At 60.4% G+C, this 57,364-nt stretch carries 47 protein-coding genes, 2 tRNA genes, 1 rRNA gene and 1 pseudogene (1 of these 51 cut by a window edge); 33 read left to right on the top strand and 18 right to left on the bottom strand.

The genetic code is table 11. From position 1 onward, the window contains the following. The first annotated feature begins 81 nt into the window (after positions 1-81). Together rrf and kdoO are read left to right on the top strand one after the other, a co-directional pair. Positions 82-196, top strand: a 5S ribosomal RNA gene (rrf, locus tag QU481_RS12055). A gap of 378 nt (positions 197-574) precedes the next feature. Then, positions 575-1,453 (top strand): Kdo hydroxylase KdoO, encoded by an 879-nt coding sequence (kdoO, locus tag QU481_RS12060; RefSeq protein ID WP_289830267.1) that lies wholly within the window; start codon positions 575-577, stop codon positions 1,451-1,453. 139 nt (positions 1,454-1,592) lie between these two features. Here the strand turns inward: kdoO and QU481_RS12065 are convergent. Continuing rightward, positions 1,593-1,668, bottom strand: a tRNA-Asn gene (locus tag QU481_RS12065). 222 nt (positions 1,669-1,890) lie between these two features. Between QU481_RS12065 and ygfZ the strand changes: the two genes are divergently transcribed. After that, entirely contained in the window at positions 1,891-2,928 is a 1,038-nt protein-coding gene (ygfZ, locus tag QU481_RS12070; protein ID WP_289830269.1) for a CAF17-like 4Fe-4S cluster assembly/insertion protein YgfZ, read from the top strand. A gap of 70 nt (positions 2,929-2,998) precedes the next feature. Then, a complete protein-coding gene (locus QU481_RS12075; protein WP_289830271.1) occupies positions 2,999-3,304 on the top strand; it encodes an H-NS histone family protein in 306 nt (101 codons plus the stop codon). Positions 3,305-3,841: 537 nt separating this feature from the next. Here QU481_RS12075 and QU481_RS12080 read toward each other — a convergent pair. Then, the gene (locus tag QU481_RS12080; protein WP_289830272.1) at positions 3,842-4,969 is read right to left on the bottom strand and encodes a M14 family metallopeptidase; all 1,128 of its coding nucleotides are present in this window, start codon (positions 4,967-4,969) and stop codon (positions 3,842-3,844) included. Positions 4,970-5,084: 115 nt separating this feature from the next. Next, positions 5,085-5,639: a phasin family protein gene (locus QU481_RS12085; RefSeq protein WP_289830273.1), complete on the bottom strand. Its 555-nt coding sequence runs from the start codon at positions 5,637-5,639 to the stop codon at positions 5,085-5,087. A gap of 186 nt (positions 5,640-5,825) precedes the next feature. Between QU481_RS12085 and phaR the strand changes: the two genes are divergently transcribed. After that, positions 5,826-6,395 (top strand): polyhydroxyalkanoate synthesis repressor PhaR, encoded by a 570-nt coding sequence (phaR, locus tag QU481_RS12090; RefSeq protein ID WP_289830274.1) that lies wholly within the window; start codon positions 5,826-5,828, stop codon positions 6,393-6,395. 163 nt (positions 6,396-6,558) lie between these two features. Here phaR and serS read toward each other — a convergent pair whose 3' ends face one another. The 4 genes from serS to QU481_RS12110 all read right to left on the bottom strand — a co-directional run bounded on the left by serS (position 6,559) and on the right by QU481_RS12110 (position 11,675). Continuing rightward, the gene (gene serS, locus QU481_RS12095) at positions 6,559-7,845 is read right to left on the bottom strand and encodes a serine--tRNA ligase (protein ID WP_289830275.1); all 1,287 of its coding nucleotides are present in this window, start codon (positions 7,843-7,845) and stop codon (positions 6,559-6,561) included. Positions 7,846-7,873: 28 nt separating this feature from the next. Then, positions 7,874-9,193: a replication-associated recombination protein A gene (locus QU481_RS12100; protein WP_289830276.1), complete on the bottom strand. Its 1,320-nt coding sequence runs from the start codon at positions 9,191-9,193 to the stop codon at positions 7,874-7,876. A gap of 4 nt (positions 9,194-9,197) precedes the next feature. Then, a complete protein-coding gene (lolA, locus tag QU481_RS12105; RefSeq protein WP_289830277.1) occupies positions 9,198-9,809 on the bottom strand; it encodes an outer membrane lipoprotein periplasmic chaperone LolA in 612 nt (203 codons plus the stop codon). Between the two features lie 273 nt (positions 9,810-10,082). After that, positions 10,083-11,675, bottom strand: coding sequence for an NAD+ synthase (locus QU481_RS12110; protein ID WP_289830278.1), 1,593 nt, complete (start codon positions 11,673-11,675; stop codon positions 10,083-10,085). Positions 11,676-11,744: 69 nt separating this feature from the next. Between QU481_RS12110 and QU481_RS12115 the strand changes: the two genes are divergently transcribed. Then, positions 11,745-12,869, top strand: a complete 1,125-nt coding sequence (locus QU481_RS12115) for a GNAT family N-acetyltransferase (protein ID WP_289830279.1) — start codon at positions 11,745-11,747, stop codon at positions 12,867-12,869. An 85-nt stretch (positions 12,870-12,954) separates the two neighbouring features. After that, positions 12,955-13,045, top strand: a tRNA-Ser gene (locus QU481_RS12120). A gap of 172 nt (positions 13,046-13,217) precedes the next feature. On the opposite strand, the gene fghA is transcribed toward QU481_RS12120, so the two are convergent. After that, complete coding sequence (fghA, locus tag QU481_RS12125; protein ID WP_346432433.1) at positions 13,218-14,048, bottom strand: S-formylglutathione hydrolase; 831 nt, start codon at positions 14,046-14,048, stop codon at positions 13,218-13,220. 58 nt (positions 14,049-14,106) lie between these two features. Then, positions 14,107-15,225, bottom strand: a complete 1,119-nt coding sequence (locus tag QU481_RS12130; RefSeq protein ID WP_346432434.1) for an S-(hydroxymethyl)glutathione dehydrogenase/class III alcohol dehydrogenase — start codon at positions 15,223-15,225, stop codon at positions 14,107-14,109. 110 nt (positions 15,226-15,335) lie between these two features. On the opposite strand from QU481_RS12130, the gene QU481_RS12135 reads away from it, so the two are divergent. Continuing rightward, positions 15,336-16,241, top strand: coding sequence for a LysR family transcriptional regulator (locus QU481_RS12135; RefSeq protein WP_289830282.1), 906 nt, complete (start codon positions 15,336-15,338; stop codon positions 16,239-16,241). A 36-nt stretch (positions 16,242-16,277) separates the two neighbouring features. Next, positions 16,278-16,459, top strand: a pseudogene (locus QU481_RS12140) (IS5/IS1182 family transposase); the annotation flags it as partial. 6 nt (positions 16,460-16,465) lie between these two features. Here QU481_RS12140 and QU481_RS12145 read toward each other — a convergent pair. Together QU481_RS12145 and QU481_RS12150 are read right to left on the bottom strand one after the other, a co-directional pair. Continuing rightward, entirely contained in the window at positions 16,466-18,763 is a 2,298-nt protein-coding gene (locus QU481_RS12145; protein WP_289830283.1) for an Orn/Lys/Arg family decarboxylase, read from the bottom strand. A gap of 534 nt (positions 18,764-19,297) precedes the next feature. Then, complete coding sequence (locus QU481_RS12150) at positions 19,298-19,726, bottom strand: GNAT family N-acetyltransferase (RefSeq protein WP_289830284.1); 429 nt, start codon at positions 19,724-19,726, stop codon at positions 19,298-19,300. Positions 19,727-20,115: 389 nt separating this feature from the next. Here QU481_RS12150 and speC point away from each other — a divergent pair, with 389 nt between their 5' ends. The 3 genes from speC to QU481_RS12165 all read left to right on the top strand — a co-directional run bounded on the left by speC (position 20,116) and on the right by QU481_RS12165 (position 25,280). Then, positions 20,116-22,479, top strand: a complete 2,364-nt coding sequence (speC, locus tag QU481_RS12155; RefSeq protein ID WP_289830285.1) for an ornithine decarboxylase — start codon at positions 20,116-20,118, stop codon at positions 22,477-22,479. 33 nt (positions 22,480-22,512) lie between these two features. After that, on the top strand, positions 22,513-24,792 hold the full coding sequence (potE, locus tag QU481_RS12160) for a putrescine-ornithine antiporter (RefSeq protein ID WP_289830286.1): 2,280 nt from the start codon (positions 22,513-22,515) through the stop codon (positions 24,790-24,792). 290 nt (positions 24,793-25,082) lie between these two features. Beyond that, positions 25,083-25,280 carry a hypothetical protein gene (locus QU481_RS12165; protein WP_289830287.1) on the top strand — a complete coding sequence of 66 codons (198 nt, stop codon included), beginning with the start codon at positions 25,083-25,085 and terminating at the stop codon, positions 25,278-25,280. A 1,192-nt stretch (positions 25,281-26,472) separates the two neighbouring features. Here QU481_RS12165 and QU481_RS12170 read toward each other — a convergent pair. Next, positions 26,473-27,399, bottom strand: coding sequence for a LysR family transcriptional regulator (locus tag QU481_RS12170; RefSeq protein WP_289830288.1), 927 nt, complete (start codon positions 27,397-27,399; stop codon positions 26,473-26,475). Positions 27,400-27,619: 220 nt separating this feature from the next. Here QU481_RS12170 and QU481_RS12175 point away from each other — a divergent pair, with 220 nt between their 5' ends. The 5 genes from QU481_RS12175 (at position 27,620) to QU481_RS12195 (ending at position 32,838) form a co-directional block, all read left to right on the top strand. Beyond that, positions 27,620-28,780 carry a CaiB/BaiF CoA transferase family protein gene (locus QU481_RS12175; RefSeq protein ID WP_289830289.1) on the top strand — a complete coding sequence of 387 codons (1,161 nt, stop codon included), beginning with the start codon at positions 27,620-27,622 and terminating at the stop codon, positions 28,778-28,780. A gap of 75 nt (positions 28,781-28,855) precedes the next feature. Next, entirely contained in the window at positions 28,856-29,995 is a 1,140-nt protein-coding gene (locus QU481_RS12180) for an acyl-CoA dehydrogenase family protein (protein WP_289830290.1), read from the top strand. A gap of 13 nt (positions 29,996-30,008) precedes the next feature. Then, complete coding sequence (locus tag QU481_RS12185; RefSeq protein WP_289830291.1) at positions 30,009-30,758, top strand: electron transfer flavoprotein subunit beta/FixA family protein; 750 nt, start codon at positions 30,009-30,011, stop codon at positions 30,756-30,758. Positions 30,759-30,760: 2 nt separating this feature from the next. Further along, positions 30,761-31,711: an electron transfer flavoprotein subunit alpha/FixB family protein gene (locus tag QU481_RS12190; protein WP_289830292.1), complete on the top strand. Its 951-nt coding sequence runs from the start codon at positions 30,761-30,763 to the stop codon at positions 31,709-31,711. Between the two features lie 356 nt (positions 31,712-32,067). Then, a complete protein-coding gene (locus QU481_RS12195) occupies positions 32,068-32,838 on the top strand; it encodes an ABC transporter substrate-binding protein (RefSeq protein ID WP_289830293.1) in 771 nt (256 codons plus the stop codon). Between the two features lie 225 nt (positions 32,839-33,063). Here QU481_RS12195 and QU481_RS12200 read toward each other — a convergent pair whose 3' ends face one another. The 3 genes from QU481_RS12200 to QU481_RS12210 form a co-directional block, all read right to left on the bottom strand. Then, positions 33,064-33,216, bottom strand: coding sequence for a hypothetical protein (locus QU481_RS12200; protein WP_289830294.1), 153 nt, complete (start codon positions 33,214-33,216; stop codon positions 33,064-33,066). A gap of 414 nt (positions 33,217-33,630) precedes the next feature. Next, on the bottom strand, positions 33,631-35,310 hold the full coding sequence (locus QU481_RS12205; protein ID WP_289830295.1) for an acyl-CoA dehydrogenase family protein: 1,680 nt from the start codon (positions 35,308-35,310) through the stop codon (positions 33,631-33,633). 167 nt (positions 35,311-35,477) lie between these two features. After that, a complete protein-coding gene (locus QU481_RS12210) occupies positions 35,478-35,756 on the bottom strand; it encodes an HU family DNA-binding protein (protein ID WP_289830296.1) in 279 nt (92 codons plus the stop codon). A 606-nt stretch (positions 35,757-36,362) separates the two neighbouring features. Between QU481_RS12210 and QU481_RS12215 the strand changes: the two genes are divergently transcribed. Further along, complete coding sequence (locus tag QU481_RS12215; RefSeq protein WP_289830297.1) at positions 36,363-36,896, top strand: Mpo1 family 2-hydroxy fatty acid dioxygenase; 534 nt, start codon at positions 36,363-36,365, stop codon at positions 36,894-36,896. 377 nt (positions 36,897-37,273) lie between these two features. Here QU481_RS12215 and QU481_RS12220 read toward each other — a convergent pair whose 3' ends face one another. Beyond that, entirely contained in the window at positions 37,274-38,176 is a 903-nt protein-coding gene (locus tag QU481_RS12220; protein ID WP_289830298.1) for a LysR family transcriptional regulator, read from the bottom strand. 170 nt (positions 38,177-38,346) lie between these two features. On the opposite strand from QU481_RS12220, the gene QU481_RS12225 reads away from it, so the two are divergent. The 8 genes from QU481_RS12225 (at position 38,347) to QU481_RS12260 (ending at position 48,184) form a co-directional block, all read left to right on the top strand. Then, entirely contained in the window at positions 38,347-39,384 is a 1,038-nt protein-coding gene (locus QU481_RS12225) for a cupin domain-containing protein (protein WP_289830299.1), read from the top strand. A gap of 134 nt (positions 39,385-39,518) precedes the next feature. Further along, the gene (locus QU481_RS12230; protein ID WP_289830300.1) at positions 39,519-40,712 is read left to right on the top strand and encodes a 3-hydroxybenzoate 6-monooxygenase; all 1,194 of its coding nucleotides are present in this window, start codon (positions 39,519-39,521) and stop codon (positions 40,710-40,712) included. Between the two features lie 10 nt (positions 40,713-40,722). Then, positions 40,723-41,370 (top strand): maleylacetoacetate isomerase, encoded by a 648-nt coding sequence (maiA, locus tag QU481_RS12235; protein WP_289830301.1) that lies wholly within the window; start codon positions 40,723-40,725, stop codon positions 41,368-41,370. Between the two features lie 37 nt (positions 41,371-41,407). After that, positions 41,408-42,112: a fumarylacetoacetate hydrolase family protein gene (locus tag QU481_RS12240; protein WP_289830302.1), complete on the top strand. Its 705-nt coding sequence runs from the start codon at positions 41,408-41,410 to the stop codon at positions 42,110-42,112. A gap of 163 nt (positions 42,113-42,275) precedes the next feature. After that, positions 42,276-43,640, top strand: coding sequence for an MFS transporter (locus tag QU481_RS12245; protein WP_289830303.1), 1,365 nt, complete (start codon positions 42,276-42,278; stop codon positions 43,638-43,640). Positions 43,641-43,994: 354 nt separating this feature from the next. After that, on the top strand, positions 43,995-45,236 hold the full coding sequence (locus tag QU481_RS12250) for a porin (RefSeq protein WP_289830304.1): 1,242 nt from the start codon (positions 43,995-43,997) through the stop codon (positions 45,234-45,236). 211 nt (positions 45,237-45,447) lie between these two features. Continuing rightward, positions 45,448-46,449: a methyl-accepting chemotaxis protein gene (locus tag QU481_RS12255; protein WP_289830305.1), complete on the top strand. Its 1,002-nt coding sequence runs from the start codon at positions 45,448-45,450 to the stop codon at positions 46,447-46,449. A 109-nt stretch (positions 46,450-46,558) separates the two neighbouring features. Further along, positions 46,559-48,184: a methyl-accepting chemotaxis protein gene (locus QU481_RS12260; protein ID WP_289830306.1), complete on the top strand. Its 1,626-nt coding sequence runs from the start codon at positions 46,559-46,561 to the stop codon at positions 48,182-48,184. Positions 48,185-49,175: 991 nt separating this feature from the next. Here the strand turns inward: QU481_RS12260 and QU481_RS12265 are convergent. Then, positions 49,176-49,316, bottom strand: coding sequence for a hypothetical protein (locus tag QU481_RS12265; RefSeq protein ID WP_289830307.1), 141 nt, complete (start codon positions 49,314-49,316; stop codon positions 49,176-49,178). Between the two features lie 31 nt (positions 49,317-49,347). Between QU481_RS12265 and arcD the strand changes: the two genes are divergently transcribed. The 4 genes from arcD (at position 49,348) to arcC (ending at position 54,200) form a co-directional block, all read left to right on the top strand. Next, positions 49,348-50,829, top strand: a complete 1,482-nt coding sequence (gene arcD, locus QU481_RS12270) for an arginine-ornithine antiporter (RefSeq protein ID WP_289830308.1) — start codon at positions 49,348-49,350, stop codon at positions 50,827-50,829. A 13-nt stretch (positions 50,830-50,842) separates the two neighbouring features. Next, positions 50,843-52,102, top strand: coding sequence for an arginine deiminase (arcA, locus tag QU481_RS12275; RefSeq protein ID WP_289830309.1), 1,260 nt, complete (start codon positions 50,843-50,845; stop codon positions 52,100-52,102). A gap of 57 nt (positions 52,103-52,159) precedes the next feature. Next, positions 52,160-53,170, top strand: coding sequence for an ornithine carbamoyltransferase (locus tag QU481_RS12280; protein WP_289830310.1), 1,011 nt, complete (start codon positions 52,160-52,162; stop codon positions 53,168-53,170). Between the two features lie 97 nt (positions 53,171-53,267). Beyond that, positions 53,268-54,200, top strand: coding sequence for a carbamate kinase (gene arcC, locus QU481_RS12285; RefSeq protein WP_289830311.1), 933 nt, complete (start codon positions 53,268-53,270; stop codon positions 54,198-54,200). 210 nt (positions 54,201-54,410) lie between these two features. Here arcC and QU481_RS12290 read toward each other — a convergent pair whose 3' ends face one another. Next, a complete protein-coding gene (locus tag QU481_RS12290; protein ID WP_289830312.1) occupies positions 54,411-55,319 on the bottom strand; it encodes a LysR family transcriptional regulator in 909 nt (302 codons plus the stop codon). Positions 55,320-55,441: 122 nt separating this feature from the next. On the opposite strand from QU481_RS12290, the gene QU481_RS12295 reads away from it, so the two are divergent. The 3 genes in view from QU481_RS12295 to QU481_RS12305 are tightly spaced (at most 58 nt apart) and all read left to right on the top strand, a layout consistent with a single transcriptional unit that may run on beyond the window. After that, a complete protein-coding gene (locus QU481_RS12295) occupies positions 55,442-56,323 on the top strand; it encodes a pirin family protein (protein ID WP_289830313.1) in 882 nt (293 codons plus the stop codon). A gap of 53 nt (positions 56,324-56,376) precedes the next feature. Beyond that, positions 56,377-57,297: a VTT domain-containing protein gene (locus tag QU481_RS12300; RefSeq protein WP_289830314.1), complete on the top strand. Its 921-nt coding sequence runs from the start codon at positions 56,377-56,379 to the stop codon at positions 57,295-57,297. A 58-nt stretch (positions 57,298-57,355) separates the two neighbouring features. Further along, positions 57,356-57,364, top strand: the 5' end (the start) of a protein-coding gene (locus tag QU481_RS12305) for a translation initiation factor Sui1 (RefSeq protein WP_289830315.1). It continues 351 nt past the right edge of the window; only the first 9 of its 360 coding nucleotides appear in the window; it begins with the start codon at positions 57,356-57,358; the stop codon falls past the right edge of the window.

The raw sequence follows: 57,364 nt of genomic DNA on the forward strand, positions 1-57,364 counted from the left end.
TACCAAGTAACGCTTGAATTCAATACGGCAGCGTCAGTAACAGTGACGATGCTCGGCTTCGACAGTTTGTACAAGTTAATGTCTGGCGGCCATAGCGAGGTGGTCCCACGCCTTCCCATCCCGAACAGGACCGTGAAACGCCTCTGCGCCGATGATAGTGTGGCATTCGCCATGTGAAAGTAGGTCACCGCCAGACTCCCCACACCACAAGCCCAGCTCTCAGAGCTGGGCTTTGTGCTTTGTAGTGACGGAATTTACACGTGTTCCTTCGATGGTTTCCTTTTCTTCGTCGTGCTGGCGTAAGCCTGTCGTGGGCTTGCTGGGAGTTTGGCTGGCTGATGCCGACCGCAGTTGACCTGAGTCATAGTGGGGCTGTAGCCGGTTGTTATGATGGTAGTTTATTCGCCATGAATAACCGCTGGGTTTGCGTGATGGGCTGAGTTCCCGGGTGGTCGAAGTAGGGTGTGTCGGGAAGGTAACTTGGGTGATTGTTTTTGCCTTTTCGGAAGGGTGGGTGCATCCTTGTGGGGTTAAGTGATGCAGGGCATTGCATAATAGAAAATGTGGGGTCAGGATGGCTTTCGAAAATCAGATTATCGAGGTGCGCCAGCTCGAGTGCGGGTTCGAGCCGGCCAGGGGGTTTTTATTGTCGGGTGTTGAAGAGGGGAAGGTGTTGTTTTTCCCGGCTTTCCCATTTTCATTGCAGGCAGACGAGCTGTGCTGGCTAGATCCGGTCATTGCTGACCCCAAGCGTAAAAACATCAGTCTCGATCCTGTGAGTGGTGTGCTGCATGGGGTGCTGGGCGATGCGGCCACGCAGTCGGCGGTGCGTGCGTTGATTCAGCGCTACTTTGAGGCAGCAAACACCCTGATTGAGCAGCTGTTTCCGGAATATCAAGGCCAGTTGCGAGCTGCGCCGACCAGCTTGCGTTTGCATCGTGTGGAGACGCGGAAGAGCTCCTGGCGCAAAGATGATAGCCGCTTGCATGTCGATGCCTTTCCGTCTCGGCCGAACTATGGCGAGCGGATCCTGCGGGTCTTCATGAATATTAATCCTGGTCATGAGCCGCGTGTCTGGCGCGTAGGTGAGCCGTTTGAGGCGGTGGCGGCGCAATTTCTGCCGAAGTTGCCGCGCCAGTTGCCGGGCTCGGCTGCCTTGTTGACGGCGCTGCGCGTGACCAAACGGCGTCGCAGTGAATATGATCACTATATGCTGAAACTGCATGACGCGATGAAGGCGGATCTGGAGTATCAGCGCGGCTGCCGGCAGCAGACCATGCCGTTTCCGCCGGGGTCGGGTTGGATCTGTTTTTCTGACCAGACTTCGCATGCGGTGATGTCGGGCCAGTTTATGCTGGAGCAGACGTTCTTCTTGCCTGTTTCGGGTATGGTGAAGCCGGAGAGGGCTCCATTGGCTGTATTGCAGCAGCAGGCGGGGCGTGCGCTGATTTAGTGGCGATTCATGCGATATGAATGATAATTGGCCGAGCATTTGTTCGGCCAATTTGCTTTTGGTGTGCTTTGTGGTTGTGCGTGGTTTTTTCTTAGGGAAAACGGAAAACGCCGTGAACATTTGTTCACGGCGTTGAATTTGGCTCCCCGACCTGGGCTCGAACCAGGGACCTGCGGATTAACAGTCCGTCGCTCTACCGACTGAGCTATCGGGGAATCGGTGAGTTCCGTACTATACGGATCCGTCTTCGGGCTGTCAACGTCTTTTTTCAAAAAAGCCATGGATTATGAGAGGAATTTTTCTATTTAAATGCTAAGTGATTGCTTTGAAAGTGTTTTCTCTAGCTTGATAAATGGATGGTTCGCCCTTATGTATTGAAGTTTGAGAGAGGGGGCTGTAGTGCCCACTTCGCGATATCGGGATTAAAGGGGGTAACGATGGATAAACTCTGGCAGCAGTGGGCAGTAGAGCATGGCGCAGAACTGGATGAGGCTGGCGTGTTGCACGTAGGTGATGAGCCGGCGCAACGCGAAGCGATCTTTGCTGGGGTGGGTTTTGCCCCGTTGACCGAATGGGCGTTGATTCGCTTTCAAGGTGAGGATGCCTTGGCTTTCCTGCAGGGGCAGCTGTCGAGCGATTTGCGGCTCGTGACGCCGAAGCATAGCCAGTACAGCACCTATTCAAGTGCAAAGGGGCGGATGCAGGCGAATTTCCTCATATGGCAGTACCAGGGGGCCTATTATCTGATGCTGGCAAATGAGCTGGCAGAGACATTGCACAAGCGCCTGTCGATGTTCATTATGCGGGCGAAGGTCAAGGCAGAACTAGTGTCGGATGAGTGGACTCTGATCGGTCTGATCGGTCAGGCGGCTGAAGCGCGAGCCCATGCTCATTTTGCGAATGTACCTAGTGAGCCGCACCAGGTAGTAGTGGCTGATGATGGTGTTCTGCTGCGCTTGCCGAGTGGTGCGCTGCTGTGGGCCCAGGAAGGGAGTAGCAAGGCGGTTGCTGACGGCCTGCTTGAAGTGGCACCGTTAATTGGCTCGTTGCCTTGGCGCTTGCTGGATATCCGAGCCGGGATTCCGTGGCTCGGTAAGGCGACCAGCGAAGAGTTTGTCGCACAGATGGCCAATATGGAGCTGATCGGTGCGGTTAGTTTTAAAAAGGGCTGCTACCCCGGCCAGGAAATTGTGGCGCGTACCCAATACCTTGGGAAGCTCAAGCGGCGCCTCTATCGCGTTGCTACGACCGAGGGTGTCACGAGTGGTGCGCAGTTGATCAGCCCCTCCATGGGTGACCAAGCAATTGGCATGGTGGTTAATGTGGCGCAGGTCAATGAGGGCAATTGGGAGGCTCTGGCCGTGGTGCAGTCGAATTGTTGGGAAAGCGGTGTCTTTGTCAAAGAGCATCCGCATTTGGCATTGCAGCAAATGAACTTGCCGTATTCCCTGGAGTCAGACTCAGCATTGCAATAATATTGGCTTGACCTTTGGAAGTGGGGTTGGCTAAATTGCAATAGCAGCTTCTTTTATCAGGGGAAAAACAATGGATATCTCTCAGCTGGATTATGCCCAACTGGTTGCTTTGAAGGCCGACGTCGAACGTGAAATCAAGGGGCGTGAATCGGAAGAGAAGGCTAAGGCCAAGCGCCAGATCGTTGAGTTGGCCAAAACGTATGGTCTGAGTATCGAGGATGTGCTCAGCAAATCTCAGGGCGTGCGTAAGCCGGTTGAAGCCAAATATCGCAACCCGGATGATGCTTCGATGACTTGGACTGGACGCGGTCGTAAGCCGGTCTGGGTGCTGCAGCATCTGGACGCAGGCAAGTCGCTGGAAGACCTGGCCGTTTAAGTCGTCCTGCCGCTAGTTGTGCCAAAAACAAACCCCGGCGTGTTGCCGGGGTTTGTTTTTGCGTGTTTGGATGGTCGTGCTTGAGCATGGAGTTTGGATGTCAACGACATTGTCTGGGCTGCCTGTCGGTAGTGGCTGCTGCTTCGGTGATGCCCTTTCATCATGTAGTGAAGATGTCCTCACTCGATGACTTCTTTGCTAAGAACCTGTTCACGATCTGCTGCACTCGGGTGATCCTGCGTTGAAATGACGCTCAATATGCTCATGTACCCTGTGTGCACTCCACCTTTTTCCGTCATTTCGCCTTGGCTGGCCCTTTGTTCGCGAGATCGTGAACAGGTTCTAGGAGTCGCTGACAAGAACCTTCCGGCGTTATTGCGCTGCCTTGCCGTACTGTCTGCACTGTCTGCGTCGGCGCGCCTTGCAGCTGACGTGCACTGAGTTTTGTTGGCGGCTCTAAGCGGCGAGATTCGAGTGGACGGCGGGCAAAGAAAAAAGCTGGCTGGAGCCAGCTTTTTTCTTGGGCTGAGAGGACTACTACCGTAGTTGGTTAAGTACGGCGTAAATCGGGGTGAGCAGGGCTTCTCCAAGGCGTAGGCTGCGTTGGCCGTTCCAGCCGTAATCATCGTCCGGCAAGTTCGCGTTGTCCTTGAATGGCATTTCCAGTGTATAGGCTAGGCAGTCGAATTGATTGCCGACGTAGGCGGTGGCCATCGACAGGTCGGCTTGGCCTGCCTCCTTCTTCGCGTAGCCATGCTCGTCCTGGAAGTCCGGGCTTGCCAGCAGCAGGTGGTGTTTGAAGTTCTCTTCCAGTTCGGCAAGTCGTGGCGAGTAGTTCGGGATGCCTTCGTTGCCGGCGACGAAGACATATGGCAGTGCCTCGTCACCATGTATGTCGAGGAACAGGTCGACGCCTGTTTCGTGCATTTTATTGCGTACAGCCAGAACTTCAGGGCTGCGTTCTGCGGTTGGGTTCAGCCACTCGCGATTGAGATTGGCGCCGGCCGCATTGGTGCGCAGATTGCCAAGAATCGAGCCGTCTGGGTTCATGTTGGGCACGATGTAAAAAGTGGCGCGATCAAGCAGGGCGCGCGAGGTCGGGTCCTGCGGGTCGAGAAGGCGCGACAGTAGGCCTTCGATGAGCCATTCGGCCATGGTCTCGCCCGGATGCTGACGAGCGATGATCCAGACCTTCAGGTCGGATTCAACTTCATGACCGATGGTCAGCAGGTTGATGTCGCGGCTCTGTACGCTAGAGCCGAGGTCGGTTACCTGGCAGAGGCCAGAACCCTGGGCCTGACCGATCAGGTTGAGGTGCTGCTCGTTGGAATAGGGCTCGAAGTAGGCATAGTAGATGCTGTTGGCGAGCGGGGTGTGTTCGATGGTCATTACCTGGCCATCGTAGTGGGTGGGTACGCGGAACCAATTGACTCGGTCGTACGATGCCATCGCCTGATAGTCTTGCCAGCCAGCGGGATAAGCGCTCTGGCCGGCGTTGAGGAATTTCATCTGGCAATACTGGTACGCGGCACCTTGCAGCCGGAAGTAGAACCACTGCGCGAAATCTGAAGCGTTGTCCTTGCGGATGTTGAGCTGGATATCGTCGAAGCGCTCGAGGGAGGCGATCTCGATACTGCCGGCGTCAAAGTTGCTGCTGATTTTCATGCGGGTCAACCTATTGGTTCTGTCTACAAGAGACTGGATTCTACTCCCCCTTGCGCGCAAGGCCAAAAAAACGGCCCCTCATGGAGGGGCCGCTTTGGTGCGCGAATGCGAGAGCTTAGGCTGCGCCGTTGGTGCGTCGGGTCGATTTGACCGCTTCGCTGGTGGCGTTGCCGGCTGCGCGCAGGTTGGCTTCGGTCAGCTCGCTGACTTGCTTGGCGGTATTGCTGACGCTGCTGGCAGCGGCGGTGGCCGAGGCCAGCGCCGATTTGAGGCCGTTAACGACCACTTCCGAGCCGGCCGGAGCTTGCTTGGCAAAGTTGTCGAGATTGGAGTGCAGCACTTTGTTCAGCTCGTCCAGATGGGTCTCGGCCAGCTTGGTGAATTCGCTGTGCGTTTGCGACACGATGTCGTAGGCTTGACGCGAGTTGCTGACGGCTTGCTCGACCGACTGGCCAGCGACCTTGTTCAGGTGGTTGAGCGCCTGCTGCGGATCTTTGATGCCGATCAGTTCGCGGGCGTGGGCGACGTTTTCTTCGAGCAGCTGTTTGGACAGTTCGATGTTCAGGCGAACCAGACGTTCGGTCCCTTCCAGCGAGATTTGGGCAAAACGCAGAGCCGACTCGATACCGCTCAGAGACAGCTTGCTCAGGGATTCATTGGTGGCAGTCATTTTGTGACCCTCACGTACGTGGTAAGTTGGCGGGTGGTCGTGAAATTTTGATGTCATTGCGCAGTGCACAATGAGCGATAAATTTAGCATGCAATCTTGCGTGCAACCTAGAAGATTTGCTCTAGAGGGCTGAATCCTGTGATAAATTTGCAACGATGCAGCGCACGATAAAAACGGGAGCGGTAGATGAGTGTGGAGAAGAGGGTTGTCAAAAAATATCCGAACCGTCGGCTGTACGACACGGCGACGAGTTCGTATATCACGTTGGGCGATGTGAAGCAGCTTGTGCTTGATCAGGTGGAGATCCAAGTGATTGATGCCAAGACCAAAGAAGACATCACTCGCAGCGTGTTGTTGCAGATCATCCTCGAAGAAGAGAATGGTGGCAGCCCGATGTTCAGCTATGAGGTACTGACCCAGTTCATCCGTTTCTATGGGCAGGCAATGCAGGGCATGATGGGGCCGTTCCTGGAAAAGAACCTCCAGCTATTTTCGCAACTGCAGCAAAAGATGCAGGAGCAGAGTCGCGCGATCTACGGCGACAACGGCATGTTCAATGCCAAGATGTGGTCGGAGTTCCTCAACTATCAGGGGCCGGCTATGCAGAACATGATGTCGAACTACCTCGATCAGAGCACCCAGCTCTACCTCGACATGCAGACGCGCATGCAGGAGCAGGCCAAGCAGCTGTTCACCGGTTTTGGCTTTCCAGCCTATCCGGGGAGCGACAAGAAGGACGAAGGCAAGGAAGGCTGAACCGACGGATCGTCGTCAGTCTGGCCAATTGACCGCATGAAAAAGGCGACCGGGAGTCGCCTTTTGTTTTGGCGGAGCGGTGGGGAGGCTGAGCGAGAGATGAAAAAAGCGCGACCTTCGGGTCGCGCTTTTTTTCCGCCAATCTTGAGGCTGAAAGGCGGGGTCAGCCGCCGATCTTTTCCTTGCCGCCCAGGTAGGGGCGCAGCACGGACGGCACGGTGACCGTGCCGTCGGCGTTCTGATAGTTCTCCAGTACGGCAACCAGCGCGCGCCCAACGGCCAGACCAGAGCCGTTCAGGGTGTGCAGGTAGCGGTTCTTGCCATCTTCGTCCTTGAAGCGGGCTTTCATGCGGCGGGCCTGGAAGTCTTCGCAGTTGGAGCAGCTGGAGATCTCGCGGTAGGTGTTCTGCGCTGGCAGCCACACTTCCAGGTCGTAGGTCTTGGCCGAGCCGAAGCCCATGTCGCCGGTGCACAGGGTGACGACGCGGTACGGCAGCTCCAGGGCCTTGAGGATATTTTCGGCGTGGCCGACCATTTCTTCCAGCGCGGCGTAGGAGTGGTCCGGGTGCTCGATGCGCACCATCTCGACCTTGTCGAACTGGTGCTGGCGGATCAGGCCGCGGGTGTCGCGACCGTAGGAGCCGGCCTCGGAGCGGAAACACGGCGAGTGCGCGGTCATCTTGATCGGCAGGTCGGCGAGCTTCTGCACGGTGTCGGCTACGGTGTTGGTCAGAGAGATTTCCGAGGTGGAAATCAGGTACTGGTCGACATTGCCTTCCTCGCCACCACGGGTGACCTTGAACATGTCCTCGGCAAATTTCGGCAGCTGACCGGTGCCGTACAGCGCGGAGTCGTTGACGATGTACGGGGTATACATCTCGGTGTAGCCGTGCTGGTTGGTGTGGGTGTTGAGCATGAACTGCGCAAGGGCGCGGTGCAGTTGGGCGATCTCGCCGCGCAGTACGGTGAAGCGCGCGCCGGCCAGCTTGGCGCCGGTTTCTGCGTCGAGCCCCAGCGGGGTGCCGACGTCGACGTGGTCCTTCACTTCGAAGTCGAAGCTCTTCGGCACGCCGACGCGGCGCACTTCGACGTTGCCGGTTTCATCGTTGCCAAGCGGCACCGAAGCGTGCGGCAGGTTGGGGATGGCCATCAGCCAGCTGTCGAGCTTGCTCTGCACCAGTTCGAAGGCGGTCTCGGCGGCCTTGAGTTCGTCGCCGAGGGTGGCTACTTCGGCCATGATTGCGGATACGTCCTCGCCCTTGCGCTTGGCTTCACCGATTTGCTTGGAGGTGGCGTTGCGCTTGGCTTGCAGTTCCTGCATGCGGGTCTGCAGCGCCTTGCGCTCGTTTTCCAGCGCGCTGAACGCGTCGGTGTCCAAGGTGTAGCCGCGGCCGGCCAGGCGGGCGGCGACGCTGTCGATCTCGGTGCGGAGAAGTTGGATGTCGAGCATGTGTCGGGGATCCTAGTTGTTCTAAGTGCTAGTCGTGTTGATTATCGTTGGCGGCGGCATCGAGTTCGCGCAGGAAGGTGAGCTTCTCTGCGATCTTGCTCTCCAGTCCACGTGGCACCGGCTCGTACCAGTGAATGTCTTCCAGGCCGTCCGGCAGATAGGTCTCGCCGGCGGCATAGGCATGCGGTTCGTCGTGGGCGTAGCGGTAGTCGTGGCCGTAACCGAGCTCCTTCATCAGCTTGGTCGGCGCATTGCGCAGATGCACCGGCACCGGCCGCGACTTGTCCTGCGCCACGAAGGCTCGGGCCTGATTATACGCCTTGTATCCTGCATTGCTCTTGGCTGCGATGGCAAGATAGATTGCGGCCTGACCCAGTGCTAGCTCGCCTTCGGGGCTGCCAAGCCGTTCATAGGTGTCGGCGGCGTCGAGCGCCACCCGGGCGGCGCGCGGGTCGGCCAGGCCGATGTCTTCCCAGGCCATGCGGATCAGGCGGCGTGCCAGATAGCGCGGGTCGGCGCCGCCGTCGAGCATGCGGGTCAGCCAGTACAGCGCGCCGTCCGGGTTAGAGCCGCGCACCGACTTGTGTAGCGCGGAGATCTGGTCGTAGAAGGCGTCGCCGCCCTTGTCGAAGCGCCGCGCGTTGATGGTGAGCACCTCGCCGAGGAAGGCAGCGTCGATTCGGCCAACTTTACGCGCCAGCGCGGCGGTGCGTGTTTGCTCCAATAGGTTCAGAAAGCGCCGTGCGTCGCCATCGGCGTAACCGATCAGCGTATCGACGGCGGCATCGTCGAACTCCAAGGTGCCAAGGGTGCCGCCCGATGTTATCCGGGCAAGCAGCTGTTTCAGCTCGTCGTCACTCAGCGCATTGAGTACATAGACTTGGGCGCGCGACAGCAGCGCCGAGTTGACCTCGAACGAGGGGTTCTCGGTAGTGGCGCCGATGAAGGTGAACAGGCCCGATTCAACATAGGGCAGGAAGGCGTCCTGCTGGCTTTTGTTGAAGCGGTGCACCTCGTCGACGAACAGAATGGTCGGGCGGCCGTCGCGCATCAGGGCGGCGTGGGCGCGCTCGACCGCCTCGCGGATGTCCTTTACGCCGGACAGCACCGCTGACAGCGGGATGAACTCGGCATCGAAGCTGTTGGCGAGGATGCGCGCCAGCGTGGTCTTGCCAACGCCGGGCGGGCCCCACAGGATCATCGAGTGTGGCGTCTTGGCCTCAACCGCCAGGCGCAGCGGCTTGCCCGGGCCGATCAGATGCTGCTGGCCGATCACCTCGTCGAGCGTGGTGGGGCGCAGCGCTTCGGCCAACGGTTTTTTCGGCTCGGCGGCAAACAGGTCGCTCATGGATTTACTGGTCGCTCATCACGTCCGCGCCCTTGGGCGGGACGAAGCGGAAATGTTCGGCGGCGATCGCCGGGTTCTTCTTCATGTCGCTGAATGACAGTTTAGTGAGGTTGCCAAAGTTGTCGGTCAACTCCATCGCCACCAGGTTGTTGTCGGTGAAGCCCATGCGAATCGCCTGGAAGCTGTTTTCGCTCTTCTTCGGACTGGCGGCCAGCCACTCGATATTGCCCTGGCGACCGATTTCGCGCAGCAGGTAGTCGTGCTCGATCGCATTGCTGCCGGCCAGCACCGCCGCCGGGCTGCTACCGAGTGCGGCATCGAGCGGCCGGGTGGTGACCTGCGCCAGCTCCTTGTCGTATACCCACAGGCGCTTGCCGTCACCGACGATCAGCTGTTCGTAGGGTTTGGTGTAGTTCCAGCGGAACTTGCCGGGGCGGGAGATCTCCAGCGTACCGCTGGCGCTGTCGGTCTTGCCCTGGTTGGTGACGACCTGGCTGAAGTTGGCCGAAAGGGTCTTGCTGCCGGCGACGAAGGCCTTGAGCTGGGCGATGGCGGCGGCGTTGGCGGTGAGTGGCAGGAGTGCGGCGGCGATCAGGGTCAGCGCGAGTTTTTTCATGAGAATCCCTTCTCGGGGCCTGGCCAAACGGCGGTCCCGGTGCAATGGAGGATGCCTGAGCAGCTCAGGTTCCTGGGGCGGAAAACAAGTCGTGTCGGATTCGACCGAGGAGTTGGTCGCTTGGTTTCCGGTCGAACAGGCTGGTCTGGCGCGGGCATCGGCTACAGCGTCATCTTACCGCGCCGGACAGACTGGCCCAAATCGTGCGTCATGTCTCTTGGTGATGGAAAAGGCCGCGCGTGGCGCGGCCTTGCAGTGCGATGAGTGTAGAGTTTAGCTAAACCGATTGGTGATCGGGTAGCGCCAGTCCTTGCCGAAGCCGCGGTGGGTGATGCGCGGGCCAACAGGCGCCTGGCGGCGCTTGTACTCGTTGATCTTCAACAGGCGCACCACGCGGCGCACATCGGCTTCGGCAAAGCCGTCGGTGATGATCTCTTCGGCCGACATATTGCCCTCGACGTAGCGCGCCATGATCGCGTCGAGCACGTCGTACGGCGGCAGGCTGTCCTGGTCCTTCTGGTCCGGGCGCAGCTCGGCCGACGGCGGGCGGGTGATGATGCGGGTCGGGATGATCTCGGCCTGCTCGTTGCGCCATTCGCACAACTGCACCACCAGCGTCTTGGCCACGTCCTTGAGCACCGCGAAGCCGCCGGCCATGTCGCCGTACAGTGTGCAGTAGCCGGTGGTCATCTCGGACTTGTTTCCGGTGGTCAGCACCAGCTTGCCGGTCTTGTTCGACAGCGCCATCAGCAAGGTGCCGCGGATGCGCGCCTGCAGGTTCTCTTCGGTGGTATCCACGGGTAGGCCAGCGAACGACGGCGCCAGCGCGGACATGAAGCTTTCGTACATCGGCCAAATGGCGATTTCGTCGTATTTGACGTCGAGGCGCTGCACCATGTCGCGCGAGTCGTCGACGCTGATGTCGGCGGTATAGCGCGACGGCATCATCACTGCGTGCACGTTGTCGGCGCCGAGCGCGTCGACCGCCACCGCCAGCGTCAGCGCCGAGTCGATGCCGCCAGACAGGCCGAGCAGCGCGCCCGGGAAGCCGTTCTTACCGATATAGTCGCGCACACCGACGGTCAGCGCGCGGTAGACGCTCTCCACCGGGCCGGGCAGGGTGGCCTTCTTGGCCGGCTGGATGTCGCCGTCGACCACCTCGACGATCAAGAGCTCGTCATCGTAGGCGGCCGCTTGGGCGACCACTTCGCCGGCCTTGTTGACGGCAAACGAGGCGCCGTCGAACACCAGTTCGTCCTGACCGCCGGTCAGGTTCACATAGGCGATCGGCACACCGGTTTCCTCGACGCGGTAGCGCACCACTTCGTGGCGGGTCTCGATCTTGTTGCGATGGAACGGCGAGGCGTTCAGCGTGACGATCAGCTCGGCACCGGCATCGGCTGCTTCGGCCGCAGGCTCAATCGACCAGGCGTCCTCGCAGATCAGCACGCCGATCTTCAAACCGTTCTGCTCAAACACCAGTGGCGCAGCGCCAGGGGTGAAGTAGCGGCACTCGTCGAACACTTCGTCGTTCGGCAGTAGCATCTTGTGGTATTGGCCGAGACGGTTGCCGTCGCGCAGCACGGTGGCGGCGTTGAAGCGCTCGTTGCCGAGCTTGACCGGGTGGCCGATTACCAGCGTGATACCGTCCAGTTCCAGCAGTTCGTCCATCGCCTCGGCGCAGGCACGATAGAAGTGGTCGCGTAGCAGCAGGTCCTCGGGGCTGTAGCCGGTCAGCGCCAGCTCCGGGGTGACCAGCACATCGGCGCCGGCGGCCATGGCCTGATGGGCCAGCGCGAGGATTTTCTGGGTGTTGCCGGCGATGTCGCCGACGATGGGGTTGAACTGGGCAAGCGCGAGTCGCATCTTGAAGGCAGCCGTCGATAACAGAATGGGGCGATTTTACCGCAGCGCGGCGCCCGAAAGGAGTCCAGTTTGAACGTCACCGTCGGCGACAACATCGCGGGTATTTCGGCGCCACAGTGGGATGCGCTGGGCGGAGCGGGCGGCCCGTTCACACGCCATGCCTGGCTGGCAGCGTTGGAAGCGAGCGGCGCGGTGGGGCGTGACACCGGCTGGCAGCCACTGCCGCTGACCGCCGAGCAACACGGCCGGCTGGTGGCCGCAGCCCCCGCTTATCTGAAGAGCCATTCCTGGGGTGAGTACGTGTTCGATTGGTCCTGGGCCGACGCGTTCGAGCGGGCGGGGCTGGCTTATTATCCGAAGCTCTTGGTCGCGGTGCCGTTCACGCCGGTTGAGGGGCCGCGATTGATGGGCGACGTCGGGCTGCTCGCAGCAGCGGCCGAGACGCTGGTCGCTGAGCACCATTTGTCGAGCGCGCACGTGCTGTTCCCGCCCGAGGCGGAGCTGGCCACGTTGGGCGAACGCGGCTGGCTGGTGCGTCATGGCGTGCAATTCCACTGGCAGAACCGGGGCTATCGCGACTTCGCCGACTTTCTCGACGCGCTGACCCGCGACAAGCGCAAGAAGATCCGCCAGGAGCGTCGCCGCGTTGTCGAGGCCGGTGTGACGGTTAGGGTGTTGGAGGGCGCGGCGATCGGTGAGGGTGATTGGGCTGGATTTCATCGCGGCTACGTCAATACCTACCACGAGTATCGTTCCACCCCGTATCTGAGCCTCGATTTCTTTCGGCGTATCGGCGCAACGATGGCCGAACAGCTGGTGTTGTTCGTCGCGGAGCGCAACGGCGAAGCTCTTGCATACAGTCTGTGCGTGCGCGACGGACGGGCGCTGTACGGGCGCTACTGGGGCGCGCTTGCCGACGTGCCTCTGTTGCATTTCGAGCTGTGTTACTACGCCGGGATCGAATACGCGATCGCGGCGGGGCTGGCGGTGTTCGAGGGCGGGGCGCAGGGCGAGCACAAGCAGGCGCGTGGTTTCGAGCCGGAGCGTACCGCGTCGGCGCACTGGATAGGCGAAGCTTCGTTCCGTCAGGCGATCGAGCGTTGGTTGGCTCGTGAGCGTACCAGCGTAGCTGGGTATCTGGCCGAATTGCGCAACCATTCGGCTTACCCAGACGGGGTGACGGAGTCCAGATGAAAAAACATTTCGGAGACGCTTGCCAAGGCGAGGTAGTCCCTTTATACTGCGCAGCCTCTGACCACTACACAGTGATCGGAATCGCGGAAAGGTGGATGAGTGGTTTAAGTCGCACGCCTGGAAAGCGTGTTCAGGGTAATACCCTGACGGGGGTTCGAATCCCCCCCTTTCCGCCAGAATTCTTCAAAAAAAACCAGTAGCTTACGCTGCTGGTTTTTTTGCTTGGGCTACCGGTGGGTAGCACATGCCCTGATTCCCGGCCCAGATCGCCGCCACGTCGAAATGTTGAACGAGTACGAGCCCGCCATTGTTGGCGAGCTCGTTCCTTGGTAGGGCAGGTTTCAATCGTCAGGCCAGATACGCGGCGTGAAAGCGCAGGTGGTCTTCGATGAAGCTCGCCACGAAGTAATAGCTGTGATCGTAGCCGGGTTGCATCCGCAGCGTCAGCGGCCAGTCGCGACGAGCAGCGACTTCTTGCAAGATGTGCGGTTGCAGTTGTTCCGGCAGGAAACTGTCCTGTTCGCCCTGGTCGATCAGCATCGGCAGCATCTCACCAGCGCTCTCCATCAGCTGGCAGCTGTCGTAGGCTGCCCACGCCGTACGATCGTCGCCCAGGTAGTGGTTGAATGCCTTTTGCCCCCATGGCACGGCGCTCGGGTTCACAATAGGTGAGAACGCCGATATCGAGCGGTAGCGGCCCGGGTTGCGCAGTGCCACCATCAGTGCGCCGTGGCCGCCCATCGAGTGACCGCTGATCGCGCGCACGGCGGTGACCGGGAAGTGGGCCTCGATCAGGGCAGGCAGTTCCTCGACCACGTAGTCGTACATCCGGTAGTGCGAGCGCCACGGTGCCTGGGTGGCGTTCACATAGAAGGACGCACCCTGGCCGAGGTCGTAGGCCGCATCGTCGGCGACATCGTCGCCGCGCGGGCTGGTGTCGGGCATGACCAGCGCGAGGCCCTGCTCGGCGGCAACCCGCTGTGCGCCGGCCTTGGTGGAGAAGTTCTCGTCGGTGCAGGTCAGGCCAGACAACCAGTACAGCACCGGCACCTTGGTACCGTGGGCGGTCTGCGGGGGCAGGTAGATGGCGAAGGTCATCTCGGTGCCGGTGGCGTCGGAGCGGTGCCGGTAGCGCTTGTGCCAGCCGCCGAAGGCGCGCTGGCTGGCGATCAGTTCCAGGGATGTGGACATCGCGGGGCTCCTGTGGCGGCGGGCGGCGGGGCCGCCCGCGCGCACCTTAGCGGTTGAAATGGATCACCGAGCGGATCGACTTGCCTTCGTGCATCAGGTCGAAGGCGGTGTTGATCTCGTCGAGCGGCATCGTGTGGGTGATGAAGTCGTCGAGACGGAACTCGCCCTTCAGGTATCGCTCCACATAGTCGGGCAGCTCGGAGCGGCCGCGCACCCCGCCAAAGGCCGAACCGCGCCACACCCGGCCGGTCACCAGCTGGAACGGGCGGGTGCTGATCTCCTCACCGGCCCCGGCCACGCCGATGATCACCGACTCGCCCCAGCCCTTGTGACAGCATTCCAGCGCCGAGCGCATCACCTGCACATTGCCGATGCATTCGAACGAGAAGTCGACGCCGCCGTCGGTCATCTCGACAATCACGTCCTGGATTGGCTTGTCGAAGTCATTCGGGTTGATCACGTCGGTGGCGCCCAGCTGTTTGGCCAGCGAAAACTTGTCGGTATTGATGTCGATACCGATGATGCGGCTGGCCTTGGCCATGCGCGCACCGATCACCGCCGACAGGCCGATGCCGCCCAGGCCGAAGATCGCGACGGAGTCGCCTTCTTTCACCTTGGCAGTGTTCATCACCGCACCCATACCGGTGGTCACACCGCAGCCGAGCAGACACACTTCTTCCAGCGGCGCGGTCTTGTTGATCTTGGCGAGCGAGATCTCCGGCAGCACGGTGTACTCGGAGAAGGTCGAGGTACCCATGTAGTGATAGATCGGCTTGCCGTCCTTGTAGAAGCGGGTGGTGCCGTCCGGCATCAGGCCCTTGCCCTGGGTGGCGCGGATCTTCTGGCACAGATTGGTCTTGCCCGAGGTGCAGAACTTGCATTCGCCGCATTCCGGCGTGTAAAGCGGGATCACGTGATCGCCCACCGCCACGCTGGTCACGCCTTCTCCGACTGCTTCGACCACACCGGCGCCCTCATGGCCCAGGATGCAGGGGAAAACGCCCTCGGAATCCTTGCCCGACAGTGTGTACGCGTCGGTATGGCATACGCCGCTGGCGACGATGCGCACCAGCACTTCGCCCGCCTGAGGCGGCATCAGGTCCACTTCCTCGATGGACAGCGGCTGGTTCGGGCCCCAGGCGACGGCGGCGCGGGTCTTAATCATGTTCATGCGGTTCTCCTCACAATGGGTCGCGACGCCAGCCATTCTAGGTATTACCAAAGCAGTGATAATCTGGCCAAATGGAAAGATATTTTTGCCATATGGAAATAATCATGCAGTGGGAAGGCATCGTCGAATTCGTCGCAGTGGTCGAGGCGCAGAGCTTCACAGGCGCGGCCCAACGGCTCGGCCTGTCGGTGGCGCAGGTCAGTCGCCAGGTGTCGGCGCTGGAACAGCGACTGGCGACGCGTTTGCTTTATCGAACCACGCGCCGCGTCAGCGTCACCGAGGCCGGTCAGCTCTACTACCGGCATTGCCGGCCGCTGCTCGACGGCTTGCAGGAGGCCGAGCAGGCACTTTCTTATTCGCAGGACAAGCCAGCAGGCCATCTGCGCCTGACCGCACCGGTCTATTACGGCGAGACCGTGGTCGCGCCGCTGCTGCACCGCTATCTGCTCGACTTCCCGGCCGTCACCGCCGAGCTGAACCTGGACAACCGGAAGATCGATCTGGTCGCAGACGGCTATGACTTGGGCATCCGGCTTGGCCCGATGGACGAGTCGTCGCTGATGGTCAAGCGACTAGGTAGCCGCACCCACTATGTCTGCGCGTCGCCGGACTATCTTGAGCGGCATGGTGAGCCCCACACGCTGGCCGAACTGAGCCAGCATCAGTGCCTGGTCGGCACCATCGCTGTCTGGCGCTTCAGCGAGGGCGGGGCGCTCCGGGAAATCCACGTCGGTGGCCGCTTGCGATGCAATAGCGGCGCCGCCTTGCTCGATGCGGCGCTGAACGGGCTCGGCCTGGTCCAGCTGCCCGACTACTACGTGGCCGACGCGCTGGAAAGTGGCCGGCTGACAGGGGTGCTGACTGCCTACACGCTACAGGATGGCATTTGGGCGACCTACCCGCGTAGCCGCTACATTCCGCCCAAGGTCAGTCGCTTGGTGGATTATCTGGAGAGGGCTATGACTTTGATGCAGAAATCGACCCCAAGCGGCTGTCCAGTGGTTCCGTAAGCTGAGCCAATGTACAAATCCACAAAAGAAAATCATGCCGATGCATGCAATGAGATTCTGCGTGGCATGCAACGCTTGGGGCGAGCATCTGGAAGGAATGGCCGGGCTATCACCGGCGCAGCCTCGTCAAGGCCAAGATGCGCTGCTTCAAGCTATTGGAAGAGTGCATCTTGGCCAAGGGCTTCATCCGGCGGGTGACTGGACGGCAGATCCGTGCAAAGCCTTCAGCTCTTGCGTGCTTTCAGGCAGCAGACCTCATAGCGCATACCTTTTTCATCGCGTACGATTTCCAAGCCGTGGATTTCAGTTTCAAAGCCGGGGAATGTCGCGTACTGATCACGGCAGTTTTTCAGGTAGTCGAGTACGGCAGGCTTATCGAATTTTTCGCCCGGCATGATCACGGGAATACCTGGTGGATACGGTACCAGCATCACAGCGGGGATACGGTCCGCGAGTTGGTCCATCGGCACCTGCTCGACTTCATTGCGTACCAGTTTATCGTAGGCGTCGCAAGGCAGCGTGACTTGCGTCGGCAAATCGGTATACATGTCTCCCATCAGCCTGAGCGTGTTGTGCTCCCGATAGAAGGCATGCATTTTCGCCGCAAGTTCTTGCAGCCCCATGCCAGCGTACGCAGCGGGATACTGCTGAAACAAATCGGGATACACCTGATCTAGCGGCGCATTCAAGTCATACAGTTCCTTGAAGCGGAACAGCTCTGTCAGAAGCGTTCCCCATTTGCCCTTGGTGATGCCGATGGAGAACAGCACGAGAAAGGAATAGAGGCCGGTTTTTTCCACGACTAGGCCGTGTCTCCACAGATAGCGGCTCACCAAGCCAGCCGGAATGCCCTTCGCCTGCAGTTCGCCGCTGATATCCAGACCGGGCGTCAGGACCGTTACTTTGATCGGGTCCAGCATGGCGTGGTTCTTGGTGACGTGCTTGAAACCATGCCACTCGGCGTCGGCTTTTAGAACGAAGTCTTTCGGACTCACGTCGATCGGGGCCAGTGGTCCCTCTTTCGCCGTTTTGCTGTCGGCGATTTTTTCTGGTTGCCAAACATTGAAGAACCAGTCGCCGCGTGATTTCAATTCCCGATTAGTGTTGGCGATCTTGCGGCGAAAAGCCATGGCTTCGGCAATGGCATCTTCGATTAGCGCACGGCCAGCGCCACCAGCCATCATGCGGCTGGCGACATCGCAGGAGGCGATGATGCTGTACTGCGGAGACGTCGAGGTGTGCATCATGAATGCTTCGTTGAAGCGAGCGTGCGAAAAATCACCCTCCGCATTGTTCTTCACATGAATCATCGAGGACTGCGACAGGGCCGCCAGCAGTTTGTGCGTGGAATGTGTGGTAAACGTGACCGGTTCGCCGGGGCGGGGATTGGCGCTGGCCGCCATTCCATAGCGGCCTTCATAGAACGGGCTGAATCTGGCATACGCAAACCAGGCCTCGTCAAAATGCAGTACCTCGACCTGATGGGCCAACGTGGTGCGGATGGCCGGCGCATTGTAGCAAAGCCCATCGTAGGTCGAGTTGGTCACCACGGCCAGCCGCGGTTTCACTTTCTTGTTCTTGATTAGCGGTGATTCATCGATTTTTTTCTGGATGGCTTCAGGGGTGAATTCTGCCTCCGGAATCGGTCCGATGATGCCGTAGGGATTGCGCGTGGGGCGAAAGTATACTGGCACCGAACCGGTCATGATGATTGAATGCAAGATGGATTTGTGACAGTTTCGGTCGACCACGACCAGGTCTCCGCGCGAAACCGAACCATGCCAGACCATCTTGTTCGCGGTTGAAGTTCCGTTCGTGACAAAGTAGGTGCGATCGGCGCCGAAATTGAGCGCCGCTTCGTGCTCGGCTTCGCCTACCACACTGGTATGTTCCAATAGCGATCCTAGCTCGGGCACTGAAACCGACAAATCAGAGCGGAATGTGGATTCACCAAAGAAATCGAAAAAAGCCCGTCCCACGGGAGACTTCAGGAAAGCAACGCCACCGGAATGGCCGGGCGTGTGCCAAGAATATTTATACTTCTCGGTATGATCCATCAGTTCCTTGAAGAACGGCGGCAGCAGCTTGTCAAGGTATGCTTCAAGCGCTTCTTCGAGTCGACCACCGATGAAGGTGGCGGTGTCCTCGAGCTTGTAAATGAAACCGGTAAGCTGCGAGATCAGCTCCATGGGCAGCTTTTCCAGTACATCCACCGATGAATCGAGGAAAATCCCCACACGCGGATATCGACTGCGAAAATTCTTTACGGCATGCGCGATGTCATTAACAGGGAACTGTGCAATGGTTGCCTGGTTCAGCACGATCACGCCAATTTCCGGGTGGGCTACGATCAGCGCTGCACCATCAAGGAAGTCGCTGGCTGTCATGACGGTGAGACCGCGGTCAGCCAGAGCAGCGATGATGTCGCGGATCGCACGACCGCCAGCGTTGTCCGCGTGCAAGTCCTGATCGACGATCAGGATCGGAAATTTTGTTCGCAGGAAAGTCAGGGAAGTGGACATGGCATTCTCCTGGTCACGGAGCGGTCGCTGCTGACGTAGACGAAGGCAACAAAGGGGGCGAGCCGCACTGCTTTAGCGGCGTTAGTGCTGTTGCCATCGACAACGCTTACGTTGTTTTTCACCTCACCCCATTTGGGGTTACTTCAACAACTGAAATAGGTATGCACGGTTTTCTACAGTGCTTTATCTGTTTACATTCAAAGCAACTCAGGTTTCCCAACAAGTAGGGGAGATCAACGGCTGCATAAGGCGATACGTTCGAAAACGCATTTGTAATGGCGTAGCTCGTTAGGTAGGCTACTCCAGGGCATAAGCCCTCATTTCAATAGAAAACCATACAGTGCCAGCGTGCGCTATCAGACCAAGGTCCTATATGTCGCATCCAGTCGAGCAGGTGATGGCTGCGCTGAGGGCCGTCCACCTCGCCTCACACTGGCGACCCTGACATCGCCGCGCATACGATCCGAAACACATCCTCAGTCTGTGTCTAGGCGCTGGCGGACATGGTAGTCAAGCTGTGCCAGGTCGGTGGTCTCAGTTAGCCAAGCGCTTCTTCAAGTAGAGGCGTTGGTACCCGGGCGGGCAGTCTTCCAGTACCCCCATCAGCTGGTAGCCCTGTTTCTGATAGAAGTCCGGTGCCTGGAAGTTGTAGGTGTAGAGGAACAGGCCGATGCAACCGCGGCTTCGCGCCTCCTCCTCGGCTAGCGCCAACAGGTGGGTGCCGAGCCCAGCACTACGCTGCGTGGCGTGTAGCCACAGGTAGTCAATGTATAGCCAGCCCATCCCCGAGTATCCGAACATCCCGCCGACCACCTGCCCGGTGTCGTCGTGGGCGTACAGCTCGAAGCCCTGATAACTATAGGGGCCGATCTGCTCTATGTTGAATGCTTGCAGTCCGCTCTGGATCACCTCCCTGGCTTGAGGGTCGGCGCCTAGGGTAAAGCGGTAAGTGCTGTCTGGCATATGATGTCCCGAGTGGACAAAACGCGAGTCTAGCGGCAATCCGCCTGACTGTGCGTTCTGGATTCAGACTTCTTACCTGCATGGTCGCCGCTCAACTCAAATGACCAGATTCTTCCAACCTGATGAAAGAACTCAATCCCGAGTCACTTTGCTTCAGATTCGAAGCAAGAGAATTCGCCTGGTCCCAGTAGGACTAAGGTCCGATGGCGACAGCCAGATACTTATTGTTTCTTTAAGATTGATCTTGCACAACTCCTTGATCCTGCTGGCCCGACGGGCGATGCCAGGGAGGGAGACTCGTACACTTCGAGACCGCCACTTCTCCGCCACTTCTCCGCCACTTCCTGTCGGCGTTGTCGCATGGCCTACGCGATGAAGGATGTCTGATCATGATTCCTCGCTCAGTAAAGGCACCAACCATCCCGATCCCCTTTCACAAGCTGCTGAAAGTGGTTGCGATCGTGGACAAAAATAATGCTGAGACGAAGGAGTTGCTTGACCACATCGCGGCAGAAAATTTCCAGATCGAAGTCACGGACAACTTCAACCGCGATATCAACGAAGATGCCAATGTCGGTGCGTACATCGCACTGATCGACGATAGCGGCCGCGACCAGGCCCGACAAATGGCCCTCTCGATTCGTGCCCTCGGCTTTCAGACACCACTGTGGGCACTTGCGGATTCTCACCGCATATCCGACCTTGCGGTTACCGGCGGGCTAGGGGAGGTCAATGGCTATATCTATCTCGGGCATCAAACGCCCCTGTTTTACGCCAAACAAGTCATCGCAAGCCTTGTGAAATACGGGATGAGCCTTCTGCCGCCTTTCTTCGGCGGACTCGTAGCCTATGATGCTGAAGCCAATATCGCCTTTGACTGTCCCGGGCACCAAGGGGGGCAGTTCTATCGGAAATCCCCAGCAGGACAGTTGTTCTTCAAGCATTTTGGCGAAAGCATCTTTCGTAGTGATCTGTGTAACGCCGATGTCGATTTGGGCGATCTACTGATCCACGAAGGGGCCGCCGCTGAGGCGCAACGTCATGCCGCTGAGGTGTTCGGTGCAGACCGGACTTACTTTGTTCTCAATGGCACCAGCACATCCAACAAGGTGGTGACGGGTGCGGTGCTCAAGCGCGGCGATCTTGTGCTGTTCGATCGCAACAACCATAAGTCTGTTCACCAGGGCGCGCTTGTGCAGGCGGGCGCCATTCCGATTTTCCTGCCTACCGCTCGCAATCCCTTTGGCATGATCGGTGCCGTTGACTGGGATGCATGGGACGAAAATTATCTGCGCGAGCAGATTCGCGCGAACCCTCTTGTGAAGGACCCAGAACTCTGCAAGGCGGAGCGGCCGTTCCGGCTTGCCTGCATTCAGCTCGCTACCTATGACGGCACAATCTACAACGTGCGCAAAGTCATGGAAAAGATCGGACATTTGTGTGAGTACGTGTTGTGGGACGAGGCGTGGATTGGCTACAACGCCTTCCATTCGCTGTTTGAAGATCACAGTCCGATGCGTCTTAAAGACCTGACACCGGATATGCCGGGGCTGTTCTCGACTCAGTCGGTCCACAAACAGGGTGCTGGTTTTTCGCAAGCCTCTCAGGTCCACAAGCGCGATGAACATATTCGTGGCCAGAAACGGTATATCGAACACAAGCGTTTTAACGAGTCGTTCCTGGTTCATGCCTCGACATCGCCCTTTTATCCGCTGTTTGCCTCGCTCGACGTCAATGCGAAGGTACATGCGGGAAAAGCCGGCGAAATGCTGTGGGATGGCTGTATCGAACTCGGTATCGAGGCGCGCAAGAAATTCCGTCAGTTCGCTCATCACTACGCGATGACGGGGAAAACCGAACAAGAGCAATGGTTCTTCGATCCCTTTGTGCCCGATGTCGTTACCATTCATGGCTCCCCGTTCATGGCGGATTCAAGCAACGTCGCATGGGAGGATGTTCCAACCGATGTCATCAAGCGCGAACAGCAATGTTGGGCTTTCCATCCCGAGGCCAATTGGCACGGGTATGCTGGCTATGCTGATGGCTACGTCATGGTGGACCCGAATAAGCTCACGCTGCTGACCCCAGGTATCAATCGCAAGACCGGCGAATATCTGGATTTCGGGGTGCCGGCCACTGTGGTTGCGAACTATCTGCGGGAGGAAGGCATCGTCCCGGAAAAGTGCGATCTCAACAGCATCCTTTTCCTGATGACGCCGGCAGAGGACGAAAGCAAGCTCAATACGCTGATCGCCAAACTCGTCAAATTCAAGAATTTGTGGGACCGCGATGCATCGCTTCCTGAGGTGTTGCCGACGCTCTATGCGGCGCACAGCGAGCGTTATGCCGACTACACGCTGCGTCAGGTCTGCAACGAAATGCACGACTTCTATCGCAAGGCAAACGTGAAGGAGTTGCAACGCCTGTGCTTCCGGGCGTCGAGCTTTCCGGAGCTTGCCATGTCTCCAAAGGACGCTTATGAAGCTCTCGTCGCCAATGAGGTGGATTATGTGCCCCTCGATAGCGCCAAAAACCGCATCTCCGCAACGCTGGCGCTGATTTACCCGCCGGGTATCGGTGTCGTGCTTCCGGGCGAACGCTGGGATGATCGGGCCCAGCCGATGCTCAATTACTTCATGGCATTCCAGGAGTCGTTCAACAGGTTCCCCGGATTCAACTATGAGGTGCAGGGCGTGTTTCAGGAGCGGGAAAACGGTCGTATCCGGTTTTACACCTATGTAGTCCGCAAATAGACGATGGATAGCACCACGTAAGGAGCGTATGCCATGTCTGCAATGTCTGAACAGAAAAAAAAGATGAACGTCGTTCAACTGACGTTCCTTGTCATGGTGAACATGATGGGGTCGGGCATCATTATGTTGCCCACCAATATGGCAAAGGTTGGGGCGATTTCGCTGCTGTCGTGGGTGGTGACAGCGGTAGGGTCCATGGCCATTGCCTATGGCTTTGCCCAGTGTGGCATTCTGAACCAGCGCGAGGGCGGCATGGCGGCTTACGCCGAGGATGGCTACGGAAAGGACGGCTACTTCCAGGTCTTTTTCCTGTACTTTCTGTCTCTGGCCATTGCGAACGTCGCCGTCGCCATTTCGGCGCTGGGCTATCTTGCCGCGTTTTTCCCCGCCCTTACGGCATCGCCGATTGCCACCTGTCTTGGCGTGATCGGCCTGCTATGGCTCACCACGGTCGCGAACTTTGGTGGCCCTAAGCTGACTGGCCGCATCGGTGCCGTGACCGTGTGGGGGGTCATTTTGCCAGTAGGATTCATGTCCTTCGCAGGCTGGTTCTGGTTCAGCGGCGAAACCTTCGCCGCTGCCTGGAACCCGAAAGGGATGGGGCTGTTGGAGGGCATGGGTTCGAGTATTTCGCTCACGCTATGGGCCTTCCTCGGCATGGAGTCCGCGGTGCAGAATTCGTCGGCTGTCGAGAATCCAAAGCGCGACGTCCCATTGGCGAGCCTGTTCGGCACGCTGGGCGCGGCGGTGATCTACATCTTGTCGACAGCTGCGATCCAGGGGATCGTGCCAAATGCCGATCTTGCGAAGTCTACCGGTCCATTCGGTCTAGCCTTTGCGCATATGTTTACCCCGGCGGTAGGTTCCATTGTCATGGTGCTCGCAGTGTTGGCTTGCGTAGGCTCCTTGCTTGGCTGGCAGTTTACGCTCGCCCAGACGGCGAAAGATGCGGCCGACAGCAAGATGTTTCCTGGTGTATTCAGTAAAGCCAACAGCGTGGGGGCTCCGATTCCAGGCATGATCATCATGGGCATCGTGCAGTCGCTGATGGCGCTGTCCACCATTTCGCCGAACCTGAGCGAACAATTCGCAGCATTGGTCAATCTCGCCGTGGTCACCAATGTAGTGCCCTATATTGTCTCCCTGTCGGCGTTGTTTGTGATGATGCGAAAGGCTGGTGTGAAAGAGGGTCCATATAGACGCAATCTTGTCATCACGGTGGTCGGGATAGCCTATTCAATCTATGCGCTTTATGCCTCAGGCAAGGATGCCGTGCTCGGCGGCATGCTGGTGATGGTTATCGGTTACTTGATCTATGGCTTTATGGCGCCGCGCTTTGTTGTTCCCCCACGAAGCACGGCGGCAGGCAAAAGTGTTTCTACCAGCGCATTACTTGCGATCGCGATCGCGATTCATCTGCTGTTTATTCCACGCCCTGTGCATGCGGCTGTGGCAACAGCCGCGGCACCAGTCGCACCGGCCAGCGCTTTGGCGCGGATCAAGCAGTCCGGCCAGGTCAACCTTGGGTATATCGCCGGCGCACAGCCGTTCACCTACCGGGATAGTGCGGGCCATCCCACCGGCTACACCGTTGCGTTATGCCAGAAAATCGCCGACCAAGTAAAACGTGAGCTGGGGCTTGCTGCGCTGAAGGTGAACTGGGTGCAAACCACGATCCAGGATCGTTACCGGGCGGTGAAGGAGCGCCGGATAGACCTGCTGTGCGGCGATGAGGACTCGCTAACAGGAAGGAAGGCGATTTCATATTCCATTCCGGTTTACCCGGGGGGTATCGGCGCTCTTCTCCGGGCAGATGCGTCTCCGGGGCTGAAGGAGATTCTGTCTGGCAAGCAGTCTCCCTCGCGGCAATTCTGGCGCGCATCGCCCGCGCAGATCCTGTCAAAACAGACCGTCTCTGTCGTCGCAGGGACTCTTTCTGAGCGTTGGCTCGCCGGCAAAATTAGCCAACTCAATCTAACCGCAAAGGTCGCTCCCGTTTCGGGCATTGAGGCTGGCGTCCAGCAGGTGCTCGATCGCAAGACGAACGTCTTTTTTGCGGAGCGTGCCCTCCTGTTGGCGGTTGCCAGAAACAGCCCTTCGGCGAGCGATTTGATCATTCTCGATCGCCATTTCACGTATATCCCGGTCGCCATAGGGATGGCTCGGGGAGATGAAGATTTACGCCTGCTAGTCGATCGCACCTTGGGCCGGATGTTCGCTTCCGGAGAGTTTCACTTGTTTTACGGGAAATGGTTTGGTGAGCCGGACGAATATGTGCAGAACTTCTTCCGTTTGAGCACATTGCCCGAATGAGTGTGTGCCGCGATTGCAGTCGGTAGAGCGTGTGCGTCTTCAGCGCTTCTAATCGGGGGGGCGCCCAACACCAGGGTATGGTAAAGGGACGCCTTCTTCATCAAGAGCCGGTAGTGTCGGTGCCTCCGTGAGCGTGCTATCGCCTCCCGAGGGCAACGTAATGGCTGCTGGCGTTGTTGCGTCGGCAGCCGCGTCGCGACATGAAATGGCCGCGTAGCAAGCCGACCGAGTGAGTGATGCCGAGGCGCGTTACACTAGGCGCTTCTTTCCGATTGAACATGGATAGCATCATGGCCAAAGAAAAACCGCTGGATCCCGATACCCTCGCGCTGCTGCAGTGGTGCGAAGAGGTGGAGGCACTGCTTGTCGCCGCCGGCGCGACCCGTCGGGAGGCGCAGGAACATATCGAGGAGCAGGCCGAGTGGTTCACCGACCAGTTCTATGAGGGCCTGTCGGCTGAAGAGGCTGCCAAAGCGGCGTTGAACTGAATGTCATTACACTGAGTACCCCAAGCCAGCTTTCGACGTGCTGGCTTTTTTCATGGAGCATGGCTGCGTTGAGGATCTGTGCTTCGAGATTCGTCGTGGACATCAGCACAATGCTTACGGCATGCTCGAAAGCCTGCTGGCGTGTGAATGAAAAAGGGCATCTAGCGTACTTCGCGCGCCTTACGATAAATCAATGATTTAGCGAGTTTCATTTAAAAATCTTCAATTTTTTTACGAAAAGAGCTTGCCAACGCAAAAGGGCTTCGATATAGTTCGCCACCTGTTCAGTTGGCGGTTAGCTCAGTTGGTAGAGCATCGGATTTTGATTCCGAGGGTCACAGGTTCGAGCCCTGTACCGCCTGCCAGAATTACCAAAAAGCCCGTGGATTTTTCCACGGGCTTTTTGCATTGGCGACCGGGTTTCAGTTTGGGTCAACGCTGCGGTTGCTCATCCAGACCCGGTTGATCTCGAGGCCAAAGGTGAGCGGGCGCGGCAGCAGTGCTTCCAAACATCGCCGATCAGCCAGCCGGGCAGCCAAGCGATGCCGATGCCTGCCTCGGCGGCGGCAGTGATGGCGGACAGGTCGTCAAAGCGCAGTCGGCCGCGCACCGTCGGGCTCCGTTGGCGGCTTCGCCGATGCTGCTCAAGCGCGCCACGGTGACCAGCATCGGCATTATGCGGATTCCGGCGAGTCTGACCAGCTGTGCCGTTTGTCTCTGTCCCTTTGCGACCTCTAGGGCTGGTGCTGGCCAGAAGTATGCTTAGGCCCGTGGGCGCCCACCACTCACGTGCAGGCGACATCACAACCCTCCAAGTGGCCGTGCCTCAGCGAACGCCACCACTACACACGAATCCCCGTCAACGGCCGCCCCTAAGAGCCTGTTTACGATCTGCTGCACTCGGGTGATCCTGCGTTGAAATGACGCTAAAAATGCTCATGTACTCCATGTACACTCCGCTTTTTCGCGCCATTCCGCCTTGGCTGACCCTTCGTTCGCGAGATCGTAAACAGGCTCTAAGAGCTGCTAACCCCCCTTGACGTTGTTGTGCTGCCTTGCCGTACTACTTGTACTGTCTGCCGCAGCACGCCTAGCCAAGGCCGCTACGCTGGGTTTTGTTAGCGACGCTAAGCCGCCTAGTGGATGGGGCTACGAGAACAAAGACCATTCATCCATCCGGGGAAGGGGACACTCACCTTGCCTCAGCGTTTTGCAACGTCATCTGTCTTGCCAACACTTCGGCTGCACCATCGCGCATGCACTCTGCGAGCAAACAGGAGGTACGGGTTTGGGTTATCTGTTTTGCACGCGCGATGACCAAGCGTTGACGCAAAATTTTTTCCTTGATCGGCTTTTCGACAATAGCTGGGCTTTCTGTCGAGGTAATCAGCAGTGATACCCCGAGCCCATTTGCAACCATGCCCTTGGCCACTTCAATCGACGTCGTTCGGTAGCGGATAGTCGGTGATAGGTTGTATTGCCAGAATGGCGAAAGCAGGAAGTCGCGACTGTGCGGCAGATCGATCAGTATGAACGGCTCATGTGCCAGTTGATGGAGTGACAGCGGGCCCGGTTGCCGGGCCAACTCTGAGCCAATGTGCACAAGCGCATACGGTTCTAGCTCGGCTATACACTCCATGTCGATGCTGGCGGGCAGGCCCACATCGTAAGTGAGGGCCAGCTCAATCTGCTGGCTGGACAGCAAGCTTTCCAGCTTGGCTAGATCACCCTCTATGAAGTTGATCTGCAACCTGGGGAAACGCTCCTTCGCCAAACGCAAGATTATGGGCAGGTAGCGCGCCGCAATGGTGGTGAATACGCCGATGCTGATTTCCCCGGCCACGCCTTCTTCTCCCTCCGCACCGTCATCCGCTTCGAACACTTTGGCAGCCGACACTATCTGACGTGCCTCAACAAGCTTGCGCGCGCCGAAGTGGGTCAAGGTCATTCCCGGTGACCGGTCGCGGCTGAACAGCGGCTGTTGAAACAACCCCTCCAGATCGCGGATGGCCACTGAGATGGAAGGTTGCGACACATTGAGTGCCTTGGCCGCAGCAGCTGTGCTGCCTGTTTCAGCCGTAGCAATGAAGTAACGCAGTAGCCGGATCGAGACGTTCATGACAGTCGACAGAGGGTAGGACGGGCTTGAGCTGGCTGGACGTCGGCTCAGCAGAGCACCAAGACAGGTGTGCATTGCCGAGGGGCTCGCCACAGCCTGCATGTAGTTGGATCGATCAATTATATTTTTTAATTGTAAAAATCAAAAAGCAATATTTTATTTTTATTTTGGCGGCAGCCATTATCGCCTCATCGACAAGATGCACTGATGAGGTACACAAATGGAACACTCCAACCTGCCACTGTCCGGCCTGCGCGTGGTGGATTTTTCGCGCGTATTGGCCGGGCCGTTCTGCACCGCCTTGCTCGGCGATCTGGGGGCTGAAGTAGTCAAGATCGAGCCGCCGCAGGGGGACGACTACCGTGCGATCGGGCCAATGGTGGAGGGCGAAAGCGCGCTATTCACGGCGATGAACCGCAACAAGAAAAGCGTGGTTCTCGATCTGAAAAATGAACATGGTCTACAGCTGGCCCGAGCGCTCGTCGAGAAGGCCGACGTGGTCGTGGAAAATTTCCGCCCCGGCGTGGCCGAGAAGCTCGGTATCGGCTACCAGGCACTCAGCGAGCTCAATCCTTCGCTGATCTACGCGAGCATTTCTGGCTTCGGTCAAAGCGGGCCGGAGTCGCATCGTCCCGCCTACGACATCATTTTGCAGGCGATGACGGGGCTGATGGACGCCACCGGCTTCGCGGACGGACCACCCACCATGGTGGGCGAGGCGGTAGCCGATGTGGTCAGCGGCTTGTTCGGCTCGTGGGGCATCCTGGTGGCGCTGCTGGCGCGCGCGAAAAGCGGGCGAGGCACGCATGTCGATATCGCGATGTTCGATGCCACGCTGAGTCTTGCCGCCACATTGGTGTCACGCTACGCATTGACCGGTATCGTCCCGCAGCGCGTCGGCAACCGTCACCCTATCTCCGCTCCATTCGGAGCATACCGGGCCCGCGACGGCTTCTACGTGGTGGCGGTGCTTAACGACAAGCTGTTTGCTGGCTTCGCTGCCGCCATCGGGCGCCCCGACCTTGCCGCCGATCCACGTTTTGCCACCGATGAGTTGCGCAGTCTGCACGAGACGTTGCTACGCGAGGCGATTGAAGCCTGGTCACAAGCTCTCTCCATTGAACAGGTCAATCAACGGCTGTCTGCCGCCGCGATTCCCGTGGCACCAATCTGGAACGTGAGCGATGCATTGGAAAGTGCACAAAGCCTAGCGCGCAAGCTGCTGACGCCTCTCAATGATTCGCCTTTGCCAGGCGTGCGCCTGCCTTCGCAGCCCATCAAATTTTCGGCCTTCGGCGACAACCGTGTTACGCGTGCGCCGCAACTGGGCGAGCACAGCGTGCAGATATTTCAGGACTGGCTAGGCATGGATGTGTCCTAGTGGCCGATCTGCACGAATTGGGCACCGCCGCCGCCATAACCAATAACCCCCTGCATCGAGAGAGAGGAAGCCACCATGTCCGAACGACTTGGCATTACCGAGGACGACCGCGCCATTGCCGACGCCGTCGCCCGCTTTGCACAGAACGAATTGGCACCCCAGGCGCACATCGTCGACCGTGACGAAATTCGCACTACGCGTTATGCCAGCCAACTGGCCGAACTCGGCGTGATGGGCATGAACCTACCCGAGCGCTGGGGCGGTATCGGTGCCTCGCCAGCCGCGCTGATTTTGTCGATCGCCGAAATCGCCAAGGCCTGCGGCTCGACGGCATCGATGATCGGTGCCCACTACCTGGCCACCGATTCGATACTCATCGGTGGCGACGATATGATCCGCGACCGCTACCTGCCCGATGCGGCGAGCGGTGCCAAGCTTGGTGCCTTTGCGCTGACCGAGCCGGGAGCTGGCTCCAACCCGGCTGGCATGATCACGCGGGCGGAACGCGAAGGCGAGCATTACCGCCTCCGTGGGGTCAAGCAGTTCATCTCCAATGCCGACGATGCGGGCTTCATCGTGGTGTATGCCAAGACCGACCCGAATGCCGGTACGCGTGGCATCAGCGCTTTCGTGGTCGATCGCCATACCCCCGGCATCACTGTATCTGCGCCGGAAAAACTGATGGGCATCCGCGGTGCGCCAGCACACGAGGTTACGTTCGACTGCCTGGTGCCGGTCGCCAACCGGCTCGGTGAAGAGGGGGCCGGTTTCTATACCGCGATGAAGGTACTCGATAACAGTCGACTGGACGTCGCCGCCACCAGCCTTGGACTTTCCGAAGCGGCGCTAGCCGCCGCCGTGGCCTGGGCCAAGGAGCGCAAGGTCGGCGGTGAGCCGCTCGCCAATAAGCAAGGCATCCAGTGGATGCTGGCTGACATGAAACTCCGGCTCGAAGCGGCTTGGTTGATCACATTGCAGGCGGCTGCCAAGCGTGGAGCCGGGGAGAAATTCAGCGACTACTCGGCCATGGCCAAGCTGTGTGCCTCTGAGGCGGCGGGCTTCATCACGGATACCGCGCTGCAGGTCCACGGCGGCTACGGTTTTACGCGCGAGTTGCCGCTTGAGCGGTTGGTGCGCGATGCCCGCATTTTGCGGATCTACGAGGGTGCATCCGAAATCCAGCGTACGGTGATAGCGCGCGCGATGGTGGCATAAGGGAGAGACAACGATGAAGGTAATGGTCGCGGTAAAACGCGTAGTGGATTTCAACGTCAAAGTGCGCTGCAAGGCCGACGGCAGTGGTGTGGAGCTCGCCAATGTGAAGATGGCGATGAATCCGTTTGACGAGATTGCCGTCGAGGAGGCCGTGCGGCTTAAGGAGGCAGGCATCGCGAGCGAGGTGGTGGCCGTTTCGCTCGGTGCCAAGCCGTGTGAGGAAACCTTGCGCACGGCGCTGGCGATGGGGGCCGACCGCGCCATTCTGGTGGAGAGCGATAGTGAGCTGCAACCACTCGCGGTGGCCAAGCTGCTCATGGCCGTGGTCGAGCGCGAGGCACCTCAGTTGGTGCTGCTCGGCAAGCAGGCGATCGACGATGACGCCAACCAGACCGGGCAGATGCTCGCGGCACTGCTTGGCTGGCCGCAGGGGACATTCGCCTCTCGGGTCGAATTAAGCGAGGGGCAGCTCAAAGTGACCCGCGAGATTGATGGTGGTCTCGAGACACTGGCGCTCGCACTGCCGGCTATCGTCACTGCCGATCTGCGACTGAATGAACCGCGCTACGTCAAATTGCCGAGCATCATGGCGGCCAAGAAGAAACCGCTCGCCGTCATCACTCCGCAAGACTTGGGCGTGGACGTAGCGCCTCGTCTGAAACAGCTCAAGGTAGCAGAACCTGCACCGCGACGCGCCGGCGGTCAAGTAGGGTCGGTCGCCGAGCTGGTAAGCAAACTCAAGAATGAAGCGAAGGTGTTCTGATCATGACCGTTCTCGTTATCGCCGAACATGACAATCACACTCTGAAGGCCGCCACCCTGTCTACCATCGGTGCCGCACTGCAGGTCGGTGATGAAATCCATGTGTTGCTCGCCGGACAGGGGCTTGCTGCCGTGGTGGACGCAACCGCTCGTATTCCTGGTGTGGCCAAGGTATTGGTAGCCGAGGAGGTGCACCTGGCCCACGGGCTGGCTGAGAACCTGGCACCGTTGGTGGCCGGACTCGCCCGCCGATACCTGCATGTGCTGGCTCCGGCCAGTACCTTCGGCAAGAACCTTCTGCCGCGCGTGGCGGCACTGATAGACGTGGCACCAGTGTCCGACGTAATCGCAATCGAATCGCCCGACACGTTCAAGCGCCCGATCTACGCCGGCAATGTGATCGCCACCGTGCAGTCGCGCGACTCGGTCAAGCTGTTGACGGTACGTAGCACCGCGTTTTCGCCCGTTCCAGTAGCGGGGGGCAGCGCGGAGGTCGAAACGATGGACCCAGGTCTCGACCTTGGTCAGTCGCGCTTCGTCTCCCGACAGTTAACCGAAACGAGCCGACCGGAGCTCGATAGTGCACGGGTGATCGTCTCTGGCGGGCGCGGACTTGGATCGAGCGAGGCCTTTAAGCAGATTCTCGAACCGTTTGCTGACCGGTTGGGGGCGGCCATTGGTGCCAGCCGCGCTGCGGTGGATGCCGGCTACGCACCGAATGACTGTCAAGTGGGCCAGACCGGCAAGATTGTCGCGCCACAGCTCTACTTCGCCGTGGGGATCTCCGGTGCTATCCAGCATCTTGCCGGCATGAAGGATTCGAAGGTGATCGTGGCAATCAACAAGGACGCAGAAGCGCCTATCTTCCAGGTTGCGGACTATGGATTAGTCGGTGATCTGTTTGAGCTGGTGCCGGAGCTGTTGGCTCAACTGGACGTTGGAATCGGCGCCTGATTCTGGGGGGAGAAAGGTCCGCACTTAGTCGGCAGCAGGGTTGTCGGAGTGCCCGCTGCTTGACCCTGGGAAGGAGCTTTTTCTGCACTAGGGAAGGGAGGGTGGTGGGGACGCGGCTAGCCTGTCTATTCAATATGGATTAGAAGGGCTGCCGCTTGTCACGGCGTATCCTGCCCTGGTGTTACAGCAGGAAAAACGTTGCTTTAACCGTTGCTTGTGTTGTCTAGACAGGAAATCGACCGTCCATGTCATGGTCATCGGTTGTGAAGTCGATTGGAAGACGGCAGCAGTCGAGGCGTCCACGCTGCTTGATCGTCTTGAGGTGTTGTGCCACTCAGTATGCCCAAGGAGAACATATGAAGAAGCTTGCCCTTTCGGTTGCGATCGCTCTGGTATCAACTGGTGCGTTGGCCAAAGACCTAACTACCATCCGTTTCGGTACCGACCCGACTTATGCGCCGTTTGAGTCAAAGGCTCCAGACGGCAAGTTGGTCGGCTTCGATATCGACCTCGGCAATGCCATCTGCGCCAAGTTGAAAGTCAAGTGTGTATGGGTGGAGAACGCCTTCGACGGCATGATCCCTGCACTCAAGTCCAAGAAATTTGACGGCGTGCTGTCATCGATGAATGTGACCGAGAAGCGTGAGAAGGAAATCGCTTTCTCAGACAAACTCTACAATGCACCGAGCCGCTTGGTGATCAAGAAGGGCGTCAATCTGTTACCGACAGCGGCTTCGCTCAAGGGGAAGCGCGTTGGCGTGGCGCAGGGCACGATTCATGAATACTACGCCAGGGCTCACTGGGAGCCGTATGGTGTGGCAGTTGTGACGTATCCCAACCAGGACCAGGTGTATCTGGATCTGCAGTCTGGTCGCCTTGATGCCAGCCTGCAGCATGCGGTAGAGGCAGACGTGGGTTTCTTGAAGACCGCAAACGGCCATGATTTCACTTTCTCGGGGCCCGCGTTGAACGATCCCAAAACGCTGGGGACTGGCTCAGCGATCGGCCTGCGCAAGGAGGACAACGACTTGCGCCAAGCCATCGACAAGGCGATTGAGGAGATCATCAAGGACGGTACCTACAAGAAAATCGAGCAGAAGTATTTCTCTATGGACATGTACAACTAATCGCTCTCTATTAGTCGTCCGTGATGTCAATGCTATTGGTCGATGAAGACGGTGTCGGCCAATAGCCTCTTCGCGACCCTTCCGCTTTGATCGAAGGTGGTGGCGCAAGGGGCGGACTGCACGGGCGTCACGCAAGTAGAAACCCCCGCCTGGCGTGAGCCGGACGGGGGTGCGATGCGGGCTGCGCAGGACCTTGGCCAGGTCTGCCGCAGCGGAGTGCTTGGCTTAGCGAGCCTGCTGGTTGCTCACCGTTTGCTGGGTCTGCTGCTGGGCCAGGCGTTGCTTGTGCTGAGCCACGCCGTTGGCATCGCCCGGAGCTGCGAACACGGCAGCCGAGCTGGTGGCGAGAAGAAGGGCGATGAGGGCTTGCTTGATCATGATGTGTGCTCCGTAAAGTGGGTGGAGCAATCATTCCGTGCCGGCGGTTCTGGCAGGGGCGTCCGTACGGGCGCGGCTGCATAATGCTTCAAAAAGGACTGTCGGTATTTTGTGCTGCAATAACGGTAACGATTGCATTTATCTAACTACGTATTGCGTATGACTGCAGTTGTGTTGCAGTCATGAAGCTATTGTACATGGTAACCTAAGTTATAATAACTCAATTATTTGAATTGTTTGTTCAGATAAATTGAACTATCGGCGTGCGGCCGTCCCGTCGACGGGATGGACTACGCCATGACGACTCAGGCTGTGCTTGGCCGGTACCAGTCACAGGCAGGGGCAAGGGACGGCGGAGAGACCGGTCGGAGAGACCGGTCGGGCAACCGGCCCTGTGTGGCGGTCAGATCGGAGTCAGCGCCAGTTGCCGTCGAGGATGGCCTGGGTTGTAGCCAGGCTGTCGAGCGCCAGCGTGCCGAGTACCCGCCCATGTCCGGTCGGCATGCCACCATCGAAACGGCTGGCGATAAACAGTTCTGCGCTGGCCGGCTGGCCGTGGTGGCGCAGCAGCACCGCTTGCGCCAAGAGCACCAGGGCCTGCGCCAGTCGTCGCGCGTTAGCCTGCAGCAGTTCGCCCGGCTGGTGCAGCAACGGCTCGAGTGCCCGCAACGCAGCGAGCAGGCGAGGTTCACCGGCGGCGCCATCTGCCAGGTCGGCCAGGAGCAGGGCAGTGCCGTCCGGTTCGCGCTGGAACGCACGCAGCACGTCCAGGCACATCACGTTGCCCGAGCCTTCCCAGATCGAGTTGACCGGCGCTTCGCGGTATAGCCGCGCCATCGGGCCCTCTTCGACATAGCCGTTGCCACCCCAGATCTCCATCGCTTCGCCGGTGACCTCGAGCGCGCGCTTGCATACCCAGAATTTCGCCGCCGGTGTGATGATGCGTTTCCATGCTGCCTGCAGCGGGTCGCTATCGGCATCTTCGAACGCACTGGAGAGGCGCATCATCAGCCAAGTGGCCGCCTCGCTTTCCAGCGCCAGATCGGTCAGCACGTTGCGCATCAGCGGTTGGTCGACGAGCAGTCGGCCGAAGGCTTGACGGTGGCGGCAGTGGTGCAGTGCTTGCACGAAGGCCTGGCGGATCAGCGCGGCGCTGCCGATCACGCAGTCGAGCCGTGTGTGGGTGGCCATCTCAATGATGGTGGGGATACCGCGGCCCTCCTCGCCGATCAGTACCGCGTAGGCGTCACGGAATTCGACCTCGCTGCTAGAGTTGGAGCGGTTGCCGAGCTTGTCCTTCAGCCGCTGGATCTCGACCGCGTTCTTGCTGCCGTCGGGACGCCAGCGCGGCACGAAAAAGCAGCAGATCGGACCGTCGTTGGCATTGCCTAGCCGTGCTACCACTAGGTGTGCGTCGCACATCGGCGCGGAGAAGAACCACTTGTGACCGTTGAGCCGGTATTTGCCGCCTCGCCCACCATAGGTCACTGGCACCGCCACGCTGGTGTTGGCACGTAGGTCCGAGCCGCCCTGCCGTTCGGTCATGCCCATGCCGATCAGCATCGAGGCCTTGTCGGGCCACGGCAGATCGCGCGGGTCATGCTGACGTGCGTACAGCTTTGGGCCGAGCGAGGCGAACAGCGCCGTTTCCTTCTGCAGTACCGGGATGGCCGCGAAGGTCATGGTGGTTGGACACAGCGAGCCGGATTCAATCTGCGCTTGCAGGAAGTAGCCGGCGGTGCGTGCCGCCCACACGCCTGGCTGGGGGCTGATCCATGGCAGTGCATGCAGCCCCTGGCTGCGCAGCAGCGACAGCAGCGCGTGCCAGCTGGGATGAAATTCGACGCTGTCGATGCGCTCCCCGGTGCGGCTATGAGTGCGCAGTTCGGGCGGGTAGCGGTTGGCCAGCGCGCCGAGCGCCAGTGTATGCGGTTGTCCGAGCTTGGCGCCGAAACGGGCCAGTTGGTCGGCATGCCAGTCGGCACCCGCGACGGCCAGTGCGCCCTGCAGCACCGGGTCGCAGCCGTAGAGATTGTAGTCGACCAGGTCGGGCACCTGATTGAACGCGGCTTGGCTGATAGGCGAACTGCTCATCGTATCTCCCCGGAATGCCGGTACGCTGCCGACTTCTTGTAGCGTAGCGCATGCTGAATGCGTTGCCGGGAGGGGGCTCAGGATCGAGAGCGGTAAGGGGGCGCTTGGGGAGGACGGGCACAAAAAAAGCCCCGCGGTGCGGGGCTGCTTGCGTTCGTGGGCCTGAATTAGGCGACGACGTCTTTCAGCGCCTTGGCGGCGGTGAACTTCGGCGATTTGCGAGCAGCGATCACGATGGCTTCGCCGGTAGCCGGGTTGCGGCCGGTGCGCTCGGCCGATTCTTTTACAGCGAACTTGCCCAGGCCCGGCAGGGTGATGTCAGCGCCGGCCTTCAGTTGTTGGGCGATAATCACGTTGAGCGCGTCGAGCACAGCGGCGGTTTGGGCCTTGGTTACTTCGACTTTGGCTGCGCCAACGAGGGAGTCGATCAGTTCGGCTTTGGTCATTGTTGTATAAGTCCTGTTCGGGTTTGAGACGGTGCGGCTTTCGCTTGGGGCGTGAAGGATGCCGCTAAAACCAAGCATAGTCCAGCATTTGTGGGGGCATGGTGGCATGTCACACCGGGTTTGTCACCCGCGAGTAGCATATTGCGGGCAAGTCGGGATAAGAGTGGGCAAGCCGTTGCGGGTTCCCGACAGTCATCTAATGGGTTCGACCCTCCCATCCCTCGTGGCCAGCAGTGCGGTCACCAGTGCCGACTTTGATTCCAGCGAGGGCTCTGGGCCAGTCCATCATCCTTACGCATGCACAGCGCGGCAGGGGCCATCGGTCTGTGCGTAGCACGGCCGCTTGGCTTGCTTGAGGATAGCATCGACCGCTTGCCAGGGAGCTTTAGCGCTGGCCTTGCATCGAGCAATGGCCGTCGTCTGTTTTCCTGTCGGGGTGTGCTCTGCGAAGGGAGAAAGGAGCAGAAGCGCAACTCAATCAAGGTGGTGAAATGCCGTGGGAGTATGGCGGCAATATTTCTGTTGAATGGACACGCCTCCGATGTTGACAGCCCCGTCGACGTAGCGACACTTTAAGAAGGAAGGACAAGAAAGGAGGAGACCGCCATGCGCAATGCGACCGAACTGATGGTGCAGTACGCCGCCTACCACCGTGATCGACGTAATATTGCGAGTCACTGCGTGGGGGTGCCATTGATCGTCTTTGCGCTTGGGGTGCTGTTGGGGTGGCCGGTGTTCATATTGGCCGGCTTGCCGCTGACGCCATCTTGGCTTGGTTGGGCGTTGGCGACGCTCTGGTATCTGAGTCGTGGCAGCCTGGTGCTTGGGTTGGCGGTCAGCGTGGTCAATGCGCTGCTGGTGTGGCTGGCGATGCCGCTTGCAGCCGGCAGTACCGCAACGTGGCTGGGATGGGGGCTGGCGGCATTTGTACTCGGCTGGCTGATTCAACTGCTAGGCCATTATTACGAGGGGCGGCGGCCGGCGTTTCTGGAGGACAGGATAGGGCTGCTGGTGGGGCCGATGTTTGTCACCGCCGAGTTGTTGTTTGCGCTCGGCTGGGGCAAGCCGATGGCGGCCGAGATCGAGCGGCGCGCAGGACCTACGGTACTGTACGACTTGATCCAGCGCGCGATGCACTGAGAACCTGTTCACGATCTGCTGCTCTTGGGTGATCCGGAGTTGAAATGATGCTCAACATGCTTATCTACTCGATAGGTACATTCCCCTTTTTCGCCTTATTTCGACTTGGCTGACTCTTCGCTCGCGAGATCGGGAACAAGTTCTGAGAACTTGCCTTATCCGGATTTTCAATGCAACAGGGCCGGTGCTATATGCACCGGCCCTGTTTTCCTGTCGGCGAGTCGTGCTGTGGTGCCATCTCTTCCGGTGCACAGGGGAGGATGACGCCTTGCGCGGCATGCCGATAATCTGAGTCGGGTCACGGAAGCAGGCAGCGTCTATTTTGTTTGTTGCCGGTGCTTAGCACCTATTCCCGTCTGCAGCTGAGTCTTGCCCACTCAAGTAGGCCGGCTTGCCAGCAGGTCGGAGATCACCTGGCGCAGCCAGCGGTTGCCGGGGTCGTGGTGGTAGCGCTCGTGCCAGTGCTGCTTGACCGCGTAGGCGGGCAGCTCGAACGGCACCGGAAACACCCGGAAGCGTCCACGCCCTTCCAGTACTTGGGCGAGCCGCTCGGGAATGGTCACGAGCATGTCGGTCTGTTCGACCACGAAGGCGATGCCGAGGAAGTTCGGCACCCGTAGCGCAACGTGACGGGTAATGCCCTGGCGGGAGATCTCGCGGTCGAGGATCAGGTGGCCGGTGCCGGAAGTGGTCACTACCGCGTGTTCCTCGGCCTGGAACTGAGTGAGCGTTAGCTCGTCGCGGATGCGCGGGTGGTCGGCACCGGCGACGCACACATAGCGCTGGTGGAACAGCGCCTGCTGGTAGAAGCCTGCCTCCAGCTGCGGGATGAAACCCAGCGCCAAGTCGGCTTCGCCTGATTCCAGCATGCGCGCGGTGTCGGTCGACAAAGGCACGATCTCGATGTGCACGCCGGGCGAGGCCTGGCGCAGATACGACCACAGTTTGGGCAGCAGCACCAGCTGGCTGATGTCTGTCATGCTGATGCAGAAGGTGCGGTCGGAAGTGGCCGGGTCGAAGCCGGTCTGGTGGCCGAATACCTGGTTTAGTGCATCGAGCGCGGTGCGTACCGGGTGTTCCAGCTCCTTCGCGAGCGGGGTCGGCTCCATATTGTTGGCGATGCGCACGAACAGGGCGTCGTCGAAATGCTCGCGCAGCCGGGCCAGCGCGATGCTGACAGTGGGCTGGCCAACCCCCAGGTTTTCCGCGGCGCGCGTCACGCTGCGCGTCTTGTAGATTTCGTCGAACACTTGCAGCAGACGGATGTCGGGCGTAAGCATCGCCGTCTCTATTCAAATTTGGAATGGTATGCATTGATATCATTGCATAGACCGAATGTCGACCACTGTCTACATTTTCATCACCAAGACAAGCCGAGCAGGTGTTGCGGCGGATCAAGCGAAAGCGATCCACTCGACGATGCGCGGCGATGAATGCAAGGAGATGAGACATGTTGGAACTCGGTCGACTCGAAGACCTGCCCGAGAACTATCGGGCGGAACTGAGCGCTCAGAATCTGGTGCCGCTGTGGCCCAGCCTGCGTTCTGTGCTTCCGCCGGGCAAGCCCGGCCCCCGCACTCAAGCGACGCTGTGGAGCTACGAGGCGCTGCGCCCGCTGCTGATGCAGGCCGGTGAACTGACCCCGATTGAAAAAGCCGAGCGCCGGGTGTTGGTCCTGGCCAATCCGGGGCACGGCCTGGAGAAGATGCAGGCCAGTTCGTCCATCTATCTGGGCATGCAGCTGTTGCTGCCGGGCGAGATTGCTCCGGCGCACCGCCACACCCCGAACGCCGTGCGCATGATCGTAGAAGGCGAGGGTGCCTATTCCACCGTCGATGGGGAAAAGTGCGCGATGCAACGCGGCGACTTGATTCTGACACCGACTGGGCTGTGGCACGAGCACGGCCATGACGGTGACGCGCCGGTGGTCTGGCTCGATGTGCTCGACCTGCCGCTGGTTTACTACATGGAAGCGTCCTACGTCGAGGAAGGGGCTCTGCAGACGGTCACCGGCGACGGTGGTGCGCAGGCTTACCTGCGCGGTGGCGTGGTGCCGTCTCCGTTGTTCGAGCGGCGTGAGGGGCGGTATCCAATTCTGCACTACCGCTGGGTCGATGTGCGCGAGGCGCTGAACGCGCTGGCTGACAAGGAGCCGTACCTCGAGGCGATCCAGGTAGCCTACGTCAACCCTGAGACTGGTGTCGACTGCGAGAACATCCTTGGCTTTTCGGCCATGATGCTGCGCCCGGGCGAGACGGTAGAGCTGCCGGTGCGCTCGCCGGCGGCAGTGTTCCACCTGATCGAGGGCGGCGCCGAGGTCGTCATCGCAGAGCAACCCTTCACCCTGGCCGAAGGCGATACCTGCTGTGCGCCGGGCTATAGCCGGGTACGTCTTGCCAATCGCTCGGACAATCTGCCGGCCTATCTGTTCATCGCCGACGAGAGCCCCTTGCACAGGAAGCTCGGTCTGTACGAAGTGCGGCGCTAACTAGCCCGCAGCCCTTTTTCACTCCCCCCGACGGTCTCAAGACCCGCCACCCGCGTAGGCCACGTGCCACGCGCAGGAGAGGTCATTGCCTGTCGCCGCGGGCCCCGTAGTACTGCAGTAGAGAGGAGATAGCCATGACATCCCAACAACCCGTGATCATTGCCGGCGGCGGCATCGGTGGGCTGGCCGCTGCACTGGCGCTGGTTCGCCAGGGCTTTTCGGTCAAGGTGCTCGAACAGGCACCGCAGATCGGCGAGATCGGCGCCGGTATCCAGCTTGGCCCGAACGCCTTCCATGCCTTCGACGCGCTTGGCGTCGGCGAGAAGGCGCGCGGCCGTGCAGTCTACACCGACGAGATGGTGATGCACGATGCGCTGGACGAGACCCTGGTCGGCCGCATCCCGACCGGCGAGGCGTTCCGGGCGCGCTTCGGCAACCCATACGCGGTGATCCACCGCGTCGATGTGCACCTGTCGCTGCTCGAAGGCGCCCAGGAGACCGGCCGCGTCGAATTCCTGACCGGCACCCATGTCGAGCGCGTCGAGCAGGACGACAAGGGCGTTACCGTTTACGACCAGCACGGCAATGCCCACCACGGCATTGCGCTGATCGGCGCCGACGGCGTCAAGTCGGTGGTGCGCCGCCAGTTCGTCGGCGATCCACCGCGCGTCTCCGGCCACGTGGTGTACCGCGCCGTGGTCGACAGGAAGGACTTCCCAGAAGACCTGCAGTGGAACGCCGCCAGCATCTGGGTTGGCCCGAACTGCCACCTGGTGCACTACCCGCTGCGCGGCGGCGAGCAGTACAACGTGGTGGTGACCTTCCACAGCCGCGACAAAGAAGAATGGGGCGTCACCGAGGGCAGCCCAGAAGAGGTGCAAAGCTACTTCCAGGGCATCTGTCCGAAGGCGCGCCAGCTGATCGAACTGCCCAAGAGCTGGAAACGCTGGGCGACCGCTGACCGCGAACCGATCGACACCTGGTCGTTCGGTCGCGTCACCCTGCTGGGCGACGCCGCCCACCCGACGCTGCAATACCTCGCGCAGGGCGCGTGCATGGCGCTCGAGGACGCGGTGACGCTGGGTGAGGCGCTGCGCGTCAACGGTAACGACTTCGTCAAGGCCTTCGCGCTGTACCAGCGCTCCCGTGTCGCCCGCACCGCGCGCATCGTGCTGTCCGCCCGCGAGATGGGCCGCATCTTCCACGCCAAGGGCGTCGAGCGCCTGGTGCGCAACGAGTTGTGGAAAGGTCGCAGCCCGGAACGCTTCTACGACGCGATGGAGTGGTTGTATGGCTGGAACGCCGACAACTGCCTGGTCAAGGACTGAGGGGGGCAGGATGAAGCTCTACAACTTCTTCCGTAGTGGTACCTCGCACCGTTTGCGCATCGCGCTGAACCTGAAGGGGCTGGACTACGAGTACGTCGCGGTTGACCTGCGCACCGAGGAGCATCTGGGCAACGCGTTCAAGGCGATCAACCCGCAAGGGCTGGTGCCGGCGCTGGTCGCGGATGAGCAGGTGCTGATCCAGTCGCCGGCCATCATCGAATGGCTGGAGGAGCGTTATCCGGAGCCGGCGCTGCTGCCGGCTGACGCCGACGGCCGCGCCCGGGTGCGCGCGCTGGCCGCCTTGGTTGGCTGTGACATCCACCCTGTCAACAACCGCCGCATCCTCGAGTACCTGCGCCACACCATCGGCTGCGACGAGGCGGTGGTGACTGCCTGGTGCCAGACCTGGATCGCCGCCGGCTTTGCCGCGCTCGAAGCGCTGCTGGCAGCCGATCCCAGCCGTGCCGGCTTCTGCTTCGGTCAGGCTCCTAGTCTGGCGGACGTGTACCTGATCCCGCAGGTGGAGAGCGCACGCCGCTTCGGTGTCGACCTGAGCCCATACCCGAACATCTTGGTCATCGACCGCCGCTGCGCCGAACTCGACGCGTTCCGCCGCGCCGCTCCGCTTGCGCAGCCGGATGCGCCGGCCAAGGCCTGAATTCCGATTCGATTACCGTTTTTCTAGAGGTGAATCCATGAGCTACCTGTTCCCCCCCGTCGCCACCGTTGGCCTGCCGGTTGCCGGCCGTGATGCCCAGTTCCCGGTACGCCGCGTCTACTGCGTCGGCCGCAACTATGCCGCCCATGCGCGCGAGATGGGCTTCGACCCGGACCGTGAACCGCCGTTCTTCTTCTGCAAGCCCAACGACCCCGAGTCGGTGGTGCCGGTGGCCGCCGGCGAGGTGGCGAAGCTGCCGTACCCGACCCAGACCGCCAACTACCACTACGAGATCGAGCTGGTGGTGGCGATCGGCAAGGGCGGACGCGACATTCCGGTCGAGCAGGCTGCCGAGCACATCTTCGGCTACGCGGTCGGCCTCGACATGACCCGCCGCGATCTGCAGATGAAGATGCGCGAAATGGGCCGCCCGTGGGAAATCGGCAAGGCGTTCGACTACTCCGCGCCGGTCAGCGTGCTGCACCCGCTGGCGCAGACCGGCGAGATCAATAGCGGCGCGATCGTGCTGACCGTGGACGGGGAGACCCGTCAGCAAAGCGACCTGACCCACCTGATCTGGTCGGTCAGCGAGATCATCGCCAACCTGTCGACGCTGTTCGAGCTGCAACCGGGCGACCTGATCTTCACCGGCACCCCGGAAGGCGTCGGGGCGGTGAAGATAGGCGAGCGCATGGTTGCGCGCATCGATGGTTTGACCGACCTGGTGGTTGACGTGGTCTGACCCCGCCCACGGGCGAATGCACGCAGAGAAAGCGCCACAGACCCGGAGCAGGGGCCGCCTTGAGCGGCGCCCTGTGTAACCGGGCGAGCGCGACAACACAACAAGCGTAGCGAACCGCCGCATAGCGCCTCGCCAGAGGGGCGCCATTACAGAGGAGAAACCGATGGATCATCGTTCCCACATCGATGTGCAGCAGTTCATCGACAGCCACCCCTTTTCCCGTTTCCAGAAAACCATCCTGTTGCTGTGCTTTCTAGTCGTGCTGGTCGATGGTTTCGACACCGCCTCGATCGGCTTTATCGCGCCGGCGATCCGCGATGAGTGGCACTTGAGCTCGGCAGCGCTGGCGCCGTTGTTCGGTGCCGGCCTGTTCGGTCTGATGAGCGGCGCGCTGTTGTTCGGCCCGCTGGCCGACAAAGTTGGCCGAAAGCCGGTGCTGGTCCTGTCTGTGTTGTTCTTCGGCCTCGCCTCCGCCGCGTCGATGTTCAGCCCCAATCTGCTCACGTTGATAGCGCTGCGTTTCCTGACCGGCGTGGGCCTGGGCGGCGCGATGCCCTCAGCGATCACTCTGACCTCGGAATACTGCCCGCAGCCGCGCCGCGCCCGGCTCGTCACGTTGATGTTCTGTGGCTTCACTGTGGGCTCGGCGCTGGGAGGGCTGGTGTCGGTGCAGTTGTTGCCCCATGTGGGCTGGCGCGGCGTGCTGCTCGTGGGCGGGGCGATGCCGCTGTTGCTGGCGCTCGGCCTGAAGGTGCTGTTGGCCGAATCGCTGCGCTTTTTGGTATTGAGCGATCGCAAGCCTGCGGCGGTGCAAGCCATCGTGGCGCGGATCGCCGGGGCCGGGGCGGGCATGCCGGACTTCATCGTCGGCGAGGCCAAGATCAAGTCGCCGGTGCGCGAGCTGTTCCGCGGCCGGCTCGCCGCCGGCACGCTGCTGATCTGGGCCAGCTTCTTCATGAGCCTGCTGATTGTCTACCTGCTGTCAAGCTGGCTGCCTATCTTGCTCAATTCGACTGGCATTAGCCTCTCGCGCGCGTCGCTGGTGACAGCAATGTTCCAGGTGGGCGGCACGGTCGGCGCCATCCTGCTTGGCCGGCTGATGGACCGGTTTGGCGCCACCCGCACGCTGTCACTGTCATATCTGGCTGGAGCGGCGTTTATCGGGTTGTGCAGCGTTAGCACCGGCCAGTTCGCCGCATTGATGCTCGCGGTGTTTGGCATCGGTTTTTGCATCAGTGGTGGCCAGGTCGGCGCCAATGCGATGGCGGCGGCGTTCTACCCGACCGGCAACCGCGCCACCGGGGTGAGCTGGTCCAATGCGGTCGGCCGCTGCGGGTCGGTGCTGGGCTCACTGTCGGGCGGCTGGCTGCTCGCGATGCATCTGCCGATCGCGCACATCCTGCTGTTGCTGACCTTTCCTTCGCTCATCGCCGCGCTGGCGATCGCCGTGCTCGGCCGGGTGAAGGCCCACATCGTGGCGCAGGGCACGCCGGAGGCGGTGGCGACGCTCGGCACACCGGCCAACTAAACACCGTTTTCTGGGGGCGCCCGGCTGGGAGCGTTGCGCCAGATATTGCAGACGGTGCGCAGCCCCTCCGTTGCATACCTGAAGGGTATGAAAACATATGAAAACGGTGTTGGACGGGGAGGAATTGGTCGTCATACCTTAGCCCAACTCACGTCACCACCGTAAGTCTTACCCCGAATCCATACCCGAATTGCATGGTGGGTCAAGCCGCCCAGGGGGGCGGCTTGACCGAAAATTCACCACAGGAGAATGCCCATCCAGCTAGCCATGTGACGAACGCGGCGACAGACCGCGTCGTACGACTCGACTGCATCAAAGAACGCAGCTTGAAGAAAGAAAACAAAGGAGAACTTGATGTCTTATCAGTGCACCCGCCTGGCTTTGGCAGTGCTGAGCCTGGGCGCAGGCTGTGCCGCCCATGCCGACGTGACCATCTACGGTACGCTCTTGCCATTCGTCGACAGCTACCGCACTACCGGCGCCACTGTCGGTAGGCCGGACAACGCTCCCAACCAGGTCAAGAGCTATCCCGGCACCAATGTGCCGTCGATGGGGCGTGAGTCGGCCAACACGTCGAACCTCGGCTTCAAGGGTGACGAGGACCTCGGCGACGGGCTGAAGGCCGTGTGGCAGATCGAAAGCCAGATCGGCATCGACGGCGACAATTCGCCGCCGTCGCTGTTCGCCACGCGCAATACCCGGCTCGGCCTCGCCTCTGCGCGCTGGGGCACGCTGTTCGCCGGCAACTGGGACACGCCATACAAGGCGGCCCAGATCGTGGTCAATCCCTTCGTCGCGGTGAACCCGTTCGACGACTACCTGATTGGCAACCCCGGCTTCGGCGTGCCGGGCACGACCACCCAGTCCGGCCGCATCAACGGCAAGGCCGACGCCTCGTTCAGCCGTCGCCAGGGCAATAGCGTGCAGTACTGGTCGCCGGAACTGGCCGGCTTCAGCCTGCGCGCCGACTACTCATTCGGCGAGGGGCGAACCGGCGCGAATGGCAACACAGCCGGCATCAACCCGAACATCTGGTCGGCGAGCCTCGCCTACAAGGCAGGTGCCTTGAGCCTGAACTACGCCTATGAGCAGCACCGCGACTACTTCGGCCTGTCGCAGCTGGGCGGCAGCACTGGTGCAACCAGCACCAATACCCGTTCACGCGACAACGGCAACATGCTGGTGGCGATCTACAAGCTGCCGACCGACACCCGTATCGGACTGATCCTGGAGCGCCTGAGTTACCACAGCGACGATAGCGCCGCGGCGGCGGTGACCAACTTCAAGCGCAATGCCTGGTACACGCTGATCCAGCAGAACTTCGGCCCGCACGAAGTGTGGGCGTCGTACGGGCGGGCCTATGCCGGCAGCTGTAACGCCAACGGGATCGCCTGTTCGACCAATGGCCTGGGCGCCGCGCAGTGGTCGCTGGGCGCCTCGTATGGACTGTCCTCGCGTACCAAGGTGTACGGGGCGGTGTATGGGATCAACAACCAGGATTCGGCCAGCTACGTGATCGCCGGCGCGCCGGTCGGGGCGGCCAGCCCGGGCGCCAGCAGCCGCGGCGTCGGTGCCGGCATCCTGCATATGTTCTAGGAGATGGGGCGCCCTTCGGCGCGCCGCCCGGGTAAAAGGGGCAGGCACAAGGGGCGGGGATTGGCCCTGTGGCTTGCGCCGACCACATCGGGTCGCGCGACGGGGGGAGTGGGGCGCTTCATAGTGTGCCATAGGCAGGGCGACGGGTCCCCGCCATGGCTTTGTTGGCGCGCGGCATGGTCCGCGCGCATTTTTTTCATGTGAGGAAAACATGTCGTTGCAAGCTGATGGGGGGCGCGCTAAAGCGGCCTGCCTGGTGCTGCTGATCGCCGCGCTGGCCGGCCTGTTATTGCTAGAGGGCAGTGCAAGCCTGGAGTTCGGGTTGTTTGCGCTGTTGGCGCTGGGGCTGCAGGCCTGGGTCGTTCGAGGGGCCAAGGCCCGGTTGGAAGTAGCGGATTATTACGTCGAGCCGCTGCAAGAAGGTACGGCCACACCGACGTTGATTCAATCCGCTCCGTCGCGCCGTGATGAGGTGCTGCCGACGGTCCGCGATCACCTCGGCCGGCTGCGCGAACGCTGCGAAGGGCTGAGCGAGGAGTCGGAGCAGTTGTCCGGCCTGGTCGAGCAGTCGATGAACTTCATCGGGCGTGCCAGCGAGCTGGCCAAGGCCTCCGGCGAACGGGTGCAGGCCAGTGTGGGGGCAGTTGGCGAGGCGGCCAAGGTGATCGACAGCCTGGCCGAGCATACCCGGCACAGCGCCGAGGTGTTCGATGACCTGTCGAGTCAGTCGGAGCGCATCAGTCGCATCGTCGGCAGCATCCAGGAAATCGCCAAGCAGACCAATCTGTTGGCGTTGAACGCGGCGATCGAGGCGGCGCGCGCCGGCGAGTCGGGGCGCGGTTTCGCGGTGGTGGCGGACGAGGTGCGCAAGTTGGCCGAACGCGCCAACGCATCGAGCGAAGAGATCGGTCAGATCGCCGACGGATTGAGCCGCACTGCGCACAGCGCCGGTGCCGGGGTGGAGGCGGCGCGGACCAGCACCGAGCATGGGCTGGCGCGGGCGCATGAGGCGGAAAGCGCGATGCGCCAGATCGAGCAGGGCGCGCAGCAGCGGGTGCAGATGGTGTTCGGCACGAACAGCCTGCTCGTGCAGCAGCAGACGATCAGCAACCAGCTGCGAAAGGACTTACTCGGACTGGTCGACGAGGCGGAGCGGGCGCTGCAGCTTTTGAAGCCGTTGTTGGACGAGGTGCGGACGGCTAGGGCTGCTTAGCGTGCCTTTCCAAGGGGCGAACAAATCAAAATAGCGATGACTTATCGCCAAAGGAGAAGCTATTGCTATTTGAGATAAAAAATGGCGAAAGCCATATGGAATCAAGGTCATGACATTGAAGAATCTCAAAGTTGGCACGCGCTTGGCCATGCTGCTGGGAGGGATGATCACGCTGATGCTGATCATGATGGGGGCAGGCCTCACTGGGATGGCGGCAATGCAGGACAAGATCGACATGGTCACTGCCAACCGCCTTCCCAATATATTGCTGCTCCACAAAGGGCAGGCCGGTATCAGCGCCATTCGTCTTGCGACACGTGACTTTATGCTGGCGACGACGCCCGAAGAAAGACTCAGTGGCAAGCAGAAAATACTGGCGACCAGAGCGGCGACAGGCGATATCTGGGCACGGCTCAAACCCACGTTGACCGATCCGAATGCCATCAAGCTCTTGGAGCAGATTCAGCAGAGACACAATGAGTTTGGTTTGGCCCAGGATCGAGTCTTCAGCCTGAACGAAACAGGGAAAATGGATGAGGTCAAAGCGGTCATTGCCAATGCGGCCCAGGGTATCCGGACCTACCAAGCGCTGGTTGACCGCCTGGCGACATGGCAAAGCGAGTTAGCGCAACAGTCAGGGCAGGAGGCTCAGGCGGGTTTCTACCGTGCCCGCACGATCCTGATCGTTAGCAGTGGCATCGGCATCGTGCTGTCCTTCATCTTGGGGCTGATGATCTCGAAGAGCATTACCCGTCCACTCGGCCAAGCGGTCGAGGCCGCCAATCAACTGGCAAGCGGCGACCTGTCGGTCCGCCTGCATGCTGATACCCGGGATGAGACAGGGCTGCTGCTGAAGGCCCTGGATCAGATGGCCGGTAAGTTGTCGCAAGTCATCGGAGAGGTCAGTGCAGCCACCGAGGTGGTAACGGGTTCGGCTGGGCACCTGTCGACTGCCGCCAAACAGGTTTCCATTGCCACGGAGGCTCAAGCCAATGCGACAGCCTCGTCTGCAGCGGCTGTGGAACAATTGTCGGTCAGCATCGACCGGGTTTCTGCTTCCGCACAGGAGGTCACGGTGAAAGTGACCGAAGCGGGCCACCTGGCGACAACGAGTGTGAGTAATGTCGATTCGGCGACCGGTCAGGTCAAGGCCGTGGCCAAGTCGATCGATGCGTCTGCCAATGAGATCAGGGTGCTTTCCCATTCCGTCCTGCAGATTGGCGATTTGGCGACGGTAATCAAAGACATCGCCGACCAGACTAACCTGCTGGCCCTGAACGCAGCGATTGAAGCGGCCAGAGCCGGCGAGCAAGGCCGAGGGTTTGCCGTTGTGGCGGACGAGGTTCGCAAACTCGCAGAGAAAACCACGGGGTCAGTTCAGGAAATCGACGGTATGATCCAAGCCATACAGCGTGGTGCGATGGATGCGGCAACCGGTATGCAGCACAACACCACGGTGGCAGGTCACGTGGTATTGCTGTCGGAGGGGGCCAGTGCCTCAATCCAGGCGGCAAATGATGCGTCCACGCAGGTGATTCAACTCATTCGCGAGATAGCTGATGCGCTTGAAGAACAGAAAGTGGCATCCGTAAATTTGGCTCAGAATGTCGAAGCAATCGCTCAGATGTCAGATGAAAATACTTCAGCCACCCATTCTGTTGCCGAGACTTCTCACGATCTCGCGACAGCAGCAAATCGGCTCAAAGCGTCAGTAGACTTTTTCCGATTGGCATAATCGCTCGGTAGCAGTGGATTTACTCGGCGCCCAGTCCCAGGCGGCGAAGCAATCATAGTCAGAAGCAATCATAGTTAAATGGCGATGGATGATTGCCTTCATCGCCGCAAAAATCCTGCTGTAGCGCTACGTCTCCTTGCCGTATTGTTTAGAGCCGCTAACAAAACTCAGCGAAGCGGCGTCGGCGCGCTATGCAGCAAACGTTGCTCTGAATTTTGTAAGCGGCGCTTAGCCACCCTATGCTTGATGCCCTCCCATTCCTCCTCTCGCCAGCATCCTGTTGGCGTACGGCCTCAGTAGACGCTGTTCTCTGGCTAGGATGGTAGCGAATGCGTACCGTCAATGATGTTCGCCGACGATTGAGCATGTGGACGTCGAGCACGACCCAAGCCAAACCAGCCCGTTGCCCCAGGTTGTGACTCCGGCCGATGCTCTGCCGCCGCGCTCAAATCGTCCCGCATATTGAGCGTCCGGCAGAGCCGGATGGCCGCGTCGGGGAAGGTCGATCAGCGTCCTCGCTTGCGGTCGCGCAGCGATGCCACTGGCCCTATCAGTCAATGACTCACTGGTTTGAGGGCGGCGTTATAGCCACTGTCAATGAGGGAGCTGCGGCATGTGACCAAGGCAGCGGACAATGTCGTCAAACTCCTATCGTCGGATAACCTGCAAGAGGTGATTTTGCAACAAAGTCATGCGGTTATACATGAACTATGCTGTTTCTTAGAGCCTGTTCACGATCTGCTGCAGGCGGGTGATCCTGCGTTGAAATGACGCTCAATATGCTTATCTATTTGATAGGCATATTCCGCTTTTTCGCGTCATTTCGCCTTGGCTGACCCTTCGTTCGCGAGATCGTGAGCAGGTTCTTAGCGCCGGTCAAAATTCCGAGACGGTTAATCATCGGGGCCCCAGCCTGAGCCGCCGATCAACGGTCGGCGAAATGCTTCCAATCAGGCAATCCAATTCCACGAACGTAGATACGTCGATACCTTCAGGAGGGCTTTTTGCTGTCCTGGGGAGCTGCCCAAGCACCCCAATGATCCTGTTTCGAACTTGAGAGAAGTGCCTGCAATCCAATCTGGCCGCTGATCAGACGGGAATCAGAAACGATCGAAGACGGCTTGTCGATCATGCGGTCTTCATGTGGTGGAAGGAGAGACGATATGTCCGGTTCAACGTCTGCGTCTGATACCAAGTCTGGGTCTGGGCCGGTTGCCACGTCGGCACCCTCAAACAAGCTCCGGCTCGGAGCGCTCACCGCTCTGGTTGTAGGCTCAATGGTCGGCGGAGGGATCTTCTCCCTGCCACAGAACATGGCTGTCAGCGCCGACGCAGGTGCCGTACTCATCGGCTGGGCCATCACCGCGGTCGGCATGCTCACCCTTGCATTCGTATTCCAGACGCTCGCCAACCGTAAACCAGAACTGGACGGTGGGGTCTACGCCTATGCGAAGGCCGGGTTCGGCGACTTTATGGGGTTTGGGTCCGCCTGGGGATACTGGATCAGTGCGTGGCTTGGCAACGTCGGCTATTTCGTCCTGCTGTTCAGTACGGCCGGTTACTTCTTTCCGATATTCGGGGAGGGCAATACGCCGGTCGCCATTGTTTGTTCGTCGGTATTGCTCTGGTGTGTGCACTTCCTCGTCCTGCGCGGGATTAAGGAAGCCGCATTCGTCAATCTTGTGACAACCGTCGCCAAGATCGTACCGCTGTGTCTGTTCATTCTGCTGTGCCTGTTCGCATTCAAGTTCCAGATATTCACCGCGGATTTCTGGGGCCAGCAAAATCCGAAGCTAGGCAGCGTTACCAACCAGGTTCGCAACATGATGCTTGTGACAGTCTGGGTGTTCATCGGCATCGAAGGCGCAAGCATTTTCTCAGCACGTGCCGAAAAGCGTACCGACGTGGGTAAGGCGACCGTCATCGGCTTTGTTGGGGTGTTGTTTCTGTTGGTGCTGGTGAACGTGCTCTCGCTCGGCGTCATGACCCAGCCTCAGTTGGCGGTACTGCAGAACCCTTCGATGGCCGGCGTGCTCGAACATGTTGTGGGTCACTGGGGGGCTATCCTAATTAGCGTCGGTCTCGTCATCTCTCTGGCGGGGGCATTGCTGTCATGGGTGCTGCTGTGTGCAGAAATCATGTTCTCGGCGGCGCGTGATCACACGATGCCGACGTTCCTGCACAAGGAAAACGCGAAAAAAGTACCCGCCAACGCTCTGTGGCTGACAAACGGGATGGTCCAGTTGTTCCTAGTGATCACGATGTTCTCCAAGGGCACCTATCTGTCGCTGATCTATCTGTCGACATCGATGATCCTGCTGCCTTATTTCTGGTCTGCTGCTTATGCCCTGCTGCTCGCGGTACGGGGCGAGACCTACGCAGGTGAGAGCCAGGAACGCAATAAGGACTTGGTCATCTCAGCCATCTCCGTGATTTACGCAGTCTGGCTCCTCTATGCAGGTGGCCTCAAATACGTGCTGTTGTCAGCGCTTCTGTATGCGCCGGGTGCATTGCTCTTTGCCAAGGCGAAGCGTGAGGTTGGACAACCTGTTTTCACCTCGATCGAAAAAATCATCTTTGTGGTAGTGGTAATCGGTGCGTTGATTGCCGCATTTGGCCTCTACAAGGGTTTTCTCACGCTGTAATTTCAGGAGTAGCATGATGAGCACGGACACAGTCAGCTTGGGCGTTCACTCCGAAGCCGGCAAGCTACGTAAGGTCATGGTTTGCTCGCCGGGGCTGGCCCACACACGTCTGACACCGAGCAATTGCGACGAACTATTGTTCGATGACGTGATCTGGGTCAGTCAGGCAAAGCGCGATCACTTCGACTTTGTGACGAAGATGCGCGAGCGTGGCGTCGAAGTGGTGGAAATGCATAACCTGTTGACTGAAACGGTGCAGATCCCGGAAGCGCTGAAATGGATTCTCGATCGCAAAGTTCGATCCAATACCGTTGGCGTAACCTTGGTGAGCGAAGTGCGGTCATGGCTTGAAAGCCTCGAACCTCGAAAGATCGCGGAGTTTCTGATTGGTGGCGTGGTTGCCGAAGATATTCCCGACAGTTCGAATACCAGCACGCTCAAGATGTTCCGTCAGTATCTGGGGCATTCGGGCTTTGTTCTGCCTCCACTGCCCAATACCCAGTTCACCCGTGACACGACCTGCTGGATTTACGGCGGCGTTTCGTTGAATCCGATGTACTGGCCGGCACGCCGTCAGGAGACGCTGCTCGCCACTGCCATCTACAAGTTCCATCCCGACTTCGCGAGTAAACAGTTCGAGGTCTGGTACGGCGACCCGGATGCCGACCATGGTGCGGCCACGCTGGAAGGCGGTGACGTGATGCCGATCGGCAAGGGGACCGTCCTCATTGGCATGGGCGAGCGCACCAGCCGGCAGGCCATCGGCGAACTTGCGCAGAACCTGTTCGCCAAGGGCGGGGCTGAACGGATCATCGTGGCCGGCTTGCCCAAATCCCGTGCCGCAATGCATCTGGACACGGTGTTCAGCTTCTGCGACCGCGATCTCGTGACGATCTTCCCCGAAGTCGTCAACGCGATTGTGCCGTTCTCCATACGCCCGGACGACGCTAGCCCTTCGAAGCTCAGCATTCGCCATGAAGAAAAACCCTTCGTCGAGGTGGTGGGCGAAGCGCTGGGGCTGCCAAAACTGCGCGTGGTGGAGACCGGCGGCAATGCATTTGCGGCCGAGCGGGAGCAATGGGACGACGGCAACAACGTGGTCTGCATAGAGCCGGGCGTGGTGGTCGGATACGACCGTAACACGTACACCAATACGCTGCTGCGCAAGGCGGGTGTCGAGGTCATCACCATCATCGCGAGCGAACTGGGCCGCGGACGTGGGGGTGGCCATTGCATGACCTGCCCGATCATCCGGGACCCGATCGATTACTGAGTGTGCCGCGTTCGAGGCGACACCCCGCTTACCTGCATTTTGCATTGGAGAAGCGTCATGGCATTTAATCTACGCAATCGCAGCCTCCTGAGTCTGATGCATCACAGTACCCGCGAGCTGCGTTACCTACTCGACCTGTCGCGTGACCTGAAGCGTGCCAAATACACCGGCACCGAGCAGCAGCATCTGAAGGGGGTGAATATCGCGCTCATCTTCGAAAAGACCTCCACGCGTACCCGCTGTGCGTTCGAAGTCGCCGCCTACGACCAAGGGGCGAATGTCACCTATATCGATCCGCATTCGTCGCAGATCGGGCACAAGGAGAGCATGAAGGACACCGCGCGCGTGCTCGGCCGCATGTACGACGCGATTGAGTACCGTGGGTTTAGTCAGGAGATCGTCGAAGAGCTCGCCAAATATGCCGGCGTGCCGGTATTCAATGGCCTGACCGATGAATACCACCCGACGCAGATGCTCGCCGACGTGCTGACCATGCGCGAGAACACGGACAAACCGTTGACCTCGATCAGCTATGCGTATCTCGGCGATGCGCGCAACAACATGGGTAATTCGCTGCTGCTGATCGGCGCCAAGCTCGGGATGGATGTACGGATTGCAGCGCCCAAGGCGCTCTGGCCACATGAAGACCATGTGGCGACGTGCAGGAAGTTTGGCGAGGAAAGCGGTGCGCGCATCCTGCTGACGGAAGATGCCAAAGCGGCCGTCAAGGGCGTGGATTTCGTGCACACCGATGTCTGGGTGTCGATGGGTGAACCGGTGGAGGCCTGGGGCGAGCGCATTAACCTGCTCATGCCTTATCAGGTCAACATGGCGCTAATGAAGGCGGCCGGAAACCCACAGGTGAAGTTCATGCACTGCCTGCCGGCCTTCCACAACAGCGAGACGGAAGTGGGCAAGCAGATCGCCGCGCAGTATCCCGCACTCGCCAACGGCATCGAGGTGACGGAGGAAGTATTCGAGTCGCCGCTGAACATCGCGTTCGAGCAAGCGGAAAACCGCATGCACACGATCAAGGCGATTCTGGTGTCGACGCTCGCGGACATCTGAGTTAATCAAGGCGAAGTCCCTCATCACCGGCTCGGGGCAGGCCCCTGCAAGGCTTGTCCCGGTGCCGGGCAAAGCGTGCAACGTGAAGGGGTACATCATGCGAATTGTGATTGCGCTGGGTGGCAACGCGCTGCTGCGGCGCGGCGAACCCATGACGGCCGAAAACCAGCGCGACAACGTGCGAATCGCCGCGCAGCAGATTGCGCAGATCGCACCGGCTAACGAACTCGTGATCGCTCACGGCAATGGCCCCCAGGTGGGACTACTCGCGCTTCAGGGGGCGGCCTACAAGGAGGTGGAGGCGTATCCGCTCGACGTACTTGGCGCACAGACCGAAGGCATGATTGGTTACCTGATCGAACAGGAGCTTGGCAACCTGCTGCCGTATGAAGTGCCGTTCGCGACGATTCTGACCCAGGTCGAAGTCGACGCGAACGATCCGGCGTTCCAGCATCCCAGCAAGCCGATCGGCCCGGTCTACACGAAGGAAGAGGCGCAACGCCTTGCGGCGGAGAAAGGCTGGAGCATCGCGCCGGATGGCGACAAGTTTCGCCGCGTGGTGGCGAGTCCGAGGCCGAAACACATCTTCGAGATCCGTCCGGTCAAATGGCTGCTCGAGCGCGGCACGATCGTCATCTGCGCCGGCGGTGGCGGCATCCCCACCACGTACGACGAAGACCGCAAGCTCTCCGGCGTCGAAGCGGTGATCGACAAGGACCTGTGCTCCGCGCTGTTGGCGCAGGAACTCGATGCCGACATGCTGATCATCGCGACTGACGTCAATGCCACTTATATCGACTGGGACAAGCCCACTCGCAAGGCCATCGCGCAGGCGCATCCGGACGAGTTGGAGAGGCTCGGCTTCGCCGCGGGTTCGATGGGGCCCAAGGTGATGGCGGCCATCGAGTTTGCCCGCAACACGGGCAAGGACGCCGTGATCGGCTCGCTGTCGGACATCGTTGCGATCGCACAGCGGAAGGCGGGAACGTGCGTGAGCATTGCTGAACCAGGCATCCGTTACTATCCATAGCCGGCCTGGTAGCACGCCATCAAGAGGCTGGGCGGGATGGGAATGGCGAAGGGCATCGAACGGCGGGGGCTGAACGCCAGCCATGCGCCGTGGTGGGAACGTTTCTTCCGCCCGGACTATTCCTGGTCCTACGCATGGGATAACGCCGCCTGACGTTTGGGGAAGAGTGTGCCGACAGGTTTCAAAAAGGCCAGCGGATCGGCCGCACGGCTAGTGTTCGTCGAGTTCGGCGAAGCGATCGGCCAGATAGTCAAGCAGTGCGCGCACGCCGGGCAGCAGCCCGCGTCGCGACGGGAATACCGCGTGGATCACTCCGCCCTTGGGGTGCCAGTGCGGTAGCAGCCGTACCAGCGAACCATTGGTTAGCGCGTCGTCGACCATCATCGTTGGCAGCGTTACCACGCCGTTGCCGGCCAGCGCCGCTTGGCGCAGCGTCAGCATGTCGTCGGTGACCAGGCGCGGCCGGTGGCGCAGTGTGGCGCTGGCGCCGTCCGGGCCGTCCAGCTGCCACAGGTGTTCTGGTTGTGCCGGGCCTAGGTCGAGGCTGGGCAGCGCGTGCAGGTCGGCCGGTACCGTCGGCGTGCCGTGCCGGGCCAACAGGGCGGGGCTGGCGACCAGGCACCAGCTGCGCTCGCCCAGTAGCTTCATCACCAGGCCGCTGTCCTCCAGCGGTGGCACGCGCACCCGGATCGCCAGATCGAAGCCCTCGTCGATCACGTCGACGCGGCGGTTGGTCGCCTCCAGGTGAAGCGTCACCGCCGGATGTTCCGAGAGAAAGTCAGCCAGCATCGCGCCGACCCGCGAGTGCAGCATCGCCACCGGGCAGGCCAGCCGCACCACGCCGCACGGCTCGGTGCGCATCAGCTCGATCGCCTGCTGCGCCGCCTCGGCCTCGACCAGCATCGCCTTGCAGTGCGCATAGTAGTGCTGGCCGACATCGGTGACCGAGAAGCGTCGCGTCGAGCGTTGTAGCAGCCGTACGCCGAGCTGTTCCTCGAGCAGCGCGATGCGCCGGCTCAGCTTCGACTTCGGGATGCCCAGCGCCCGCCCGGCCGGCGCGAAGCCGCGATGGTCGACTACTTGGGCGAAGTAGTAGAGGTCGTTCAGGTCGGGTTGCATCGCGGTTCCATCGTTCTACTGGTAGAACGCTGAGAGTACATTCTGCCGTCTACCGCTGAAAAGTGCCCAGATCTAATCTTCACCCATCGCAACGGCCGATCTGGCCCCACCAGGAGACGATGATGAAGCAGATTCTCGGCATCTACAGCAGCCCGCGCAGCCACTGGGTTGGCAATGGCTTCCCGGTGCGCTCGCTGTTTACCTACGACTCGCACGGTGGGCATGTCAGCCCCTTCCTTCTGTTCGATTACGCCGGCCCGATGGCATTCAAGCCGGCCAAGAACCAGCGCGGCGTCGGCCAGCATCCGCACCGCGGCTTCGAGACGGTGACCATCGTCTACCAGGGCGAGTTGGAACATCGCGACTCCACCGGCAGCGGCGGTCGCATCGGCCCGGGTGACGTGCAGTGGATGACCGCCGGTGGCGGCATTGTGCACGAGGAGTTCCACTCCGAGGCCTTCACCCGCGACGGCGGCATGCTGGAGATGGTGCAGCTGTGGGTGAATCTGCCGGCGAAAGACAAGTTGACCGCGCCGCGCTACCAGACGCTGCTCGACGGCGCGATCCCGAACGTGGCGCTGCCGGACGAGGCCGGCTCACTGCGGGTGATCGCCGGCGACTACCTCGGCCACCGGGGCCCGGCGCAGACTTTCACGCCGGTTAACGTGTGGGACGTGCGGCTGAAGTCCGGCCGCAGCACCGAGCTGAGCCTGCCCGAAGGCCACACGCTGGCGCTGGCGGTGCTGCACGGCACGGTGCTGGTCAACGGCGAGCAGGTGGCGCGCGAGGCGGACTTGGTGATGCTGGCTCGCGAAGGCAGCACCGTGACGCTGGAGGCCAATAATGATGTGACGCTGCTGGTGTTGAGCGGCGAGCCGATCGACGAGCCCATCGTCGGCTACGGCCCGTTCGTGATGAACAGTCAAGCCGAGATCGCCCAGGCAATCGAGGACTTCAACGCCGGCCGTTTCGGTCAGGTGCCGGTCGAGATTGCGCTGTCCTGAGTCTGTCCCGGCCCATCCTGCGATGGGCCGGGTCTTTCCCTATTGGAGGGGTTATGGATGTCACCGTCGTCCGCGACGCGCTGGCGCGAGACGCCAGCTGGGTGGTGTTCCTGAACGTGCTGATGCAGCAGCTAGGCCTGCCCGTACCGGCGGTGCCGACGCTGCTGGTGGCCGGCAGCGTGCTCGCATCGCCCAGCGTGGCGGCACAATTGCTGGCGGTAGCGGTGCTCGCCTCGCTGATCGCCGATGCGTTGTGGTACCACCTCGGTCGCGCGTTTGGCTATCGGGTGCTGGGCGGGCTGTGCAAGCTGTCGCTCAATCCCGGTAGCTGCGTGGCGCAGACCGAGTCGCGCTTCACCCGCTGGGGCGTCGGCTCGCTGGTGGTCGCCAAGTTCATCCCCGGCTTCTCCACCGTGGCGCCGCCGATCGCCGGCGCCCTGCGCATGCCCTTGCCGAGCTTTCTCGTCGCCGCCGGCCTCGGTGCCGCGCTGTGGGCCGGCTCCGCCCTGGCAGTCGGTTGGCTGGGGCGCGACCAACTGCTTGGCCTACTTACGCTGCTTGGCCGTAATGGCGGGGGGCTGATGGTCGGTGCTGCATTGGTTTTCGGCCTGTGGCTGGCCTGGAAGGGCTGGCAGCGCTACCGTTTCGAGCGGCTGGCGGCGATCCCCTACATCACGCCGGATGAGCTGGACACGGCGTTGCGCTCGGCGCATCCGCCGCTGCTGCTCGATTTTCGCAGCGCCCCAATGGTGGCGGAGCAGGGCGCCTTGCCGGGGGCAAGGCGCGCCGACCTGGATGGCCTCGCCGCCGCGGTCGAAGGCTGGCCGAAGCACCGCCCCATCGTCACGCTCTGCGCCTGCCCGGGGGCGGCTACCGCGGTGCAGGCTGCGCATCGGCTGGCCCGCTTGGGCTTCCAGTCGGTGCGGCCGCTCGCAGGCGGCTCCGACGCCTGGCGGGCCCATCTGCCGCGTTGAGTCGCCTCTGCCGCGAGGCGGTGCTACAGTGCGCGCTTTGTATCGATGGGAGCGCGGGATGAAGAAA

Origin of the sequence: Crenobacter oryzisoli, assembly GCF_030385785.1 — a bacterium.
Taxonomy (GTDB): domain Bacteria; phylum Pseudomonadota; class Gammaproteobacteria; order Burkholderiales; family Chromobacteriaceae; genus Crenobacter_A; species Crenobacter_A oryzisoli.

Coding starts and splice junctions, on each gene's coding strand:
- QU481_RS12130 (WP_346432434.1), bottom strand. CDS start 15,225: ATGATTAAGACCCGCGCCGCCGTCGCCTGGGGCCCGAACCAGCCGCTG.
- QU481_RS12175 (WP_289830289.1), top strand. CDS start 27,620: ATGGAACACTCCAACCTGCCACTGTCCGGCCTGCGCGTGGTGGATTTT.
- QU481_RS12300 (WP_289830314.1), top strand. CDS start 56,377: ATGGATGTCACCGTCGTCCGCGACGCGCTGGCGCGAGACGCCAGCTGG.
- arcD (WP_289830308.1), top strand. CDS start 49,348: ATGTCCGGTTCAACGTCTGCGTCTGATACCAAGTCTGGGTCTGGGCCG.
- QU481_RS12255 (WP_289830305.1), top strand. CDS start 45,448: ATGTCGTTGCAAGCTGATGGGGGGCGCGCTAAAGCGGCCTGCCTGGTG.
- QU481_RS12165 (WP_289830287.1), top strand. CDS start 25,083: ATGGCCAAAGAAAAACCGCTGGATCCCGATACCCTCGCGCTGCTGCAG.
- phaR (WP_289830274.1), top strand. CDS start 5,826: ATGAGTGTGGAGAAGAGGGTTGTCAAAAAATATCCGAACCGTCGGCTG.
- QU481_RS12225 (WP_289830299.1), top strand. CDS start 38,347: ATGTTGGAACTCGGTCGACTCGAAGACCTGCCCGAGAACTATCGGGCG.
- ygfZ (WP_289830269.1), top strand. CDS start 1,891: ATGGATAAACTCTGGCAGCAGTGGGCAGTAGAGCATGGCGCAGAACTG.
- QU481_RS12110 (WP_289830278.1), bottom strand. CDS start 11,675: ATGCGACTCGCGCTTGCCCAGTTCAACCCCATCGTCGGCGACATCGCC.
- serS (WP_289830275.1), bottom strand. CDS start 7,845: ATGCTCGACATCCAACTTCTCCGCACCGAGATCGACAGCGTCGCCGCC.
- QU481_RS12205 (WP_289830295.1), bottom strand. CDS start 35,310: ATGAGCAGTTCGCCTATCAGCCAAGCCGCGTTCAATCAGGTGCCCGAC.
- QU481_RS12200 (WP_289830294.1), bottom strand. CDS start 33,216: ATGATCAAGCAAGCCCTCATCGCCCTTCTTCTCGCCACCAGCTCGGCT.
- arcA (WP_289830309.1), top strand. CDS start 50,843: ATGATGAGCACGGACACAGTCAGCTTGGGCGTTCACTCCGAAGCCGGC.
- QU481_RS12265 (WP_289830307.1), bottom strand. CDS start 49,316: ATGATCGACAAGCCGTCTTCGATCGTTTCTGATTCCCGTCTGATCAGC.
- QU481_RS12085 (WP_289830273.1), bottom strand. CDS start 5,639: ATGACTGCCACCAATGAATCCCTGAGCAAGCTGTCTCTGAGCGGTATC.
- QU481_RS12170 (WP_289830288.1), bottom strand. CDS start 27,399: ATGAACGTCTCGATCCGGCTACTGCGTTACTTCATTGCTACGGCTGAA.
- QU481_RS12215 (WP_289830297.1), top strand. CDS start 36,363: ATGCGCAATGCGACCGAACTGATGGTGCAGTACGCCGCCTACCACCGT.
- arcC (WP_289830311.1), top strand. CDS start 53,268: ATGCGAATTGTGATTGCGCTGGGTGGCAACGCGCTGCTGCGGCGCGGC.
- maiA (WP_289830301.1), top strand. CDS start 40,723: ATGAAGCTCTACAACTTCTTCCGTAGTGGTACCTCGCACCGTTTGCGC.
- potE (WP_289830286.1), top strand. CDS start 22,513: ATGTCTGCAATGTCTGAACAGAAAAAAAAGATGAACGTCGTTCAACTG.
- QU481_RS12230 (WP_289830300.1), top strand. CDS start 39,519: ATGACATCCCAACAACCCGTGATCATTGCCGGCGGCGGCATCGGTGGG.
- QU481_RS12150 (WP_289830284.1), bottom strand. CDS start 19,726: ATGCCAGACAGCACTTACCGCTTTACCCTAGGCGCCGACCCTCAAGCC.
- QU481_RS12080 (WP_289830272.1), bottom strand. CDS start 4,969: ATGAAAATCAGCAGCAACTTTGACGCCGGCAGTATCGAGATCGCCTCC.
- QU481_RS12245 (WP_289830303.1), top strand. CDS start 42,276: ATGGATCATCGTTCCCACATCGATGTGCAGCAGTTCATCGACAGCCAC.
- QU481_RS12195 (WP_289830293.1), top strand. CDS start 32,068: ATGAAGAAGCTTGCCCTTTCGGTTGCGATCGCTCTGGTATCAACTGGT.
- QU481_RS12295 (WP_289830313.1), top strand. CDS start 55,442: ATGAAGCAGATTCTCGGCATCTACAGCAGCCCGCGCAGCCACTGGGTT.
- QU481_RS12210 (WP_289830296.1), bottom strand. CDS start 35,756: ATGACCAAAGCCGAACTGATCGACTCCCTCGTTGGCGCAGCCAAAGTC.
- QU481_RS12100 (WP_289830276.1), bottom strand. CDS start 9,193: ATGAGCGACCTGTTTGCCGCCGAGCCGAAAAAACCGTTGGCCGAAGCG.
- QU481_RS12220 (WP_289830298.1), bottom strand. CDS start 38,176: ATGCTTACGCCCGACATCCGTCTGCTGCAAGTGTTCGACGAAATCTAC.
- lolA (WP_289830277.1), bottom strand. CDS start 9,809: ATGAAAAAACTCGCGCTGACCCTGATCGCCGCCGCACTCCTGCCACTC.
- speC (WP_289830285.1), top strand. CDS start 20,116: ATGATTCCTCGCTCAGTAAAGGCACCAACCATCCCGATCCCCTTTCAC.
- QU481_RS12180 (WP_289830290.1), top strand. CDS start 28,856: ATGTCCGAACGACTTGGCATTACCGAGGACGACCGCGCCATTGCCGAC.
- QU481_RS12145 (WP_289830283.1), bottom strand. CDS start 18,763: ATGTCCACTTCCCTGACTTTCCTGCGAACAAAATTTCCGATCCTGATC.
- QU481_RS12075 (WP_289830271.1), top strand. CDS start 2,999: ATGGATATCTCTCAGCTGGATTATGCCCAACTGGTTGCTTTGAAGGCC.
- QU481_RS12240 (WP_289830302.1), top strand. CDS start 41,408: ATGAGCTACCTGTTCCCCCCCGTCGCCACCGTTGGCCTGCCGGTTGCC.
- QU481_RS12260 (WP_289830306.1), top strand. CDS start 46,559: ATGACATTGAAGAATCTCAAAGTTGGCACGCGCTTGGCCATGCTGCTG.
- QU481_RS12290 (WP_289830312.1), bottom strand. CDS start 55,319: ATGCAACCCGACCTGAACGACCTCTACTACTTCGCCCAAGTAGTCGAC.
- QU481_RS12250 (WP_289830304.1), top strand. CDS start 43,995: ATGTCTTATCAGTGCACCCGCCTGGCTTTGGCAGTGCTGAGCCTGGGC.
- QU481_RS12280 (WP_289830310.1), top strand. CDS start 52,160: ATGGCATTTAATCTACGCAATCGCAGCCTCCTGAGTCTGATGCATCAC.
- QU481_RS12190 (WP_289830292.1), top strand. CDS start 30,761: ATGACCGTTCTCGTTATCGCCGAACATGACAATCACACTCTGAAGGCC.
- kdoO (WP_289830267.1), top strand. CDS start 575: ATGGCTTTCGAAAATCAGATTATCGAGGTGCGCCAGCTCGAGTGCGGG.
- QU481_RS12135 (WP_289830282.1), top strand. CDS start 15,336: ATGCAGTGGGAAGGCATCGTCGAATTCGTCGCAGTGGTCGAGGCGCAG.
- QU481_RS12185 (WP_289830291.1), top strand. CDS start 30,009: ATGAAGGTAATGGTCGCGGTAAAACGCGTAGTGGATTTCAACGTCAAA.